Source organism: Jejudonia soesokkakensis, from assembly GCF_042664795.1.
Taxonomy (GTDB): domain Bacteria; phylum Bacteroidota; class Bacteroidia; order Flavobacteriales; family Flavobacteriaceae; genus Jejudonia; species Jejudonia soesokkakensis.
Genome location: NZ_JBHTBN010000001.1, coordinates 923,100 through 977,592 on the forward strand (window position 1 = coordinate 923,100; position 54,493 = coordinate 977,592).

45 protein-coding genes and 5 tRNA genes (1 of these 50 running past the window's edge) are annotated in these 54,493 nt (G+C 37.6%); 43 read left to right on the top strand and 7 right to left on the bottom strand.

The genetic code is table 11. From position 1 onward, the window contains the following. Nucleotides 1-82, bottom strand: the 5' end (the start) of a protein-coding gene (gene tatC, locus ACFQO1_RS04260) for a twin-arginine translocase subunit TatC (RefSeq protein WP_380216729.1). Its footprint begins 782 nt before the window's first position; the window shows 82 of its 864 coding nt (coding positions 1-82); its start codon is at nt 80-82; its stop codon lies off the left edge, out of view. 136 nt (nt 83-218) lie between these two features. Further along, nucleotides 219-1,184 carry a KpsF/GutQ family sugar-phosphate isomerase gene (locus ACFQO1_RS04265; protein ID WP_380216730.1) on the bottom strand — a complete coding sequence of 322 codons (966 nt, stop codon included), beginning with the start codon at nt 1,182-1,184 and terminating at the stop codon, nt 219-221. Between the two features lie 214 nt (nt 1,185-1,398). Here ACFQO1_RS04265 and recQ point away from each other — a divergent pair, with 214 nt between their 5' ends. Then, nucleotides 1,399-3,594, top strand: coding sequence for a DNA helicase RecQ (gene recQ, locus ACFQO1_RS04270; RefSeq protein ID WP_380216731.1), 2,196 nt, complete (start codon nt 1,399-1,401; stop codon nt 3,592-3,594). Here the strand turns inward: recQ and ACFQO1_RS04275 are convergent. Next, entirely contained in the window at nt 3,591-4,064 is a 474-nt protein-coding gene (locus ACFQO1_RS04275) for a hypothetical protein (protein WP_380216732.1), read from the bottom strand. The two genes, recQ and ACFQO1_RS04275, sit on opposite strands and share 4 nt — an antisense overlap. A gap of 77 nt (nt 4,065-4,141) precedes the next feature. Here ACFQO1_RS04275 and ACFQO1_RS04280 point away from each other — a divergent pair, with 77 nt between their 5' ends. From ACFQO1_RS04280 to ACFQO1_RS04330, 11 genes are all read left to right on the top strand, one after another. After that, the gene (locus ACFQO1_RS04280) at nt 4,142-5,074 is read left to right on the top strand and encodes a peptidylprolyl isomerase (RefSeq protein WP_380216733.1); all 933 of its coding nucleotides are present in this window, start codon (nt 4,142-4,144) and stop codon (nt 5,072-5,074) included. A 72-nt stretch (nt 5,075-5,146) separates the two neighbouring features. Continuing rightward, nucleotides 5,147-5,665: a YfiT family bacillithiol transferase gene (locus tag ACFQO1_RS04285; RefSeq protein ID WP_380216734.1), complete on the top strand. Its 519-nt coding sequence runs from the start codon at nt 5,147-5,149 to the stop codon at nt 5,663-5,665. A 41-nt stretch (nt 5,666-5,706) separates the two neighbouring features. Then, entirely contained in the window at nt 5,707-5,937 is a 231-nt protein-coding gene (locus ACFQO1_RS04290) for a PspC domain-containing protein (protein WP_380216735.1), read from the top strand. Then, nucleotides 5,934-6,944, top strand: coding sequence for a potassium channel family protein (locus ACFQO1_RS04295; RefSeq protein ID WP_380216736.1), 1,011 nt, complete (start codon nt 5,934-5,936; stop codon nt 6,942-6,944). Before ACFQO1_RS04290 ends, ACFQO1_RS04295 begins: the two co-directional genes overlap by 4 nt. Nucleotides 6,945-7,042: 98 nt before the next feature. Then, nucleotides 7,043-8,731 carry an alanine/glycine:cation symporter family protein gene (locus ACFQO1_RS04300; protein ID WP_380216737.1) on the top strand — a complete coding sequence of 563 codons (1,689 nt, stop codon included), beginning with the start codon at nt 7,043-7,045 and terminating at the stop codon, nt 8,729-8,731. 104 nt (nt 8,732-8,835) lie between these two features. Further along, a complete protein-coding gene (locus ACFQO1_RS04305) occupies nt 8,836-9,123 on the top strand; it encodes a type B 50S ribosomal protein L31 (RefSeq protein WP_380216738.1) in 288 nt (95 codons plus the stop codon). Between the two features lie 106 nt (nt 9,124-9,229). After that, nucleotides 9,230-10,405, top strand: coding sequence for a GlmU family protein (locus ACFQO1_RS04310; RefSeq protein ID WP_380216739.1), 1,176 nt, complete (start codon nt 9,230-9,232; stop codon nt 10,403-10,405). A gap of 208 nt (nt 10,406-10,613) precedes the next feature. Continuing rightward, the gene (locus ACFQO1_RS04315) at nt 10,614-12,443 is read left to right on the top strand and encodes a DEAD/DEAH box helicase (protein WP_380216740.1); all 1,830 of its coding nucleotides are present in this window, start codon (nt 10,614-10,616) and stop codon (nt 12,441-12,443) included. A 122-nt stretch (nt 12,444-12,565) separates the two neighbouring features. Next, on the top strand, nt 12,566-13,345 hold the full coding sequence (locus tag ACFQO1_RS04320; RefSeq protein WP_380216741.1) for a carboxypeptidase-like regulatory domain-containing protein: 780 nt from the start codon (nt 12,566-12,568) through the stop codon (nt 13,343-13,345). 74 nt (nt 13,346-13,419) lie between these two features. Continuing rightward, nucleotides 13,420-14,784, top strand: a complete 1,365-nt coding sequence (locus ACFQO1_RS04325) for an aldehyde dehydrogenase (RefSeq protein WP_380216742.1) — start codon at nt 13,420-13,422, stop codon at nt 14,782-14,784. Nucleotides 14,785-14,787: 3 nt separating this feature from the next. Then, nucleotides 14,788-15,093 (top strand): DUF6122 family protein, encoded by a 306-nt coding sequence (locus tag ACFQO1_RS04330; protein ID WP_380216743.1) that lies wholly within the window; start codon nt 14,788-14,790, stop codon nt 15,091-15,093. 21 nt (nt 15,094-15,114) lie between these two features. On the opposite strand, the gene rlmH is transcribed toward ACFQO1_RS04330, so the two are convergent. Beyond that, on the bottom strand, nt 15,115-15,588 hold the full coding sequence (rlmH, locus tag ACFQO1_RS04335; protein ID WP_380216744.1) for a 23S rRNA (pseudouridine(1915)-N(3))-methyltransferase RlmH: 474 nt from the start codon (nt 15,586-15,588) through the stop codon (nt 15,115-15,117). Nucleotides 15,589-15,711: 123 nt separating this feature from the next. Here rlmH and nadC point away from each other — a divergent pair, with 123 nt between their 5' ends. The 5 genes from nadC (at nt 15,712) to priA (ending at nt 21,289) form a co-directional block, all read left to right on the top strand. Next, nucleotides 15,712-16,569 (top strand): carboxylating nicotinate-nucleotide diphosphorylase, encoded by an 858-nt coding sequence (nadC, locus tag ACFQO1_RS04340; protein ID WP_380216745.1) that lies wholly within the window; start codon nt 15,712-15,714, stop codon nt 16,567-16,569. Next, entirely contained in the window at nt 16,569-17,525 is a 957-nt protein-coding gene (locus tag ACFQO1_RS04345; protein ID WP_380216746.1) for a YihY/virulence factor BrkB family protein, read from the top strand. The genes nadC and ACFQO1_RS04345 overlap by 1 nt, the downstream gene beginning before the upstream one ends. A gap of 40 nt (nt 17,526-17,565) precedes the next feature. Beyond that, on the top strand, nt 17,566-18,129 hold the full coding sequence (locus tag ACFQO1_RS04350; RefSeq protein WP_380216747.1) for a chalcone isomerase family protein: 564 nt from the start codon (nt 17,566-17,568) through the stop codon (nt 18,127-18,129). Nucleotide 18,130: 1 nt separating this feature from the next. Continuing rightward, nucleotides 18,131-18,556, top strand: a complete 426-nt coding sequence (locus ACFQO1_RS04355; RefSeq protein WP_380216748.1) for a DUF2147 domain-containing protein — start codon at nt 18,131-18,133, stop codon at nt 18,554-18,556. A gap of 303 nt (nt 18,557-18,859) precedes the next feature. Further along, complete coding sequence (priA, locus tag ACFQO1_RS04360; protein WP_380216749.1) at nt 18,860-21,289, top strand: replication restart helicase PriA; 2,430 nt, start codon at nt 18,860-18,862, stop codon at nt 21,287-21,289. Here priA and ACFQO1_RS04365 read toward each other — a convergent pair. After that, on the bottom strand, nt 21,286-21,999 hold the full coding sequence (locus tag ACFQO1_RS04365; RefSeq protein WP_380216750.1) for a LytR/AlgR family response regulator transcription factor: 714 nt from the start codon (nt 21,997-21,999) through the stop codon (nt 21,286-21,288). The genes priA and ACFQO1_RS04365 overlap by 4 nt on opposite strands. Before the next feature lie 230 nt (nt 22,000-22,229). Here ACFQO1_RS04365 and rpsF point away from each other — a divergent pair, with 230 nt between their 5' ends. The 4 genes from rpsF to ACFQO1_RS04385 all read left to right on the top strand — a co-directional run bounded on the left by rpsF (nt 22,230) and on the right by ACFQO1_RS04385 (nt 23,904). Beyond that, nucleotides 22,230-22,568, top strand: a complete 339-nt coding sequence (gene rpsF, locus ACFQO1_RS04370; protein ID WP_380216751.1) for a 30S ribosomal protein S6 — start codon at nt 22,230-22,232, stop codon at nt 22,566-22,568. A gap of 3 nt (nt 22,569-22,571) precedes the next feature. After that, entirely contained in the window at nt 22,572-22,868 is a 297-nt protein-coding gene (gene rpsR, locus ACFQO1_RS04375) for a 30S ribosomal protein S18 (protein ID WP_380216752.1), read from the top strand. A gap of 15 nt (nt 22,869-22,883) precedes the next feature. Next, nucleotides 22,884-23,339 carry a 50S ribosomal protein L9 gene (gene rplI / locus ACFQO1_RS04380; RefSeq protein WP_380216753.1) on the top strand — a complete coding sequence of 152 codons (456 nt, stop codon included), beginning with the start codon at nt 22,884-22,886 and terminating at the stop codon, nt 23,337-23,339. A 94-nt stretch (nt 23,340-23,433) separates the two neighbouring features. Continuing rightward, nucleotides 23,434-23,904 (top strand): DUF6495 family protein, encoded by a 471-nt coding sequence (locus ACFQO1_RS04385; protein ID WP_380216754.1) that lies wholly within the window; start codon nt 23,434-23,436, stop codon nt 23,902-23,904. A 70-nt stretch (nt 23,905-23,974) separates the two neighbouring features. Here ACFQO1_RS04385 and ACFQO1_RS04390 read toward each other — a convergent pair whose 3' ends face one another. After that, on the bottom strand, nt 23,975-25,216 hold the full coding sequence (locus ACFQO1_RS04390) for an ABC transporter permease (protein WP_380216755.1): 1,242 nt from the start codon (nt 25,214-25,216) through the stop codon (nt 23,975-23,977). 189 nt (nt 25,217-25,405) lie between these two features. On the opposite strand from ACFQO1_RS04390, the gene hisS reads away from it, so the two are divergent. The 21 genes from hisS to ACFQO1_RS04495 all read left to right on the top strand — a co-directional run bounded on the left by hisS (nt 25,406) and on the right by ACFQO1_RS04495 (nt 45,896). Next, nucleotides 25,406-26,776: a histidine--tRNA ligase gene (gene hisS, locus ACFQO1_RS04395; RefSeq protein ID WP_380216756.1), complete on the top strand. Its 1,371-nt coding sequence runs from the start codon at nt 25,406-25,408 to the stop codon at nt 26,774-26,776. 192 nt (nt 26,777-26,968) lie between these two features. Further along, complete coding sequence (locus ACFQO1_RS04400; RefSeq protein WP_380216757.1) at nt 26,969-27,853, top strand: ComEA family DNA-binding protein; 885 nt, start codon at nt 26,969-26,971, stop codon at nt 27,851-27,853. Nucleotides 27,854-27,883: 30 nt separating this feature from the next. Further along, the gene (locus ACFQO1_RS04405; RefSeq protein ID WP_380216758.1) at nt 27,884-29,041 is read left to right on the top strand and encodes an acyl-CoA dehydrogenase family protein; all 1,158 of its coding nucleotides are present in this window, start codon (nt 27,884-27,886) and stop codon (nt 29,039-29,041) included. Nucleotides 29,042-29,105: 64 nt separating this feature from the next. Then, nucleotides 29,106-30,527 (top strand): carboxypeptidase-like regulatory domain-containing protein, encoded by a 1,422-nt coding sequence (locus ACFQO1_RS04410; protein ID WP_380216759.1) that lies wholly within the window; start codon nt 29,106-29,108, stop codon nt 30,525-30,527. Nucleotides 30,528-30,623: 96 nt separating this feature from the next. Next, on the top strand, nt 30,624-30,818 hold the full coding sequence (gene rpsU / locus ACFQO1_RS04415; protein ID WP_380216760.1) for a 30S ribosomal protein S21: 195 nt from the start codon (nt 30,624-30,626) through the stop codon (nt 30,816-30,818). 109 nt (nt 30,819-30,927) lie between these two features. Next, on the top strand, nt 30,928-31,815 hold the full coding sequence (locus ACFQO1_RS04420) for a tyrosine-type recombinase/integrase (RefSeq protein WP_380216761.1): 888 nt from the start codon (nt 30,928-30,930) through the stop codon (nt 31,813-31,815). 149 nt (nt 31,816-31,964) lie between these two features. Next, nucleotides 31,965-32,038: transfer RNA gene (locus tag ACFQO1_RS04425), tRNA-Thr, on the top strand. Nucleotides 32,039-32,102: 64 nt separating this feature from the next. Further along, nucleotides 32,103-32,184, top strand: a tRNA-Tyr gene (locus ACFQO1_RS04430). Nucleotides 32,185-32,437: 253 nt separating this feature from the next. Continuing rightward, nucleotides 32,438-32,510, top strand: a tRNA-Gly gene (locus ACFQO1_RS04435). 119 nt (nt 32,511-32,629) lie between these two features. Beyond that, a tRNA-Thr gene (locus tag ACFQO1_RS04440) sits at nt 32,630-32,701 on the top strand. A gap of 56 nt (nt 32,702-32,757) precedes the next feature. Continuing rightward, nucleotides 32,758-33,945, top strand: a complete 1,188-nt coding sequence (gene tuf / locus ACFQO1_RS04445; protein ID WP_380216762.1) for an elongation factor Tu — start codon at nt 32,758-32,760, stop codon at nt 33,943-33,945. Nucleotides 33,946-34,045: 100 nt separating this feature from the next. After that, nucleotides 34,046-34,118, top strand: a tRNA-Trp gene (locus tag ACFQO1_RS04450). A gap of 5 nt (nt 34,119-34,123) precedes the next feature. Next, complete coding sequence (secE, locus tag ACFQO1_RS04455; RefSeq protein ID WP_380216763.1) at nt 34,124-34,354, top strand: preprotein translocase subunit SecE; 231 nt, start codon at nt 34,124-34,126, stop codon at nt 34,352-34,354. A 2-nt stretch (nt 34,355-34,356) separates the two neighbouring features. Then, entirely contained in the window at nt 34,357-34,911 is a 555-nt protein-coding gene (gene nusG / locus ACFQO1_RS04460) for a transcription termination/antitermination protein NusG (protein WP_380216764.1), read from the top strand. A gap of 71 nt (nt 34,912-34,982) precedes the next feature. Next, nucleotides 34,983-35,420 (top strand): 50S ribosomal protein L11, encoded by a 438-nt coding sequence (gene rplK, locus ACFQO1_RS04465; RefSeq protein WP_380216765.1) that lies wholly within the window; start codon nt 34,983-34,985, stop codon nt 35,418-35,420. Between the two features lie 21 nt (nt 35,421-35,441). Beyond that, entirely contained in the window at nt 35,442-36,137 is a 696-nt protein-coding gene (gene rplA, locus ACFQO1_RS04470) for a 50S ribosomal protein L1 (protein ID WP_380216766.1), read from the top strand. Nucleotides 36,138-36,149: 12 nt separating this feature from the next. Further along, nucleotides 36,150-36,671: a 50S ribosomal protein L10 gene (gene rplJ / locus ACFQO1_RS04475; RefSeq protein ID WP_380216767.1), complete on the top strand. Its 522-nt coding sequence runs from the start codon at nt 36,150-36,152 to the stop codon at nt 36,669-36,671. Nucleotides 36,672-36,756: 85 nt separating this feature from the next. Further along, a complete protein-coding gene (gene rplL, locus ACFQO1_RS04480; protein ID WP_380216768.1) occupies nt 36,757-37,131 on the top strand; it encodes a 50S ribosomal protein L7/L12 in 375 nt (124 codons plus the stop codon). Between the two features lie 135 nt (nt 37,132-37,266). Next, nucleotides 37,267-41,079 carry a DNA-directed RNA polymerase subunit beta gene (rpoB, locus tag ACFQO1_RS04485; RefSeq protein ID WP_380216769.1) on the top strand — a complete coding sequence of 1,271 codons (3,813 nt, stop codon included), beginning with the start codon at nt 37,267-37,269 and terminating at the stop codon, nt 41,077-41,079. An 82-nt stretch (nt 41,080-41,161) separates the two neighbouring features. After that, a complete protein-coding gene (gene rpoC / locus ACFQO1_RS04490) occupies nt 41,162-45,463 on the top strand; it encodes a DNA-directed RNA polymerase subunit beta' (protein WP_380216770.1) in 4,302 nt (1,433 codons plus the stop codon). A 118-nt stretch (nt 45,464-45,581) separates the two neighbouring features. Continuing rightward, nucleotides 45,582-45,896 carry a DUF3467 domain-containing protein gene (locus tag ACFQO1_RS04495; protein ID WP_380216771.1) on the top strand — a complete coding sequence of 105 codons (315 nt, stop codon included), beginning with the start codon at nt 45,582-45,584 and terminating at the stop codon, nt 45,894-45,896. A gap of 88 nt (nt 45,897-45,984) precedes the next feature. Here ACFQO1_RS04495 and ACFQO1_RS04500 read toward each other — a convergent pair whose 3' ends face one another. Then, on the bottom strand, nt 45,985-47,601 hold the full coding sequence (locus ACFQO1_RS04500; RefSeq protein WP_380216772.1) for a peptide chain release factor 3: 1,617 nt from the start codon (nt 47,599-47,601) through the stop codon (nt 45,985-45,987). 600 nt (nt 47,602-48,201) lie between these two features. On the opposite strand from ACFQO1_RS04500, the gene ACFQO1_RS04505 reads away from it, so the two are divergent. Next, on the top strand, nt 48,202-54,493 hold a 6,292-nt coding region (locus tag ACFQO1_RS04505; RefSeq protein WP_380216773.1), incomplete at its 3' end, for an Ig-like domain-containing protein.

Here is a 54,493-nt window from a genome sequence, read left to right on the forward strand (position 1 = left end):
TTAAATGCCAACGCAGTTCCTCAAGATGATCTAAAAAAGACATCTCTTTGGCAGCGTCCACTATTTTTTTTCGTCTAGACATTTTGTTGGTTATCGGTTATCGGTTATCGGTTATCGGTTGTGGGTTGTCGGTTATCGGTTGTGGGTTGTCGGTTATCGGTTATCGGTTGTGGGTTATCGGTTGTGGGTTGTCGGTTGTCGGTTGTTGTGTTCTTAGGTTAAATAATTCCTTCTTTGGTAAGGTTGTGGATATGTACTACGCCACAATACTTTCCGTTTTCTTCAGCAAGGATTTGAGTGATGCCGTTATCATCCATTAATTGCATGGCTTCGATGGCCATTGCATCATTATTAATTTTTTTAGGATTACTGCTCATAATGTCTTTTGCAGTTAATCCTTGAAAATTATCTTCTTTGGTAAGCATTCTACGCAAATCTCCGTCGGTAATGATCCCAACAATGCTGTCATTTTCAACTACGGCTGTCACGCCCAACATTTTTTCAGAAATTTCTACAATAACTTTTTTTACGTCGGTATCAGGATGTACACTTGGTTTTTCATTAAGCGCAGTAAGGTCGCTTACCCGTAGGTATAATTTTTTTCCAAGAGACCCTCCTGGATGAAACTTTGCGAAATCTTTACTTGAAAATCCGCGTAAATCCAACAAACACATTGCCAGTGCATCCCCAATCACTAATTGAGCCGTGGTACTGGTTGTAGGAGCAAGATTATTAGGGCAGGCTTCTTTTTCGGCATAGGCATGTAACACAAAATCGGCTCGCTGCCCAAGAAATGACTCTTTGTTGGAAGTTATTGCGATTAATTTATTTCCAATCGCTTTGATGAGTGGCACTAACACTTTAATTTCAGGGGTGTTTCCACTTTTTGAAATGCAAATTACACTATCATTTTTCTGAATCGTCCCTAGATCACCATGGATAGCATCTGCTGCATGCATAAAAATAGCAGGGGTACCGGTAGAATTAAGGGTAGCCACAATCTTAGTGGCGATATTGGCACTTTTGCCAATACCTGTTACGATGACCCGACCTTCAGAATTAAAAATATATTGTACTGCTTCTGAAAATTCTGCATCCACCAAGGTTGCCAAATTCGCAATAGCATTGCTTTCGGTTTCAATGGTTTTTCTGGCAACTGAAATGATTCTATCTTGATTGTTCAAAATTTATGGCTTTTGAAAGTTTGTGACTGTCTAATTAATTACTATATTTAGATAGCGAATACAAACCTTACTGTTAAAATCTGGCAACAATGAGCCAGATGTTCGTTTGATAGTTTGGTTGCAAAATTACAATTGTTCCCCTGCATACACAATTTTAATTTTATGTGTTCTTTAGAATAAAATTCTTTCATTATAATGCAGTAAAAAAATAAGGGTGACGCAGACAGATTTATACGCAGCACTTAAAAAATATTTTGGATTTAGTAAATTCAAAGGACTTCAGGAAGAAGTCATACAAAGCATTTTACAAGGGAATAACACCTTTGTTATTATGCCTACGGGGGGTGGTAAATCTCTATGTTATCAGCTTCCGGCACTTATAAAAGAAGGAACTGCCATTGTAGTATCTCCACTTATTGCTTTAATGAAAAATCAGGTAGATGCGTTGCGCGCTATTTCTTCAGATGATGGGATTGCCCATGTCCTTAACTCTTCCCTCAACAAAACTGAAGTCAAACAAGTAATGTCTGATATTACCAATGGTATTACCAAATTACTCTATGTCGCTCCAGAATCATTAACAAAAGACGCTTATGTAGAATTTCTTCAGCAACAAACCATTTCATTTGTAGCGATAGACGAAGCTCATTGCATTAGCGAATGGGGACATGATTTTAGACCCGAATACCGAAACTTAAAAAACATTATTCAGCGTATAGGCGATAATATTCCTATCATAGGACTTACTGCTACAGCGACTCCAAAAGTACAAGAGGATATTCTTAAAAATTTGTCGATGCAGGATGCCAATACCTTTAAGGCATCTTTTAATCGTCCTAATTTATACTACGAAATCCGTCCTAAAACCAAGAATGTCGATAGTGATATCACCCGTTTTGTAAAAAAGAATGAAGGGAAAAGTGGTATTATCTATTGTTTAAGCCGAAAGCGGGTGGAAGAATTAGCACAGATCTTACAGGTTAATGGTATTAAAGCGATTCCGTATCATGCCGGGCTAGACGCAAAAACACGGGTGAAACATCAGGATATGTTTTTAAAAGAAGATGCAGATGTCGTAGTTGCAACGATTGCTTTTGGGATGGGAATCGATAAGCCAGACGTACGATTTGTAATTCATAATGATATTCCTAAAAGTATTGAAAGTTATTATCAGGAAACGGGTCGCGCTGGACGCGATGGGGGCGAAGGACATTGCCTTGCCTTTTATGGGTATAAAGATATAGAGAAACTCGAAAAATTTATGAGCGGCAAACCTGTTGCCGAACAGGAAATTGGCTATGCACTTTTACAGGAAGTGGTCGCTTTTGCTGAAACTTCTATCTCCCGCCGAAAGTTCATCCTGCATTATTTTGGAGAAGAATTTGACAATGAGACTGGAGAAGGAGGCGATATGGATGATAATATGCGCAACCCAAAACAGAAGCATGAAGCCAAAGAGGATGTGGTAAAATTACTTTCAGTTCTACAAAAAACAAATGAACAGTACAAGTCAAAAGAAGTAGTAAACGTGTTAATAGGAAAGGTAAATGCAATGATTAAGTCGCATCGTACTGACACTCAGGATTTCTTCGGAATAGGTTCTGGAAATGACGATGCTTACTGGATGGCATTGTTACGTCAGTTGCTCGTAGCAGGATATGTTAAAAAAGACATTGAAAGTTATGGTGTGGTAAAGTTGACTAAGCGCGGACGAGAATTTCTGAAACAGCCCAGCTCTTTTATGATGACCGAAGATCATGTGTATAATACGACTACAGATGATACGATTGTTGTCGCTCAAAAAGGAGGAAATGCAACGGCAGACGAAAATCTGTTTCGATTATTAAAAGCAGAGCGTAAGAAAGTTGCAGACAAGCTTAATTTACCTCCTTTTGTAATTTTTCAGGATCCATCCTTGGAAGATATGGCGTTGAAGTATCCTATTACAATGGAAGAACTTTCTAACGTTCATGGGGTAGGAGAGGGAAAAGCAAAAAAATACGGAACATCCTTCTTAACACTAATCAATGACTATGTTGAAGAAAATGACATCATGCGCCCAGACGATTTTGTGGTCAAATCTACAGGTTCAAATAGTGCGATTAAATTGTATATCATTCAGAATGTAGATAGAAAATTACCTTTAGATACGATAGCCAATTCAAAAGGATTGGAGATTCCCGAATTAATTAAAGAGATGGAGGCTATTGTCTATAGCGGAACTAAACTCAATATCAATTATTGGATAGACGATTTGCTAGACGAAGACCAACAGGAAGAAATTCATGAGTATTTTCTGGAAGCCGAAAGTGATTCCATAGAACTGGCTATGGAAGAATTTGATGGGGATTACGATACCGAAGAACTGCGGCTCTACCGTATCAAGTTTATTAGTGAAGTAGGAAACTAAAACTGCGACATCGCCCGCTCCACTTTTTCCCACGTACTCCAGATGTCGGCAAGCAATTCTTTAAAACGTTCTCCGTTCTCTGTTTTCTCTAATTGGTCAAATAAGTCGTGCATTTCGCCGCGAAGCTGCGGGTACTTATCTGTAACTTCTTTTATAGCCGCCCAAGCTTCTTTATGATCTAAAAATGCTGCTTCAAAAGCGCCAGGACAATTTTTAAAGTCCATGGCCTCTATTCCAAAGATATAATTGTCAATAGCTTCTGAAAGTGAAAGTAATCTAGGAGCTTCATTGCGGATTTTACCAAGAGTTGCATCCGTATTGATAATCGTATTTATGCAGTTTTTTTCTGAAGCATCCGAAACCTCTTCAATCAATAGTTTGGTATTGTTTTTTTCAGCATTCTTACACCCCAATAACAGTAAAGGGATTGCTATCATACTGAAAATTCTACATGCTTTTTGTAGGGTCATAATTTCTAAATTTTATAGGTGCTTCATTGTGTAATGTCAAGGCATCTTGTACCTTTGCACCTTCAAAAAATAATATAATGGAAGACGGAATATACGCAAAAATCACGACAGAAAAAGGTGAAATTTTAGGAAAATTAACCTACAAAAGAACACCAGGTACGGTAGGTAACTTCGTAGCCTTAGCTGAAGGAAATCTTGAAAATGAAGCAAAACCACAAGGAACCCCTTACTACGACGGATTGAAATTTCATAGAGTCATACCAGACTTTATGGTACAGGGAGGTGATCCTGCTGGAACCGGAGCAGGAGGCCCAGGATATAAATTTGATGATGAATTTCATCCAGAATTAAAGCATGACAAGCCAGGAGTATTTTCTATGGCTAATGCAGGTCCTGGAACTAATGGAAGTCAGTTTTTTATCACTCATGTGCCTACAGATTGGTTAGATAATAAACACACTGTGTTTGGTCATGTGGTTGAAGGTCAGGATGTGGTGGACACCATTGCACAAGGAGACAGTATGAAGAAAGTTGAGATTGTTCGCGTAGGTGATGAAGCGAAACAATGGAATGCTGTTGAAAGTTTTCGTCAGTTTACGGGAGCTAAAAAAGAACGAGAAGCTGCAGCTAAGAAAGAGCAAGAAGCCGCTATGGCAGAGCTAACAGCTGGTTTTGAAAAAACTGCAAGTGGGTTACATTATCAGATCATTCAAAAAGGGGACGGAGTAAGTCCAGAGAAAGGCCAAACAGTTTCTGTACATTATAAAGGTATGTTTGCCGATGGAGGAGTATTTGACTCTTCTTACAAGCGAGGCAATCCAATTGATTTTCCTGTTGGGATGGGACATGTCATTGCGGGATGGGACGAAGGAATTTTATTGCTAAACGTTGGTGATAAAGCACGTTTTGTGATTCCTAGCGATTTGGCTTACGGTGCACAAGGAGCAGGAGGCGTTATCCCTCCAAATGCTACCCTTATTTTTGACGTAGAATTGGTAGGTGTGAAATAATCGTTCATAACCTGTTTATAGAAAAAGTTTAAAAACGCTGTCTCTTTGGATAGCGTTTTTTAGTTTCGTGCTATGAACATAGAACACTTACAATACCCAATAGGACCTTTTAAGGCTCCTCAACGATACAATCAAGCTGTTGTTGACGAAGCAATCTCCATTCTGAAACTGTTTCCGCAGCAATTAAGAGCGCTGGTTGCAAATTTGCCAAAAGAAACGTTAGATACCCCTTACCGACCAGGAGGTTGGACCATTCGTCAAGTGGTACATCATCTAGCCGATAGTCATCATCATAGTTATTCTCGATTTAAATGGGCATTGACTGAAGAGAACCCCACGATAAAAGCCTATCAGGAAAAAGATTGGGCTGAACTCGAGGATGCGAAAGTCACACCCATTGCATGGTCATTGACTCACATCGAGGTACTGCATCAAAAAATTGTGCAAATGCTTGAAGGCTTTGGAAAAGAAGAATGGAATAAAACTTTTATACACCCACAAACCAAGCATGTATTTACTTTAAAAGAACTTGCTTGTATGTATGCGTGGCATAGTATGCATCATTATATGCATATTAAAAATGCATTGTAGCATTTTAAAAAGGCTTACAAAAAAAGCTGTATTTTGCAGTAATGTTACAGTTTGTATATAAAATACGGCACTACTTTGAAAAGCGAGGCTTTTATGTAAGCTCTCGTTTGGCAGATCGTTTGGGAATGCGGGCAAAGAGTGTTCGGTTGTTTTTTATCTATGTGTCATTTGCAACATTAGGTGTTGGATTTGCAATCTATTTAACGTTAGCGTTCTGGCTTCGGTTAAAAGATCTGGTATATACAAAACGCACTTCGGTATTTGATCTATGAGACATTTTTTTCAGAAAAAAATATATCTAGCCCTTTCACTCCTTCTCTTTGTCGTGTTGGCAGGGGTCATGGGATTTCGATTTCTTTCCAATTATTCGTGGGTAGATGCTATTTATATGACGGTCATTACCATTACTACTGTTGGTTATGGAGAAGTACAGCCTTTGGATGCTGGCGATAAATTATTTACTTCAATTTTAATTGTGTCCAGTATTTTTATAGTTGGATATGCTATTAGTGTGGTTACTGAATATATTCTTCAGAAAAATAATATTGGAAATTTAAGAGAAAAGCGAGTTTATAAAAGAATAGCAAATATGAAGAATCATGTTATTGTATGTGGATACGGTCGCAATGGGAAGCAAGCCGTCGAAAAATTATTGGATTACAATGAGCCATTTGTCATTATTGAAAAAGATCACGAGGTCGTAGATCGGTTTATGAGTGAAGAAATGCTTTTTGTAGAAGGAAATGCGAGTGAAGATGATATTTTGAAAGAGGCAGGGGTTGAGCGAGCGAGTGCTTTGATTTGTGCCTTGCCAAGCGATGCTGACAATCTATTTATTGTCCTTTCTGCTCGTCAGATTAATTCAGAATTAAAAATCATAAGTCGTGCTACAGAAGAAACGAGCTATAAAAAATTAAAACTGGCAGGTGCGAATAATGTGATCATGCCAGACAAGATAGGTGGGGATCATATGGCGTCACTTGTAGTTGTTCCAGATCTGGTGGAGTTTCTTGATAACTTATCAGTTTCAGGAGAAAATGATAGTATCAACGTGGAACAAGTTCCTTTTGAGAAAATCTGTAAAAACGGACAAGAACAAGCTATTATGGATCTGGATGTGCGAAAAAATACTGGGTGTTCTATTATAGGGTATAAAAGGCCTAATGGAGAGTATATTGTAAACCCAGAACCTTCTTTGATCTTGAAAAAAGGTTCTAAGCTAATATTAATTGGGCGTTCAAATCAGATAGAAAAGCTGAAGGATTTTTATCAGGTTTAAGTAAACGTTAACAATTTAACGCCTAAAAATTTGAATTAGCACTTTTTTTTAGCATCTTGCTTCGCTGTAAAAAACAACGTTTCACTAATACCAAAATTATGAAGAAATTTCTTCTTTCTCTTTTTATCACATTAACTCCTTTACTAACATTTGCACAAGAAACTGAAGAAGTTGGTTTAGACCAAAAGATCGATCAGGCATTTGCGCCCATTTCAGATTTCTTTTCTAGTGTTATCTTTTTTGAAGTTGCAGAAGGATGGCCGTTCATTATCATATTATTAGTGGGAAGTGCATTATTTTTTACTATATATTTTGGATTTCCAAACATTCGTTTCTTCGGAAAGGCAATCAATACAGTTAGAGGAAAATATGAGGATATTGAAAAATTTGGTGCTAAAGAACTGTATGGAGAAGGAGGTATCGCACAAGGAGTTGATATCAATAAAGTAGACAGTATTGACAAACATCTTGAAACCGTAGATGAACTAGCAGTAGATGGAGACATTAGAGATACCATTAGGGATGAAAGTAGTGATGGAGAAGTAAGTCACTTCCAGGCATTGGCTACAGCTGTTTCGGGAACAGTTGGAAACGGAAATATTGCAGGGGTAGCCTTGGCGATTGCGTTAGGAGGTCCGGGAGCAACATTCTGGATGATCGTCTGTGGATTGCTTGGTATGTCTACAAAATTTGTAGAGTGTACATTAGGAGTTCAGTATAGAGATGTAGGAGAAGACGGGACGATTTATGGAGGTCCTATGTATTATTTAAGTAAAGGTCTTAAAGAAAGAGGGTTTAAATGGCTTGGAAAAATTGCAGCGGTCTTGTTTGCAATTTTCTGTATTGGAGGTTCTTTTGGAGGTGGAAACGCAGCTCAATCGAATCAGGCAACTATTGTCATTAAGGAAATGTTTAATTGGGAAAGTACGGCTGCAGGAGCTATTGTTGGAGTAGTATTGGCAATATTAGTAGGTATTATCATTATTGGTGGTATCAAGCGAATTGCTTCGGTAACAGAAAAAGTAGTACCCTTAATGGCGGTTTTATATATTGTATGTTGTTTATTCATCATCTTTAGCAACTTTAGTTTAATCGACGATGCCATAAGCCTTATCGTGACTGAAGCATTTAACCCAACTGCGATAGGGGTAGGAGGATTAATTGGCGTATTGTTGGTCGGATTTAAAAGAGCGGCATTCTCAAATGAAGCTGGAGCAGGATCTGCATCGATTGCACACTCTGCTGTAAAAACAAAATATTCTGCAAGTGAAGGATTGGTAGCATTGTTAGAGCCATTTATCGATACTGTAGTAATTTGTACCATGACAGCCTTGGTAATCATTATCTTTAATTTTGGAGGTTTCTTTGAATATGGTGGTGATGGAAGCGGAGCGGTATTTATCGATGGCGTTTCTTTTGAAGGGGCAGGAATTACTTCTGAAGCTTTTGCACAGTATATTCCGTATTCTGATGTCTTCTTAACAATAGCCGTTGTTCTATTCGCAGTATCTACAATGATCTCATGGTCGTATTACGGATTACAATCGTGGAAATTTCTCTTCGGAAGAGGGAGAATCGCAGATCTTACCTATAAGTTATTATTTTTAACATTTGTTGTTATTGGAGCAGCAGCGAGTATGAAGTCGATATGGGACTTCTCTGACGCTATGATCTTTGCGATGGTATTCCCTAATATGATAGGTCTATTCTTCTTATTCCCTGTGGTGAAGAAGCAATTAAAAAGATACCTAGATGCCATTAAACTGAAAAGAGAAGCGATAGAATAGCACAAATTTAAATTTAGAAAAAAATAATACGAATGTATTGTTGGTTTCGTATTAATTCTTAAATTTGCAAACTCAAAATTGAGAAGTTTTTTAAAAGAAAGAAGATGAAAAAAGATATCCATCCGGAAAATTACAGAATAGTTGCTTTTAAAGATATGTCAAACGAAGATGTGTTTTTAACTAAGTCAACAGCAAATACAAAGGAAACTATCGAAGTTGATGGTGTTGAATATCCTTTAGTGAAAATGGAAATTTCAAGAACTTCACATCCTTTTTATACTGGTAAGTCTAAGCTAATTGACACTGCTGGTCGTATTGATAAGTTCAAAAACAAGTACGCAAAATTTAAGAAGCCTGCAGCGGCAAAAGAAGAAGCAAAGGATAGCGAATAAGCATCCTCTATATAATAGTGTAAAAGCCTTTGAGAAATCAAAGGCTTTTTTATTTTTCAAGTTTCTTATCTTTACCTTTATAAATAGAAACTCATAACTCCAACGCATGAACTACATTCTCTTTGACGGCTCTGTTCGTAACCAATTACTACCTTTTACGTTTACAAGACCTGTTGCAGATATCCGTATAGGAATTATGACAATAAGAGAAAAATGGGAACATATACTCGGATTTACCACTACAACAGTGACCGAGGATTATTTAAGTGAAAAATGGCCCATGGTCGAATTAGACCAAAATATTTTGATCAATGCTTCTTTTTTGCCTTCAGAAAATTTAGCAAAAATTGTTAAGGGGCTGGAAGAAAATCAGGCAGTGTTTTATAATGAGGAACCAATTGCTTTTTTTACCTCTGAAGGGCAAGAAGTCGATTTTGATACCTATAATATCGTACAATATACCTATGATGATGTCCTCCGAATAGAACACACATGGGATATCTTCAGTAAGAACCACCAAGCTATTAAGCGGGATTTTGAAATGATTACTAAAGATCGGACTTCGCAGCCTATTCCAGAAATGGCCGTAGCTTTCAGTAAAGAAAACATTTTTATTGAAGAAGGTGCCAAACTTCCTTTGTGTAGTCTAAATGCGACCGAGGGACCAATTTATATTGGGAAAAATGCTGAAATTATGGAAGGCTCAATGATACGTGGTCCTTTTGCCTTGTGTGAAGGTGCTACAGTAAAGATGAATGCCAAGATCTATACGGGATGTACCATAGGACCGTATAGCAAAGTTGGCGGAGAACTCAATAATTCGGTTATTTTTGGATATTCAAATAAGGGGCATGATGGATTCCTTGGGAATGCGGTTTTGGGCGAATGGTGTAATCTGGGCGCAGATACGAATAACTCTAATCTTAAAAATAACTATACCGAAGTGCGCCTTTGGGATTATGAGACCGAAAAATTTGCAAAAACGGGCTTGACCTTTTGTGGTTTGATGATGGGCGATCACAGTAAGTGTGGGATTAATACCATGTTTAATACTGGGACAGTGGTAGGGGTGAGTGCTAATATCTTCGGAAGCGGATATCCACGAAATTTTATACCTAGTTTCAGTTGGGGGGGAGCGCAAGGAATGACGACTTATGCGACGAAGCGGGCTTTTGAAGTGGCAGAAATTGTCATGGCAAGGCGAAGTGTTGTATTTTCCGAAGAGGATAAAAAAATAATGCAGCATGTCTTTGAAGCAACCGCTCAATGGCGCCGTAATTAGAGACTATCTTCACAAAGTTTTCATAAAGCCATAAATAATACTTGTTTTGTAGTGTTTATACTACTAATTAGCAGTACTTTTGCACCTTGAAATTGGGAAATGAAAGTTTCCAGAATAAAAATCCTCAGGGTGAGGTAGTGCAAAGTGGAGTTCGTAGGTATATGTATTCGCTTCTCATAGCACACTAAACATATATTTATAAGATACAATGACCGCATTTAAAGCACTAGGTCTAGACGAGCAATTGCTCCAGGCCATTACAGACATGGGTTTTGAAACCCCAAGTGAAGTTCAAGAACAAGCCATTCCATTATTATTAGAAAAAGACCAAGATCTTGTTGCCTTAGCGCAAACAGGGACTGGGAAAACCGCCGCATTTGGTTTTCCAATGCTGCAAAAAATTGATATTGATAGCCGTACCACACAAGGGTTAATTCTATCTCCTACTCGTGAATTATGTATGCAGATCACAAATGAAATGCAGGCCTACGGAAAGTACAAGAAAGGATTAAACGTAGTTGCTATCTATGGAGGCGCGAGTATCACAGATCAAGCACGCCAGATTAAAAAAGGCGCGCAGGTTATTGTAGCGACACCAGGGCGGATGAAGGATATGATTAGCCGTCGTATGATCGACATTTCTAAAATTGAGTATTGTGTCCTAGATGAAGCAGACGAAATGCTAAATATGGGCTTTTATGAAGATATTACAGAAATTCTTTCTCATTCTCCAGAAGATAAAAGCACCTGGTTATTTAGTGCAACGATGCCAAAGGAAGTGTCTACGATCGCCAAAAAATTCATGCATAATCCGCTAGAAGTAACTGTAGGATCTAAGAATGTAGGGTCAGAAAATGTGGAGCATGAGTACTTTGTTGTTTCTGGTAGAGACCGCTATCCTGCTTTAAAACGTTTGGCAGATGCCAATCCAGAAATTTTTTCGGTTGTATTTTGCAGAACAAAACGCGACACACAGAAAGTTGCAGAAATGCTAATTGCAGACGGTTACAATGCAGGAGCCATTCACGGAGATTTGAGTCAGAATCAGCGTGACATCGTGATGAAGCAATTCAGAAATCGTCAAATTCAGATGCTTGTGGCTACCGATGTGGCTGCCCGTGGGATTGACGTTGATGATATTACACACGTGATCAATTATCAATTGCCAGACGAGATAGAGACCTATACACACCGAAGCGGACGAACAGGCCGGGCTGGTAAAAATGGAATCTCCATGGTGATTGTTACCAAGAGTGAAATAAGAAAAATAAAGAGTATTGAGAAAAAGATCCAAAAGTCTTTTGTGAAAAAAGAAGTTCCTTCAGGAATGGAGATTTGTGAAAAGCAGCTCATGCATCTTACAAATAATATTAAAGAGACTGAGATCAATCATGATATTGATGTCTATTTACCTAAAATCAACGAAGCGCTGGAAGGTTTTTCGAAAGAAGAACTGATCAAGAAATTTTTCTCTGTAGAATTTACACGGTTTTATAACTACTATAATAAGGCAAAAGATATTAATCAGGATGCCGGACCAGATCGTGATTATAGTGACGATACTGGAAGTACGCGATTTTTCCTAAATGTGGGGAATAAAGATGACTTTACGTGGATGAGCTTGAAGGATTTCTTGCGGGATCTTTTAAACCTTGGAAAAGATGAGGTGTATAAAGTAGATGTCAAGGATAGTTTTTCATTTTTTAATGTAGATGAAAAACACAAAGATTTAGTGCTGAATGCTTTTGCCGATTTTAAATTAGATGGTCGTAATGTAAATGCAGAGGTTTCTACCGATGGCGGCGGAAAAGGTCGTGGTCGCGACAAAGGTCGGGGTCGTGGAAGACGTAACGATGATAGCCGAGGCGGAAGACGCAGCGGAGGAAGAAATTCTGGTGGCGGAGATCGTGGAGGTAGCGGATTTAAAAAACGCAGTAAGTCTGGTAGTGATTCTGGAAGTGGACAATTTAAAGGTAAGAGCAGAAGACGCAGCGATAAACCTTCTAGCGGTACTGGTGGCAGACGCAGACGAAGCTAAATTTGTCAATCGGTACTAATTGATGGATGACAAGAAATGATTCAAGTATTTTAAATTTATTCCTGGAGGTTTGAAACTTTGGCACGAAATTCACGTCTATTCATAGTATATTTGTGATATAAATGAAAAAATTAGTTGTTTTCTTATTCTTTTTAGTGATGGCTTTCCAAGCTTTTGCACAGGAATCCATTGCGCAGCCTCCTTTTATTGAAGGAAAAGTTTTGAATGACGCTAATGACCTTCCGCTGGAGAATGTTAACATTGTAAACTTAAACAGTGTACAGGGAGCTTCAACCAATAAAGATGGTTCGTTTAAAATACGTGCTGCTGTAAATGATACCTTGTATTTTTCATACTTAGGATTTAAATCATTGCGAGTTCGTGTAAATAACGACTGGATTAAATATGGGGAAATCAAAATTAAGATGACGGAGTTGAGTATTGCACTTGAGGAGGTTGTGGTACGCCCCGTTCAGCTTACAGGCTATGTGGAGGTGGATGCAAAGATTATTCCCATATATGATAATTATCGATACCGAATTTCTGGACTGAGTTCTGGATACGAAGGTGGAAATCAGCAGCCAGGAGCCATCACCAAAGTGCTGGGAGCGATTTTTAATCCGGCCGATTTTCTATATAATGTCTTCGGAAAGCGACCCAAACAAATGCGGAAGCTTCGGAAGATGAAAGAAGATGATGCGATTCGAAACTTATTACAATCTAAGTTTGACAGGGAAACGTTGATGGCGGTGCTTCAGTTAGAGAAAGTTGATATTGATGAAATTTTAAATAAGTGTAGTTATTCCGAAGATTTTATACGCTCGGCCAATGATCTTCAGATATTAGATGCGATTAGTGAATGCTATGAAGAGTACAAAGTGCTCAACAGAAAGAAAGGCTAAAAGTACTTCTATAAATTTTCAGCAAGAAAATCCTTACAAAATAGTATCTTTAGTCTCTTTTCTTCAGCCCTACTATGAAAGCATTGATTACCCAACAACGTGATTATTTTAATTCGCACACAACTAAAGAGTTGCGATTTAGAATTGAGCAACTCAACAAACTTGAATTTCTTCTAAAAAGTAATGAAGACAAGTTAAATGAAGCTATTTATGCCGATTTTAAAAAATCTGCATTTGAAAATTATGTGACAGAATTGGCTTTGTTGTATCATGATATCAAGGATGCAAAGCGAAATTTGCATCTTTGGGCCCGCAAGAAAAAAGTCCCGACCAATCTACCTAATTTTCCCGCATCCAGTTACATACTCCCCGAACCATTAGGCGTGTGTCTTATTATTGGGGCATGGAACTATCCGTATCAACTTTCATTAGCTCCAGCTGTTGCAGCTATTGCGGCAGGGAATACCGTAGTGCTAAAACCTAGTGAACTGCCAAGCCGTACAGCTCAAGTCATGGCAGATATTATTAATGCTAATTTTTCGTCATCTTATTTTCATGTAGTTCAAGGAGGAGTGGAAGAAACGACTGAGTTACTTCGACAAAAATTTGATAAAATATTCTTTACTGGAAGTACCAAAGTAGGAAAAATTGTCTATAAAGCAGCTGCCGAAAATTTAACTCCTGTTACGTTAGAATTGGGCGGTAAGAGTCCTGCGTTTGTTACCAAAGATGCCAATTTGAAGATTACAGCAAAGCGTATGATTTGGGCAAAATTTTTAAATGCGGGTCAGACCTGCATTGCTCCCGATTATGTGATGATAGATAAGGCTGTTGAGCAAAAGTTTTTAGAATTGGCGAAACAGGAAATTCTCAATGCCAAATATGCGTTTGAGCATGATAACTACCTTCAAATCATTAATGACGATAATCTGGAACGGTTGGAAAAAATGCTGGTTAAAGAGAAAATTTATTTTGGTGGTGAGGTAGATAAAAAAACTAGGTACTTTCAGCCTACTTTAATGAAAGATGTAACTTTTAACGATGCTGTGATGCAGGAAGAAATCTTTGGGCCTATACTTCCTGTAATCTCCTATACTAATATAGATGCTGCGATTCATGAGGTTAATCAACTTTCTAAACCCTTGTCATGCTATGTATTTACAGGGGATAAAAACATAAAGAAAAAAATTTTAACTCAGATTTCTTTTGGTGGAGGGGCTATTAATGAAGCTGTGATGCATATAACCAATCCTAAATTGCCTTTTGGTGGTGTAGGAAAAAGCGGGATAGGAGCCTACCATGGAAAATCGGGCTTTGATTGTTTTACGCATTATAAAAGTATTTTGGATAAGCCTACCTGGCTGGAACTGCCAATTAAATATGCACCTTATTCTGAAAGTAAGTTGCAATGGATGAAACGATTTTTTAGACTTCAGTAAGCTGTGTGGCAAACCGTTATTCATTATGGATTACATCTTCTCCTTCCGTTGGGAGTAGCATTGTTATTTTACAAAACATACTGGAAAAAAGCCTTTTTGATCATGATCGCTATGATGGTGGTCGATGCAGACCACTTATTTGCAGATCCTGTATTTGACCCCAATAGATGTAGCGTTGGATTTCATCTATTCCATTCGTATGGGGCGATTGGATGCTATGTAGTATTACTTTTTTTTAAACCCTTTAGGTTAGTTGCCTTGGGTTTATTGCTTCACATGGTAGCAGATGGAGTCGACTGTCTTATGTAATTGTATTGACTTCGGAATGTTTTAGCGATGATGATACGGCTCGTTGCGTAAAATTGTAAAGGCGCGGTAGAGTTGTTCCACAAAAAATAAACGAACCATTTGATGCGAAAATGTCATGGCCGAAAGTGAAATTTTACCATGAGCACGTGCATAGATATCGTCACTAAATCCGTAAGGTCCGCCAATTACAAATACCAGATTTTTAAGTCCGCTATTCATTTTTTTCTGAAGAAAATCACTAAAACTAACAGAAGAGTGAGATTTTCCTTTTTCATCTAATAAAATAAGTTGATCACTTGGCTGAAGGTTTTTTAATATGGCTTCACCTTCGGCTATTTTTTGCTGTGCTTCGCTTAGATTCTTTACATTTTTTATATCAGGAATGATTTCAAAAGAAAAGGAGACATAATGCTGGAGACGTTTGATATACATTTCAGTTAAAGCCATCAGCTTTTTATCATCTGTTTTTCCTATGGCGATAAGTGTGATTTTCATATTTCAAATATAACAATAGTTGTCGCGGTATTTTCAGAAGTATAGATTTCAATGCTATAAAATACTCTGTGCTGCCGATGCATACTGCGGTACTTTTTATAACTTAGCTAAAAATTGTCAAGTATGATTTCAAAAAAACAATTTAACAGAGAGATAGACGGAATTATTGCGAATGCAATTCGTGAAGATGTAGGGGATGGAGACCACAGTTCATTAGCGTGTATTCCAGAAGATGCAAGAGGCACAGCAAAACTTCTGGTAAAAGATAAAGGAGTTATTGCTGGAATTGAATTTGCAAAGCGTGTGTTCGAATTTGTGGATCCAGGGCTTGAAGTTGATGTAAAAATAGAGGATGGGGCTACCGTTGCATACGGAGATATATGCTTTTATGTGTCAGGTTTGTCACAATCAATTTTAAAAAGTGAACGCCTTGTACTCAATGCTATGCAGCGTATGAGTGCGATTGCTACAAAGACAAATCAGTATGTAAAATTACTGGAAGGAACCAAAACACAAATTTTAGATACTCGAAAAACGACTCCTGGAATTCGTGCTTTAGAAAAATGGGCTGTAAAAATAGGAGGCGGAGAAAACCACCGTTTTGCGCTATATGACATGATCATGTTAAAAGATAATCATATTGATTTTTGTGGCGGAATTACCAAAGCAATTGCTCAAACGCAGCAATATTTAGATGAAAATTCACTTGGACTAAAAATAATTGTAGAAGCCAGAAATCTCGACGAAATTAAAGAGATACTTGAGAATGAAGGGGTGTACCGGATTTTGATAGATAATTTTAATTATGAAGATACCAAAAAAGCAGTAGCTCTTATTGGTGATACCTGTCTAACCGAATCGAGTGGCGGAATAACTTTAGAAACTGCCAGGCATTATGCAGAGTGTGGTGTGGATTTTATAAGTAGCGGAGCACTCACTCATTCGGTTTACAATATGGACTTAAGTTTAAAAGCTGTTTAATGCCAGAAGAGGAGCATAAAGAACACAAATATAAAGTTGTAAGAAAGTTTCTTGCTACCGTGGATCGTGTAGGAGAAAAGGCAGTCGCAATCAGTAAAAACATCATTATCCCTGGTACTTATGGTCTTTCCTTGTATCATTTAATGGATATTTATGGAACGGGACTTATAAAAGGGACTTTTTCTACCAGAGCCAGTTCTATTGCCTATAGCTTTTTTGTAGCGTTATTTCCTTTTTTGCTATTTATTCTGAATCTCATTCCATTAATTAAAGTAGATGGCTTTCAGACCCGCTTTTTGGTATTTATGGAAAATCTGTTACCCTCCCAAACTAGCGAACTATTTTATCCCATTATTGCAGATATTGCGGTAAACCCAAGAGGTGGTTTATTGTCCTTTGTTTTTTTCTTATCACTATTCCTTGCCGCCAACGGAGTAAATTCTATTTTTAGCTCGTTTGAATATTCGTTTCATGTGACTATGAATCGAAATTTTTTTAGGCAATATGCTATCGCGTTACTAGTGTCTATTGTTTTGGCACTGTTGTTGTTAATTACGGTTGGGGTTATCTTGTATGGTGAGTATTTAATAAGTGAATTAAAAGGAAGAAATTTTGTTTCTAATGATTTATTTTTGATATCCGCCTTGCAGATCACGGTCTTTGTCATCATGGTGTACATCATTATTGCAACGCTCTATTATTTTGGTACGAAGGAAAGTAAAAAATCACGTTTCTTCTCCATAGGAGCAGCAATTACAACATTTTTGTTTTTAGTTACTACCTATTTATTTGGTATATACATTGATAATTTTTCGAATTATAACGAGTTGTATGGGTCACTAGGAGCAATATTAATTATGATGTTATATATTTGGATAAATTCGAACTTATTGTTGTTGGGATTTGAACTTAATATTTCCATGCAACGATTAAGAGATAAAAATAAACCTGAGTAACAGGAAACACTAAATTAAATCAACACTTAAAATTAAAAAAATGAAAAAATTAGCAGTATTAATCATCGCTTTAGTTACCATGAATATGTCTTTTGCACAAACACAGGTAGGTGAAGTAACATTACCTAACACATTGAACTATGGCGGGCAGGACTTAGCTTTAAATGGAGCTGGTATTCGTAAAAAAGCCATGGTATTAAAACTATATTCTGGTGGATTATATCTAGCAACCAAGTCAAGCGATGCTAAAAGTATTATGAATTCAGATGAGAACATGGCCATTCGTCTCGTAATTACTTCCAGCTTCGTTTCAAGTGACGCAATGAGTGAAGCAGTAACCGAAGGTTTTGATGCTTCTACAGGTGGAAATACCTCTATGATCGCTTCCGAAATTAAGTCATTTATGGGATTGTTTAAAGATGAAATCGTTGAAGGCGATACCTTTGACATTACGCACCAAAAAGGGAAAGGAGTAGTATCTTACAAAAACGGTAAAGAATTAGGGACCATTAAAGGAATGGCTTTTAAAAAAGCATTATTTGGGATCTGGTTAGGAAACGATCCTGCAGACAGCAAGCTTAAAAAAGCAATGTTAGGTAAATAAGATGAAGTTTCTATTAACTTTTACATTCCTTATTAGTTTCCTTACTGTACAGTCACAAGATGTATTTGGTTCTTGGAAAACGGTAGATGATGTAACTGGCGAAGCCAAGTCGATTATTGAAATCTATGAAAAAGATGGAAAAGCCTACGGCAAAATTATCGAAATCCTTGATCCCGATGCTCCTAAAGATGCTAAATGTATCGCATGTACCGGAAAGGATAAAGATAAACCTATTGTAGGTCTTACTTTTTTACGCGGACTGGAAAAAGATGGAGACGAATACAATGGAGGAACCATTCTGGATCCTGAAAATGGGAAGGAGTATAAAAGTTACATACAATTGGCGTCCAAAGATAAACTGAAGGTGAGAGGCTATATAGGATTTTCACTGTTAGGAAGGACACAATATTGGTATCGAGTTAAATAGAAACCTGTTTATAAGTATATAACAAGGCTGCTCATTTATTGAGTGGCCTTTTTTATTTTTACTTTCATTAAGTGAGAAGTGAGAAGTGAGAAGTGAGAAGTGAGAAGTGAGAAGTGAGAAGTGAGAAGTGAGAAGTGAGAAGTGAGAAGTGAGAAGTGAGAAGTGAGAAGTGAGAAGTGAGAAGTGAGAAGTGAGAGAATATGTAATGGCCATATTCTAACATACTAACCATCTAACATACTAACATACTAGCCATCTAACCATCTAACATACCAAAATACTATCTATTTCATCGACGTCATATTGCCTATTCCTCTTAAGCAGACCTTTACCTATCAGGTAAATAAAGATGAAGCTGGTTTTTTACGACAGGGAATGCGGGTAGCCGTTCCTTTTGGAAAGTCAAAAATCTACACCGGTATTATCTACAGTATTTATAATAACAATCCGCCGGCATACGAAACCAAATCCATTGATCAAATCCTGGATGAAACACCTGTAATTACAGAAATTCAGATCAAGCATTGGGAATGGCTCGCAAATTATTATATGTGTACGCTTGGCGAAATTATACGAGCTGCTTTGCCCAGTGCATTTTTATTGGAAAGTGAAACCATTATTTCGCTTGCTTCGGAAAGTGAAGTGGACGAAACCAACTTTACAGATGAGGAATTTCTGGTCTTTGAAGCCTTGCAGCATCAATCCATGTTGCATATTAATGATATCCGAAACATCTTGGATCGCTCCAATGTGGTAAAAGTATTGGATGGGTTACTGAACAAGAAAGTGATTGCTGTTCATGAAGAGGTAAATGATCAATACAAACCCAAACTGAAACGCTACCTTAAGCTGAAGGCTCCCTATCACACAGAAGAAAACTTACGAACGTTATTGGATAGTCTATCCCGGGCACCCAAACAAAAAGAAGTGCTTATGACACTTTTTATGATGTCGGCTCAGGAGAAAAAAGGTGTGGAGTCGGTAAAGCTTCAGAAGCGAAGCGATACAACAGCTTCAGTAATTAAAGCATTGCTAGAGAAAGATATTCTGGAAGAGTACTATATTCAAAAAGACAGAGTGCAATATTCAGGTGATTCAGCTTCAGAAATAAAAACCTTAAATGAAGCACAGGAACACGCATTTTCAGAAATAAAAGAAAGCTTTGTAACGCACGATGTGACCTTGTTACATGGTGTTACATCTAGCGGGAAAACAGAAATCTATGTGCGTCTTATTTCCGAAGTGATAAAAACAGGAAAACAAGTATTGTACATGCTTCCTGAAATAGCATTGACTACACAACTTATTACTCGGCTTCAGTATTATTTTGCCGATAAAGTTTCGGTCTATCACTCCAAATATTCGGTCAATGAACGAGTAGAGGTCTGGAATAATGTGTTGGATAATAAATCCAAAGCTCAAGTGATTATCGGCGCACGTTCTTCTATGTTTTTGCCATTCAAGGACTTAGGGCTGATTATAATAGACGAAGAACATGAAGGTTCTTTTAAGCAGTATAATCCGGCGCCGCGCTACCATGCGAGGGATGCTGGAGTTGTACTGGCAAATTTTCACAAAGCAAAAACCTTGATGGGTTCGGCCACGCCTTCGCTGGAAAGTTATCACAACGCAAAGACAGCTAAGTTTGGTTGGGTCGAGTTAAAAAAACGTTTTGGCAATGTATTGATGCCAGCAATTGAATTGGTAGATATTAAGGAAGCGCATCGAAAAAAACGTATGAAGGGTCATTTTAGTGAGCGACTCCTGGAAGAAATAAATGAGACATTGGAAAATAAGGAACAAATTATTTTGTTTCAAAATCGGCGCGGTTTTTCTCCTATTGTAGAATGTACAACCTGCGGCGTAGCGCCTCAATGTCCTAATTGTGATGTTAGTTTAACGTATCATCAATATAAAAAAGAACTGCGTTGTCACTATTGTGGATATCATATGGCAATGTTGCAGGACTGTATGGCTTGCGGGAGTAACACTCTGGATACTAAAGGTTTTGGAACCGAACAGATTGAAACCGAATTGAAATCGTTATTTCCAAAGCATGCTATTGCCAGAATGGATCAGGATACTACCAAAGGAAAGCATGCGTATGCAAAATTAATTGAGAAGTTAGAAAATGAGGAGATTGATATTCTAGTAGGAACACAGATGTTGGCTAAGGGACTTGATTTTCGTAACATTAGCCTGGTGGGAGTAATGAATGCAGATAATTTATTAAACTTCCCCGATTTTAGGGCGCACGAGCGTAGCTTCCAGTTGTTGCAACAGGTTTCAGGAAGGGCGGGTAGGACAAAGAAAAGAGGTAAGGTGTTAATTCAGACGTTTAATCCGTATCATCAAATATTACAACAAGTAAGTACAAATAATTATGAAGAAATGTACGAGCAGCAAATGGAAGAGCGGTACCAATATAAATATCCGCCTTTTTACAGGACAATTAAGATAACGTTTAAAGACAGAGGTTTTGAAAAGATGCAGAAATCTTCACGTTGGTTCGCTCAGGCATTAGCATTAAAGCTTCATGAAAATGTATTGGGGCCAGAACAGCCTCCGGTGGGGAGAATTCGCAATCAATTTATTACCAATATTCTGGTGAAAATCCCCAAGAAGCAATCTATTTCGAAAACCAAAGAAATAATTACAAAAGTCCAAAGGAGCTTTGATGCAATTAAGGAATTTTCTAGCGTTCGGGTAGTGGTAGACGTAGATAATTACTAGCTACGCATGCTGGCAGCCAGTGCTTCAATAAGTTTTGCCTTCCGATTTCTACTCAACGGAAGCTCTTCATTTTCAAGTTCAATCACCTTACTGTTGTAGCGTTCAACTTTATCAAGATTAACAATGTAAGATTTATGAATGCGCATAAATCGTTCTTCTGGGAGAATAGTTTCGAATGCCTTCATGGTCGAAAGGACTACCAATGCGTCATGGTCTGTTACTAATTTAACATAGTCACCAAGCGCTTCAATATAGCGTAATTCGTTTAGGAAAACTTTTCGTTTTTTTAGATTACTTTTTACAAAGATGAAATCTTCATCATCAAAGCTATCTTCATTTTTAAGTTTGTGGATGGTAATGGCTTTATGAACTGCATTTAAGAAACGCTCTTTTGAGATAGGTTTACGTAAATAATCTACTGCATCATAATCAAATGCTTTAAAGGCATATTTGGTCTTACCAGTTACAAATATAATCTGTGGCTTGTTCACCAAATCGTCCAAAAGATCAAACCCAGAAAGTATGGGCATTTCAATATCGAGGAAAATTAAGTCAATTTCAGTATTGGCCAATCCCATCTTTGCTTCGATAGCATTATTATACTCAGACGAGAGCGAAAGAGAAGGATGGTTTTCAATAAGTTTTACGATCGAAAGTCTTTGTAGTGTTGAATCATCTACAATCGCACATTTTAATATAGATTTATCCACATCAATTAAATTTGGTTAGGACAAGTATAGTCAAATAATCGATGAACTGCAACTTTTTTTAACTTTTAGGGTAAAAAATGTGCATTTTATTAGTTTGTGTAGGAAAAATAGCAGATTTTAAAATATCAAATTCTATGAGATTTAGTGTTTGTTAATTAGAAATAATATAGTATTTTTGCACGCTCTTGGCACGAAGCCTAGAGTACTATTTAATAATTTAATCGATTTTTATGAATCATTACGAAACTGTTTTCATCTTAAATCCCGTTTTATCTGAAGATCAGATAAAGGAAACAGTAAAGAAATTTGAAGATATTCTTGTTTCTAAAGGTGCTAAGATGATATCCAAAGAAGATTGGGGGCTTAAAAAATTAGCCTATGCAATCCAAAACAAAAAAAGTGGTTTTTACCATTTGTTTGAGTACACTGTAGAAGGTGACGCTATTAATGAACTTGAAGTTGCGTTTAGACGTGAAGAAAGAGTAATGCGCTATTTAACAGTAGCCTTAGACAAGCATGCAATTGCTTGGGCAGAGAAGAGAAGAAACCGTAACAAAAAAACAGCATAATTCATGGCAACTTTACAACAACAAGCAAAAGGAAAAAAAGACGGAGAGATTAGATATCTTACTCCTCTTAATATTGAGACTTCCAAAGCAAAGAAATATTGCATGTTTAAGAAGTCTGGAATAAAATATGTAGACTATAAAGACGCTGATTTCTTAATGCGTTTTATCAATGAGCAAGGTAAAATTTTACCAAGAAGACTTACTGGAACTTCTTTAAAGTACCAACGTAAAGTCGCAGTTGCCGTAAAACGAGCGCGTCACTTGGCTTTAATGCCGTATGTGGCCGATTTATTAAAATAAAAAGCAGATAGGATTATGGAAGTTATATTAAAAAGAGACGTAGAACATTTAGGATTTGCAGACGATTTAGTGGCTGTAAAAAATGGATACGCAAGAAATTACTTGATCCCACAAGGGCACGCAGTATTAGCGACACCTTCTGCTAAAAAAGTATTGGCAGAAACGTTAAAGCAACGTGCGTTTAAAGACAAAAAGGTTATTGAAGATGCGCAAGCGCAAGCAGAGCAACTCAATGCAATTTTAGATCTTAAAATTACAGCTAAAACTGGAGAAGGAGATAAATTATTTGGTTCTGTAACCAATGCAGATCTTGCAGATGCTCTTGAGAAAGAAGGAGTGTCTATCGAGAAAAAATTCATTAGTATTGCAGGTGGAGCTATAAAGCGTACAGGACAATACGAAGCAACCATTCGTTTTCACAGAGATGTGATTTCAAATTTTACATTCGATGTAGTTGCTGAAGCAAAATAATTCTTTCTTTTAAGAATACAGACCCTCCATTGCAATTGCATCGGAGGGTTTTTTTATTCTGAAAAATTTTTACGCTAAAACTTATTTTTCGTTTATGAAATACACACGACTTACAAAAGAGCAATTTGAAGAACTTCACAAAGAGTTCATTACCTTTTTAGCCACACAATCTATCACAGCAGACGAGTGGGAAAAGATAAAAAAGGAACAACCAGAAGTTGCCGAACAAGAATTGGATATTTTTAGTGATCTGGTTTGGGAAGGAGTCCTTCAAAAAGCTACTTACCTTGAAAACCTGGCACCGCAGCAGCTATTCCTTTTTAAGATTGAAGAAACTTCGATGCAACTCATTCTTATCAAAGTGCTGGACGAATCAAAAGACATAACAACAGCAGAGGGCTACCAGTGGCTACAGCAAAATTACATGAATGATTCGGTTGAGTTTTTTGAGGCAACTAAAGAATTTTCAGCAGACAAAAACGCAGATATTTTTAGTTTGATTCAGCAAGGCGCTATCATTACCAAAGGAGAACTGTTTCAGTTTTTTGAGAAGCTTGTTGGGTAGTCACGATGTAAAATCAATTGAAATTTAAATCTGACAACAGACAACAGACAACCGTCAACAGACAACAGATTTACTCGTATCTCAAACTTTCAATAGGATCGAGCTTTGCTGCTTTGGTTGCCGGATAAGAACCTGCAATTACCGCGACAATAAAGGTTATAATGGTTGCCCAGATCATTGCCGACCACGGTAGTGAGAATTCAAAATCGAACAACTTTGCAAAAGCAAATCCTGTGAGTATTCCGAGGATAATTCCCAAGACACTTCCAAACTGACCAATAACTACAGTTTCTATAAAAAACTGGGTTGAAATGGTAGAGCGTTTCGCTCCCAATGCTTTTCGTACTCCAATTTCCCGAGTTCTTTCAGAAACAGACACCAACATAATATTCATCAATGCAATCGAAGATCCTAAAATTGTTATAATACTAATGATCCAAGCGGCCGCTTGTAGAAATCCGCTGATTTGGGCGATCTGATTGATCAAATCATCACTACGTACTATTCCGAAGTCATTTTCTTCCACAGGATTTAACCGTCTAATATTTCTGAAAGTGATAATCGCTTCATCTTGCGCAGCCTGCATTTGCTCTTTATCGTCAACTTTAACGCTTATGTTGTAGTTGATGTTAGGTTGGGTAAAAATACCTCGGGCCACTTGTATGGGTATTAACACCTTTAGATCCTGATTATTTCCAAAAGTGGAACCTTTTGACTCTAGCACTCCGATTACCTTAAATTTGGATCCTCGAATGCTAATCGTAGCGCCTATAGGATTGTCATTTTTAAACAAACTTTTTAGAAAGTCGGAGCCAATCAAGCACACTTTATTGTTATTTTCAATATCAAAGTAGGTAAAATTCCTTCCATCATCAACCTTGGTTCCGTTATTGTCCAGATAATGTTCGTTTACGCCGTACACTTGAACTTCAGGGTCTGTTTTTTCACTTTCAAACTTTACTTCGGCAGTGGTTGTTCCTGTAAATGAAATAGAAGTTTGTGTAAACGGAAACTCATACGTATCCTTAAACTCACGTATATTATCGTAGCTAATAATAGGATTGATCTTTTCCCGTTCTCCACGACCCCTTGATTGGGTATTAAACTCATAGCGTTGTAAACTAAACGTATTGGCACCCATTGAAGCAAAATTTCCGGCGATGTTGGTTTCCAAAGCCTTTACAGCACTTAAAATTCCAACCAGCGCCCAGATCCCAATACCGATGATGATTACGGTTAGGATGGTTCTAAGCAGCTGACTTTTAATCGAGTCTAAGGCAATACGTACGTTCTCACGGAAAAGTTTAAACATTTTTTGAGTGGTGTTTATCGTTAGACTATGCTTGGTTGGATATGTTACAAAATTATGAGTTTAATTATTTCTGAAAAAAACTTCCGTAAAGTCTATTCATGGGGCAGTCCCTTTCATACAAAATACAGATATTTGCATACCAATTGGAAATTTATAAAATTTAAGTAAGAAACCTAACGTCTATTTATTTTGTCAAAAAAACCTTCTATCCCAAAAGGAACTCGTGATTTTTCTCCTGCCGAAGTTGTAAAACGCAACTATATCATGGATACTATTCGTGAGAATTTTACATTGTACGGATTTCAGCCTATCGAAACTCCTTCTTTTGAGAATAGCGATACGCTCATGGGAAAATATGGAGAGGAAGGCGACCGTCTTATTTTTAAAATTTTAAATAGTGGAGATTTTCTTCGGAAAGTGGATGACGTTTTATACACAGAAAAGGACAGCGGAAAGATAACACCTAAGATTTCAGAGAAAGCACTTCGATACGACTTAACAGTTCCTTTTGCACGCTACGTAGTGCAACACCAAAATGAGATTGAGTTTCCGTTTAAACGCTATCAAATTCAGCCTGTGTGGAGAGCAGACAGGCCTCAAAAAGGGCGTTTTAGAGAGTTTTTCCAATGTGATGCCGATGTCGTAGGAAGTACGTCGCTTTGGCAGGAAGTGGAATTTGTGCAACTATACGATGCCGTGTTTACTGCCTTGAAGCTTGACGGAGTCACCATCAAGATCAACAACCGGAAAATTTTAAGTGGGATTGCCAAAACGATTGGTGCCGAAGACAAGCTTATAGATTTTACTGTGGCACTTGATAAACTTGACAAGATAGGAGAAGAGGGAGTTAAAACCGAAATGCTTTCAAAAGGTATTTCTGAAAGTGCTATCCAAAAATTACAGCCATTATTCTCCTTAAAAGGAACAGCCGAAGCGCAATTAGAAAGTCTAAAAAATCTTTTAGCAACTTCCGAAACTGGATTGCAAGGCGTGGAAGAACTTTCCTTTATTACAAACCATATCAAAACTCTAGGCTTACAAACAGCAAGCTTACAAATTGACGTGACTTTAGCACGCGGATTAAATTACTACACTGGTGCTATTTTTGAAGTTGCGGCTCCAGAAGGAGTTTCAATGGGAAGCATTGGCGGTGGCGGTCGTTATGATGATCTTACTGGAATCTTTGGACTTAAAAACATGAGCGGCGTGGGAATCTCTTTCGGATTGGATAGAATTTATTTGGTATTGGAAGAATTAGGGTTATTCCCTGAAACCGTTTCAGCAAAGACAAAGGTGCTTTTTATCAATTTTGGCGATACCGAATCCTTATACGCCATGCAAGCGATTAAAAAACTGCGTGCTCAACAAATTACAGCCGAATTATATCCTGACAATACCAAAATGGGAAAACAGATGGGACATGCAGATAAGCGTGACATTCCGTTTGTGATATTGGCAGGTGACAGTGAAATGACATCCCAAAAATTTACCCTTAAAAATATGAAAACCGGAGACCAGGAATCGCTTGGTTTTGAGGAGTTGGTTTCTAGACTTTCATAAACACTTTTGTCATTTCGACAGAGGGCAAAGCCCGACGAGAAATCACACATACAGGTATTTAAATTAAATTCTGAGATTTGACTACGCCGAACCTTACGGTTTCTCAATCAAAGCGTAGCTTTTCATTTAGAAATGACGTGAATCATTATTTTTTTTCTAAGTACTTAGCATTAAGTTTACTATCTTTATAGAATGAGTAAGCTGAAGTCTTTTTTTCAATTTAACAAACAGCAACGTACCGAGATTGTCTTGTGGATTGTACTATTAGCTGGAAGCCTTAGTGCGTATTATTTTGTTGACTTCGGAAAAAATGCAACACTCGATATTGCTTCAGTAGAAGTGGTGACCCTTCAGAAAGAAATAGACTCGTTAAAAAAGGTAGCGATAGAAGAACGGAAGCCGAAGCGCTTTCCGTTTAATCCAAATTTCATTACAGATCATAAAGCCTATACCCTGGGAATGACTCCTTCAGAATTTGATCGACTGAAAGCGTTTCGGGACAAAGACCAATGGATCAATTCGGTTGCCGATTTTCAGAAAGTCACAGGTGTTTCAGATTCGGTATTGGCGGTAATTAGTCCGCTATTTAAATTTCCAGATTGGGTGACGAATCCGAAACCCAAAACAAACTACATTAAGAATAGCTATACTGATTTTGACAAAGAGAAGTCCTTTTCAGAAAAAATAGATCTGAATATAGCTACAGAAGAAGAATTACAGCAAGTTAGTGGCATAGGAGAAGCGTTGAGTAAGCGTATTGTTTCCTATCGTGACAAACTCGGAGGTTTTAGTAATGATGTGCAATTGCAAAATGTGTATGGATTGCGACCCGATGTCATACAGCGAACGTTGAATTGGTTTACCGTCAAGACTCCAAAAAAGATCAATAAAATCAATATTAACACCGCTTCTGCTTCAGATATTGCAACGGTGCCAGGAATCTCATTTGAACTGGCAAAGGAAATCTGGGAATTCCGAAAGTTGCGGGAACGTATTCACGACTTTTCAGAATTAGAAAAAATAGAAGGGCTTACGGCTTCTAAATTAGAGGTAATTCAATTATATTTGTCACTTTGACAAACCATAATCCCAAGCACAGTTAAGCCTATGTATTTTACCGAAGAACACGATTTTTTTAGAAAGAGTTTTAGAGATTTTCTTGAAAAGGAAGTTGCTCCACACATTGAAAAATGGGAAGAGACAGGTCATATAGAACGGTTTATATGGGAGAAATTTGGGGAGATGGGATACTTTGGGATTAACTACCCTGAAGCCTATGGTGGGATGGATCTGGATCTTTTTTACACCGTGATCTTTTTGGAAGAATTACAACGTGTCAATTCTGGCGGATTTGCAGCCGCGATGTGGGCACATGCGTATTTGGCAATGACACACCTTAATAAGGAAGGGAACGATGCACAAAAGAAAAAATATCTGGCTCCGAGTATTACGGGAGAAATGATAGGCTGTCTTTGTGTTACAGAACCTTTTGGCGGAAGTGATGTAAGCGGAATGCGAACTACCGCTGTAAAAAAAGGCGATAGCTATATTATTAACGGTTCAAAAACGTTTATTACCAACGGTGTCTATAGCGACTATCTAATTGTGGCTGCAAAGACAGCTCCTGAGTTGGGGAATAAAGGAATTAGCATTTTTGTAATCGATAGAGACGCCAAAGGAGTGTCTGCAACCAAACTGGATAAGTTGGGCTGGAGGGCCAGTGATACTGGAGAAATAGCATTTGATGATGTTGAAATTCCTGCTGAAAATTTGATGGGAGAAGAAAATATGGGCTTTCCCTACATAATGCAGCATTTTGCTTTAGAACGTCTTATCATGGGTATTAATGCTCATGCCCGAAGTGAGTGGGCGCTCGAGTACACTATACAATATATGAAAGATCGGATTGCCTTTGGTAAATCGATTTCAAAATTTCAAGCTTTAAGACATAGAGTTGCACAATTAGCTTCAGAAATTGAGGTGTGTAAAACGTTTAACTATGTAACTACAAAACGCCTTAACGATGGAGAATATGTCGTAAAAGAAGCGACCATGTCAAAACTTATTTCTACGAAGGTAGCCGATGAGGTAGCCTATGAGTGTGTTCAGTTTTTAGGTGGTTACGGTTATATGGAAGAATATCCAATGGCACGAAACTTACGGGATAGTCGTTTAGGACCTATAGGCGGAGGAACCAGTGAGATATTAAGAGAAATTATCTCAAAGATGGTGATTGATGGTAAAAACTACAAGCCCGCGACGTAGGTTAGTATTCTGAAAATGTGGCATCTTATATGCTATCCATACGCGATACATTAAAATACATATTATGTCAAAATCGAGTGTTATAAAATTACTATTTGCATTTCTTATAAGTGTAGGTAGCTTAACGGCTGTTGCACAAACTGAAATAACAGGAAAAATTGTAGACTTTGCAACATTTGAACCAGTCGTTGGTGCTAATATCTACATTCAAAATTCTACGGTAGGTACGGTGAGTAATACCGACGGAAAGTACGCGCTTAAGATTCCGCAACGCTATGTAAATGATACATTAGTGATTTCATCTATTGGCTATAAAAGTTTTAAGACTGCAATTCAGGATTATGATTTTTCTCAGGACCTTTACTTGGAAGAAGATGTTGCTTCACTAGACGAAATATTAATCGTAGCAGATACGCGTCCTAAAACAGGAAATGATATTGTGCTACGAGCACTTGAAAGGTTGGAACGAAATGCTCCAGACAGCGCGTATATTCAGAAAGCATTTTTACGACACAAAGAAAAAAACAAGAATGAATACAAATGGCTTATTGAAAGTGCCATTACCTTATACGATTCTAGCTATGCCTACGGAAAGAGTAACGATGTAAAAATAAGCGTGGACGAAAACCGAAAGAGCTATGATTTACGTGATGTAGACAGTGTGTTTACCTATTATTCGTATTTAAAGAACAAACGAAATCTGGATTTAAAAAGCAGGCAACTTCGAAGAGATACGATTCAAAAAAGCTCTTTGGTGAAGGCAATTAAATGGAATGATGAACGTACCAACGGACTAGATAATTTATTTAACGGTAAATTAAATCTCGTCCGGAATTCAAACAGGACTTCGGCGCTCTTCGGAAAGAACATGCTGGAAAAACATCAGTTTTCGTTAGATACGATCTTAGTGGACAACGACCGTAAATTGTATAAAATAAAGATTTCAAAAAGTTCAGATTTTGTAGGGCTTAATACTCCTGGCATTTTTAATGAAGGTTTTGAAGCTCAAGGCTGGATCTATATTTACTGGGATAATTTTGCTATTAAAAAGTTAGAATATGAATTAGTGGCTGCTTCCGAAGCACAAAAAAGGCGTAGTAAAAGTTTGTTTGGAACACAGTTAAATCACAAGTTGATCATCACATACAAAGAATTTGAGGGCAAGATGTATCCAAGTTACATCTATTATGAAACGCCAAAGCTGGTAAATATTGGAGACCGTTCTTCAGACCGACCAAAAGACCAGACACAAGAAGAAAAAGACGAACAGTTTTATTTTACGATTCAGGAGATCGTATTTACAGAGATCATTCAGGATCCTGTTGTAATTTCCGCAGCGCTCAACAAAAACTGGAATGACAATATCTTTGAGCCGAGACCTTATAATAAAGAATTCTGGGAAAGCTATAATGTGTTGTTAGAGAGTGAAGAAGAAGAACAATTGATTCGTGATCTAAGTAAAAGAGCTTCGTTGTTTCAGCAATAAGTATTTTAAGTTTTTTCTAAAAAATTCACAACTAACCACAATTAACTGAAAACTATTTTTTATCTTTGCAGTCCAAAAGAGAGGAGGTTACGTACTATGTTAATTATACCAGTTAAAGACGGAGAAAATATCGATAGAGCGCTAAAGAGATTTAAGCGTAAATTTGATCGTACAGGAACAATGCGTCAGCTAAGAGCTAGACAGGCTTTCACTAAGCCATCTGTAGCACGCAGAGCGCAAATCCAAAAAGCACAATACATTCAAGGACTTAGAGACGCTGAAGAAATCTAGTATCCACGAAGGTGGATATCTCAGTCCTATTAATTTATACAAAACCGTTAGAGAAATCTAGCGGTTTTTTTTATAGATTATTATTGTATTTTTAGGCGTTACCATACCTATGTCATTAATCGCTTTTACAGACTACCTTAGCTTGGAGAAAAAATATTCTCCCCATACTATTGTGGCGTATAAAAGGGATTTAGAAAATTTTGCTGCTTTTGCCAAAGAGGATTATGACGTTTTGAATCTTACGGAAATTAATTATAGTATTATTCGCAGTTGGATTGTTTCGTTGGTCGATGAAGGTATTTCAAACCGAAGTGTTAACCGAAAAGTTTCTTCTTTAAAAACGTACTATAAATTCTTACTGAAAACGAAGCAAATTGAGGTCAATCCGTTGGCAAAACACAAATCTCTTAAGACGAGCAAAAAATTGCAGGTGCCTTTTTCAGAAAAAGAAATTGCACAAGTAATTGAGCTGTTACACGAAACTGAAGGTTTTGAAGCCATTCGGAATAAATTGATTGTAGAACTTTTTTATGCGACCGGTATGCGACGTGCAGAACTCGTTAACTTAAAACTGAGTGATATTGATCTTGCGCAGCAAACGGTAAAGGTGTTGGGTAAGCGAAACAAAGAGCGAATTATTCCGTTACTCAAACCTGTTCTAAAAACCTATCAAGAATATATAAATGAGCGCTCTGCTTTAAAAAAGATTGAGTCTCCAGAATATGTTTTATTGTCTTCAAAAGGAGTTAAAATATACGAGACGCTCGTGTATAGGGTAATCAATAGTTATTTTAGTATAGCTTCTGAAAAGATAAAAAGAAGTCCTCATATTTTAAGGCATTCTTTTGCAACCCACCTTTTAAATGAAGGTGCAGACATCAATGCGGTAAAAGAGTTGTTGGGGCATTCAAGTCTGGCTTCCACACAGGTATATACCCACAATAATATAGCAAAATTAAAAGAGGTCTACGGAAACACACACCCTAGAAATTTATAGCTCCTTTTGAAGCAGAAAAAAAAGTGAAATTTTATTGCATTTTTTTTTAAATTTGTTTTGTAGAAAATAAAAATTCTCTACATTTGCAGTCCGTTAGAAATAGCGGACTTTTTTATGCGGAAATTTTCAGTGTAAAAAGGGGTTGAAAAGCCGATGTAGCTCAGCTGGCTAGAGCAGCTGATTTGTAATCAGCAGGTCGTGGGTTCGAGTCCCTCCATCGGCTCTAAAAATCCTTGAAAAGTCAAGGTTCTCTGTAAAAAGAGGTATTGAAATTTTGAATTTCATTTGGGGAGATACTCAAGCGGCCAACGAGGGCAGACTGTAAATCTGCTGACTACGTCTTCGCAGGTTCGAATCCTGCTCTCCCCACAAACATTTTTTAAGTAAATATCAAAAGTTCGCTTTTGTAAAGACACGAGAAAATGTTTGTTCAGGGTCCTCTTGAAAAGGATACTGAATAATAAGATTGGGTCGCCAATCCAGGATCACCTGGTAAATGCGAAGTAATCTTTACAGTAAAGTATTGCTGTTTTAAATTTGATTTAAAGCTTTTAAATCAGTATCTTTGCACGCATTTTTAAGGGAACAACCCTTAAAATTTGAAATTTTGAAAGTAATATAAGCGGGAGTAGCTCAGTTGGTAGAGCGTCAGCCTTCCAAGCTGAATGTCGCCAGTTCGAACCTGGTCTCCCGCTCAATTTTATACCCGCGTAAACGGGTATCTCGTCAAAGTTATAGAAGTAGCTTGGGCGAAAACTCTGTTTGAGTTTAGTTTAATAGTAAAACCTTAAACTTGAAACCTGCATTTAAAATCGCCGGTGTAGCTCAGGGGTAGAGCGTTTCCTTGGTAAGGAAGAGGTCACGAGTTCAATTCTCGTCATTGGCTCAATAATAAAGATTACGATTAACACTATTATATAACTAAGATTAAATTAATACAAAATGGCAAAAGCAACATATGATCGTTCGAAACCACACTTAAATGTTGGTACTATTGGACACGTAGATCACGGTAAAACAACATTAACAGCAGCTATTACTAAATGTATGGCTGATGCTGGTTATTCAGAGGCTAGATCATTCGATCAAATCGATAACGCTCCTGAAGAAAAAGAAAGAGGTATTACAATTAACTCTTCACACGTAGAATACCAGACTGCAAATCGTCACTACGCACACGTTGACTGTCCAGGTCACGCAGATTACGTAAAGAACATGGTTACTGGTGCTGCGCAAATGGACGGTGCTATTCTTGTAGTTGCTGCTACAGATGGTCCTATGCCACAAACACGTGAGCACATCCTTCTTGGACGTCAGGTAGGAATTCCTCGTATTGTTGTATTCATGAATAAAGTGGATATGGTTGATGATGAAGAATTACTTGAATTAGTAGAGATGGAAATTAGAGATTTACTTTCTTTCTACGAGTATGATGGAGATAACGGACCTGTAATTGCTGGTTCTGCACTTGGAGCATTGAATGGTGAGCAAAAGTGGGTTGATACAGTTTTAGAATTGATGGAAGCTGTTGATAACTGGATCGAAGAGCCAACACGTGAAGTTGACAAGCCTTTCCTAATGCCAATCGAAGATGTATTCTCTATTACTGGACGTGGTACGGTTGCAACAGGTCGTATTGAGACTGGTATTGCAAACACTGGAGACCCAGTAGAAATTATTGGTATGGGAGCTCAGAAATTGACTTCTACAATTACTGGTATTGAAATGTTCCGTCAGATCCTTGATAGAGGTGAAGCTGGAGATAACGCTGGTATTCTTTTAAGAGGTATTGAGAAAACTCAAATCTCTAGAGGTATGGTAATCACTAAGCCTGGTTCTGTAACTCCTCACGCTAAATTTAAAGCTGAGGTGTACGTTCTTAAAAAAGAAGAAGGTGGACGTCACACTCCATTCCATAATAACTATCGTCCACAGTTTTACGTACGTACAACCGACGTAACTGGAAACATTAACTTGCCAGATGGTGTTGAAATGGTAATGCCTGGAGATAACTTAACAATTACTGTTGATCTTATCCAGCCAATCGCTATGAACATCGGGCTTCGTTTTGCAATCCGTGAAGGAGGTAGAACAGTTGGTGCAGGTCAGGTGACTGAAATTTTAGACTAATTAAGTTTATAGATATAAGGTTAAGGTGTTGCGCTATTTAGCGTAACGCCTTGACTTTTATTACGGGTGTAGCTCCATTGTGAGCAATTTATTCCCAATTACGGGTTTAGCTCAGTTGGTAGAGCACTGGTCTCCAAAACCAGGTGTCGGGAGTTCGAGTCTCTCAACCCGTGCAAGATTGAAGAAGTTTTCTTCAGAAAAAAATAAAACACCAGTACAAATGGTAAACTATATAAAAGAATCCTATAACGAATTAAAAAACCATGTTACATGGACTCCTTGGCCAGAAGCGCAAAGGTTAACTGTAATTGTGGCTGTGTTTTCTGTTCTTCTTGCATTAGCGGTTTGGGGAGTAGATACTGTTTTTAGTGGTATTATAGAGCAATATTTTAAATGGATTAAGTCGTAATCATGACTGAAACAAAAAGTACAAAAAAGTGGTATGTTGTCCGTTCAGTAAGTGGGCAGGAAAACAAGATTAAGGCGTATATCGAATCTGAGATCACGCGCTTAAATCTTGAGGATTATATTGAACAAATCCTGGTTCCTACTGAAAAGGTAATACAGATTCGCAACGGAAAGAAAGTGAACAAAGAGCGTGTTTTCTTTCCTGGATATATTATGATTCAAGCGAGTTTAGCTGGAGAAATACCACACATTATAAAATCTGTTAATGGAGTTATTGGTTTCCTTGGTGAAACCAAAGGAGGAGATCCTGTGCCACTAAGACAATCTGAAGTAAACAGAATGTTAGGTAAGGTAGATGAGCTTTCTGTAAAAGATGATAATATTAACATTCCTTATATCATAGGAGAAACTGTAAAAGTAATTGATGGTCCTTTTAATGGCTTCAATGGTACAGTAGAAAAGATTAACGAAGAAAAGCGTAAGCTGGAGGTAATGGTGAAAATTTTCGGAAGAAAAACCCCATTAGAACTAAGCTATATGCAAGTTGAAAAAGTATAATTGTTACACGCTATATAATAGGTTGTTTCTTAGGCTTCCACTCAAGAAAAAACCGCATTAAATTTTAGAAAATGGCAAAAGAAGTAGGTAAAGTAGTAAAGTTGCAAGTTCGTGGAGGAGCGGCTAACCCGTCTCCACCAGTTGGACCAGCTTTAGGTGCTGCCGGTGTAAACATCATGGAGTTTTGTAAGCAGTTTAATGCTAGAACTCAAGATAAGCAAGGAAAAGTATTACCAGTTCAGATTACGGTGTATAAAGACAAGTCTTTTGACTTTGTTATTAAAACACCTCCTGCTGCGGTACAAATTCTTGAGGCTGCAAAGACCAAAAAAGGGTCTGGAGAGCCGCACATCAAAAAGGTAGCAACTATCTCTTGGGATCAAGTACGAACAATTGCAGAAGACAAAATGCCCGATTTAAATGCGTTTACCGTAGAGTCTGCTATGAAAATGGTAGCTGGTACAGCAAGATCAATGGGTGTGAAAGTTAAAGGTGCTGCACCGTTTTAATCAAGAAAAAGAATCTATAAAATGGCAAGATTAACAAAAAAGCAAAAAGAAACTCGCGTAATGGTAGAGGATAGAACCTATACTGTTGCCGAAGCTTCTGCTTTAATAAAAGAAATCACCAAAGTAAACTTTGATGCCTCTGTTGACCTGGCGGTTCGTCTTAACGTGGATCCACGTAAAGCAAACCAAATGGTAAGAGGTGTTGTTACCTTACCTCACGGTACAGGTAAAGATGTAAAGGTATTAGCATTAGTTACTCCAGACAAGGAAGCTGAAGCTAAAGAAGCCGGAGCAGATTACGTTGGTTTAGATGAGTACCTCGATAAAATTAAAGGAGGTTGGACAGATGTTGACGTTATTGTAACCATGCCTAGCGTTATGGGTAAATTAGGACCATTAGGACGGGTTTTAGGACCTCGTGGATTAATGCCTAACCCAAAGACAGGTACGGTAACAATGGATGTTGCTAAAGCAGTTTCAGATGTGAAGGCCGGTAAAATCGACTTTAAAGTTGAAAAGAATGGTATCGTTCATGCAGCAGTTGGAAAAGCGTCTTTTGATGCTGAAAAGATTGCAGGAAACGCAAGAGAATTATTAACTACACTAGTAAAACTGAAGCCTCAAGCGGCTAAAGGTGTCTATATTAAAAGTATCTTCATGTCGAGCACGATGAGCCCTTCAGTAGAAATAGACACAAAAAGATTTACTGAGCAGTAAAAACAAGCACTTATGACTAGACAAGAAAAATCAGAAGTAATAGATAACTTAACTGCACAGTTAACAGAGAATGCTACTATTTATCTAGCAGACATCTCTGGGCTTGATGCAGGATCTACTTCAAACTTACGTCGTGCTTGTTTTAAAGCAGGAGTAAAGTTAAATGTAGTGAAGAACACATTGCTTTCAAAAGCAATGGAAAATTGTGATAAGGACTTTGGTGAATTAACTGAAGTTTTAAAAGGAAATACATCTTTGATGGTTTCTGAAACAAGTAATGCGCCAGCTAAAGTAATCAAAGAATTCAGAAAAAAATCTGAAAAGCCTTTGTTAAAAGGAGCATTCATTGAAGAAGCAATTTACGTAGGTGATAACCAGCTAGACATGCTTGTAGACATCAAGTCTAAAGAAGAACTTGTTGGAGATATCATCGGATTATTACAATCGCCTGCTAAGAATGTTATTTCTGCACTTAAGAGTGGAGGAAATACACTTTCAGGTTTAGTTAAAACCCTTTCAGAAAGAGAAGGATAGTCCTAGGTCTCCCATAAGGAGTTAGAAGGATTCAATATTAGCACTAATTAAATTATATAAATACAATTATTAAAAACGATAGAAAATGGCAGATTTAAAAGATTTCGCAGAACAATTAGTTAACTTAACCGTAAAAGAGGTTAATGAATTAGCTACTATATTAAAAGATGAGTACGGCATTGAGCCTGCTGCTGCAGCTGTAGCTGTTGCTGCTGGTGGTGCAGGTGGTGGTGAAGCCGCTGAAGAAAAGTCTGAATTTGATGTAATTCTTACTGCAGCAGGTGGTTCTAAATTAGCAGTTGTAAAACTGGTAAAAGAATTAACTGGAGCAGGTCTTAAAGACGCAAAAGAATTAGTTGATAATGCACCATCTCCAATTAAGGAAGGTGTAAGTAAAGACGAAGCTGAAGCTTTAAAAGCACAGTTAGAAGAAGCTGGAGCAGAGGTTGAGCTTAAGTAAGCTCACTTAACTTCAAACCTTAAGGTTTAGGTCTTTCTCATGCGAGAAAAGACCTAAACCATTTTGCGTATATAAAGGTTACCAATTTTGAGTATACGCGCACAACAATTATTTTAATTAAAATTCCGTCCATAGATGTCAGCAACGCAAACTGAAAGATTGAATTTTTCCTCTGTACAGAATAAGCCGGATTATCCGGACTTTTTGGACATCCAGATTAAATCCTTTCAGGATTTTTTCCAACTGGAAACCAAGTCAGACGAAAGAGGTCAAGAAGGGTTATATAAGACCTTCTTAGAGAATTTCCCTATTACCGATACACGCAACCAGTTCGTATTAGAATTTTTAGATTATTTTGTAGATCCACCAAGATATTCACTTTTAGAGTGTATCGAGCGTGGTCTTACGTACAGTGTGCCTTTAAAAGCACGTCTAAAATTATACTGTACAGACCCGGAACATGAAGATTTTGAAACCATCGTTCAGGATGTGTATTTAGGTACTATTCCGTACATGACACCTTCTGGTACTTTTTGTATCAATGGTGCAGAACGTGTTGTCGTATCACAGTTACACCGTTCGCCTGGTGTTTTCTTTGGACAATCATTCCATGCAAATGGAACGAAACTTTATTCAGCTCGTGTGATTCCTTTTAAAGGATCATGGATTGAATTTGCTACCGATATTAACAGCGTTATGTACGCTTATATCGATAGAAAGAAAAAATTACCTGTAACTACGCTTTTCCGTGCCATTGGTTTTGAAAGAGATAAGGATATCCTTGAGATCTTCGACCTTGCTGAAGAGGTAAAAGCTTCTAAAACAGGTTTAAAGAAATACCTTGGGCGTAAGTTGGCAGCACGTGTGCTAAAAACATGGCATGAGGACTTTGTGGATGAAGATACAGGAGAAGTTGTATCTATTGAACGTAACGAAATCGTTCTAGACCGTGATACAGTGCTTGAAAAAGAACACATTGAAGAAATCATGGATTCTGGAAGTAAGACGATTCTTCTTCATAAAGAAGATAATCACCTTGCAGATTATGCCATCATCCATAATACGTTACAGAAAGATCCTACCAACTCTGAAAAAGAAGCGGTAGAACATATCTACAGACAATTACGTAACGCTGAGCCGCCCGATGAGGAAACTGCTCGTGGAATCATCAATAAGTTGTTCTTCTCAGATCAGCGATACAACCTTGGTGAGGTTGGACGTTACCGAATGAATAAAAAACTTGGTCTTGATATCGCGATGGATAAGCAGGTGCTTACCAAAGAAGATATCATAACTATTGTAAAATACTTAATTGAGTTGATCAACTCTAAAGCAGAGATTGATGATATTGATCACTTATCAAATCGTCGTGTACGTACGGTAGGGGAGCAATTATCTTCTCAGTTTGGCGTTGGCCTTGCTCGTATGGCAAGAACGATTCGCGAGCGTATGAATGTTCGTGATAACGAAGTATTTACACCTATTGATTTGATTAACGCGAAGACCTTATCTTCTGTTATTAATTCTTTCTTCGGAACGAATCAGCTTTCACAGTTTATGGATCAGACCAATCCATTAGCCGAAATCACGCATAAGCGTCGTCTTTCAGCTTTAGGACCAGGTGGTTTATCACGTGAAAGAGCAGGATTTGAGGTGCGTGATGTTCATTATACGCACTACGGAAGGTTATGTCCTATTGAAACGCCTGAAGGACCAAACATTGGTTTGATTTCTTCCCTTTCAGTATATGCAAAAGTGAATAACCTTGGGTTTATTGAAACTCCGTACAGAAAGGTGACAGATGGTAAGATCGACTTTAAAAATGAAGCGACGTATCTTTCAGCTGAAGAAGAAGAAGGACAATTAATCGCACAGGCAAACATTCCGTTAGGTAAAGATGGAAAAATTGATACAGACCGTGTTATTGCACGTATGGAAGGTGACTTCCCTGTAGTGGATCCAACTACGGTTAATTATGCCGATGTTGCGCCTAACCAGATTTCGTCTATCTCGGCATCTTTAATTCCATTCTTGGAACATGATGACGCAAACCGTGCCTTGATGGGATCTAACATGATGCGTCAAGCGGTACCTTTATTAATCGCAGATTCTCCAATTGTAGGAACGGGTCTTGAAAGACAAGTTGCTAGCGACTCCAGAGTATTGATTAATGCCGAAGGAGACGGAGTAGTAGAATATGTAGATGCTAACGAAATTAGTATCAAATACGATCGTACAGACGAAGAGCGAATGGTAAGTTTTGACAGTGACTCTAAGGTATATAGCCTTGTAAAGTTCAGAAAAACAAACCAGGGAACTTCCATCAACTTAAAGCCAATCGTTCAGAAAGGTGACAGAGTAAGCAAAGGACAAGTACTTTGTCAAGGATACGCTACAGAAAAGGGTGAATTAGCCTTAGGTAGAAACATGAAGGTTGCCTTCATGCCTTGGAAAGGATACAACTTTGAGGATGCGATTGTAATTTCAGAAAAAGTGGTACGTGAAGATATCTTTACGTCTATACATATCGATGAGTATTCTCTTGAAGTAAGAGATACAAAGTTGGGTAACGAAGAATTGACAAACGATATTCCTAACGTTTCAGAAGAGGCTACAAAAGACCTTGATGAGCATGGGATGATTCGCGTTGGTGCAGAAGTAAAACCTGGTGATATATTAATAGGAAAGATTACCCCAAAAGGAGAAAGCGATCCTACACCAGAAGAGAAATTACTTCGCGCCATCTTTGGTGATAAAGCCGGTGATGTAAAAGATGCTTCTTTAAAAGCGTCTCCATCATTACGAGGTGTAGTAATCGATAAAAAGTTATTTGCCCGTGCGATTAAAGATAAGCGCAAGCGTGCAAAAGACAAAGAAGATATTGCAGAATTAGAAGTAAAGTATGATGCAAAGTTTGATGCATTAAAGGATGTACTAGTTGAAAAACTATTTGCTATTATTGGTGGTAAAACAGCTCAGGGCGTTATGAATGACCTTGGAGAAGTTGTTTTCCCTAAAGGTAAAAAGTACACGCTTAAAATGTTGAACGCTGTAGAAGACTATACACACTTAACAGGCGGAACTTGGGCAACAGATGATGAAACCAATGCGTTGGTAGCAGACCTAATGCACAACTACAAAATTAAGGAAAATGATCTGCAAGGAAATTTACGTCGTGAGAAATTTACTATCTCGGTAGGAGATGAGTTACCTTCAGGGATCTTAAAACTTGCTAAAGTATATATCGCTAAGAAACGTAAACTAAAAGTAGGGGATAAAATGGCGGGACGTCACGGTAACAAAGGTATTGTTGCTCGTATTGTTCGTGATGAAGATATGCCTTTCTTAGAAGACGGAACTCCTGTTGATATCGTGTTGAACCCGCTAGGGGTACCTTCACGTATGAACATTGGACAGATCTATGAAACGGTTCTTGGTTGGGCTGGACAAAAATTAGGACGCAAATATGCGACTCCAATTTTTGACGGTGCAACAATAGACCAGATCAATGAATTTACAGACGAAGCTGGAATTCCAAGATACGGACATACCTATTTATATGATGGAGGTACAGGTCAACGTTTTGATCAGCCTGCAACTGTAGGTGTGATTTATATGCTAAAACTTGGACACATGGTAGATGATAAAATGCACGCTCGTTCTATTGGTCCATACTCATTGATTACACAGCAACCATTAGGTGGTAAAGCACAGTTTGGTGGTCAGCGTTTTGGTGAGATGGAGGTTTGGGCTCTTGAAGCATACGGTGCTTCTAGTACCCTTAGAGAAATTTTGACAGTTAAATCTGATGATGTTATAGGTAGAGCCAAAACATACGAAAGTATTGTAAAAGGGGAAGCTATGCCAGAACCAGGATTACCAGAGTCGTTCAACGTATTGATGCACGAACTGAAGGGTCTTGGACTCGACATTAGATTAGAAGAATAAAATTTCAGTAATCAGTATTCAGTACGCAGTGAATGTGTACTGGCTACTGGCTACTATTTACTGAATACTGAAAAAAAGCATTATGGCAAGAAATAATAACGAACAACAACAGAAGAAATTTAATAAAATTTCGATAGGCTTAGCTTCTCCAGAATCAATTTTGGCAGAATCCAGAGGGGAAGTTTTAAAACCTGAAACAATAAACTACCGTACGCACAAACCAGAGCGTGATGGTCTATTCTGTGAGCGAATCTTTGGTCCGGTTAAGGATTATGAGTGTGCTTGTGGGAAATATAAAAGAATACGTTACAAAGGAATCGTTTGTGACCGATGTGGTGTAGAGGTGACAGAGAAAAAAGTACGTCGTGACCGTGTGGGACACATCAATCTTGTTGTTCCTGTAGCGCACATTTGGTACTTTAGAAGTTTACCAAACAAAATTGGATATCTATTAGGGCTTCCTTCAAAGAAGCTTGATATGATTATCTATTACGAAAGATACGTAGTGATCCAGCCAGGTATTGCAAAGAATGAAGAAGGAGAGCCTGTGCAAAAAATGGATTTCCTTACGGAAGAAGAATACTTAAATATTCTTGATAGTCTTCCGCAAGAAAATTTATACTTAGATGACGAAGATCCAAACAAATTCATCGCTAAGATGGGTGCCGAATGTTTGATCGAATTATTAAACCGTATCGACTTAAATGCATTATCATTTGAGTTACGTCACAAAGCAAATAACGAAACTTCGAAGCAACGTAAAACGGAAGCTTTAAAGAGACTTCAGGTTGTTGAAGCACTTCGTGATGCCAATAAGAATCGTGAAAACAGACCAGAATGGATGATCATGAAAGTAGTACCTGTAATTCCGCCGGAATTACGTCCATTGGTACCACTAGATGGAGGTCGTTTTGCAACCTCAGATTTAAATGATTTATACCGTCGTGTGATTATTAGAAACAATCGTTTAAAGCGATTGGTTGAAATTAAAGCACCCGAAGTAATTTTACGTAATGAAAAGCGTATGCTTCAGGAGTCGGTAGATTCATTATTTGATAATACGAGAAAATCTTCCGCAGTAAAAACGGATAGTAACAGACCATTAAAATCACTTTCAGACTCGCTAAAAGGTAAGCAGGGACGTTTCCGTCAAAACTTATTAGGTAAGCGTGTAGATTATAGTGCACGTTCGGTAATTGTTGTTGGACCAGAATTGAAGTTGTTCGAATGTGGTATCCCTAAGGATATGGCAGCAGAACTATACAAGCCCTTTGTAATCCGTAAGTTGATTGAAAGAGGAATCGTAAAAACGGTAAAATCTGCAAAGAAGATAATAGATAAAAAGGAACCTGTAGTTTGGGATATTTTGGAAAACGTTCTTAAAGGACATCCAGTATTACTAAACCGTGCCCCTACACTTCACCGTTTGGGTATTCAGGCATTCCAACCAAAATTAATTGAAGGAAAAGCAATTCAGTTACACCCATTAGTATGTACGGCATTTAACGCCGATTTTGATGGGGATCAAATGGCGGTACACCTTCCATTAGGGCCAGAAGCAATTCTGGAAGCTCAGTTATTAATGTTGGCTTCTCACAATATCCTAAACCCTGCAAATGGTTCGCCAGTGGCAGTACCATCTCAGGATATGGTATTGGGTCTGTATTATATGACCAAGCTTCGTAAGACTGATGATACCTATAAAGTAAAAGGAGAAGGATTAACATTCTACTCGGCCGAGGAAGCAGTAATTGCTTACAACGAGAAGAAAGTTGATTTGAATGCCGAAATAAAAATCCGTACGAAGGATTTTGATGAGAACGGAAACTTAAAAATGCAGATTATCACAACGACTCTGGGTAGAGTTTTGTTTAATCAGCATGTACCGGAAAAAGCAGGATATATCAATGAAGTATTGACTAAGAAATCGCTTAGAGATATTATTGGTGGTATTTTGGCGGTAACAAGTGTGCCTGAAACAGCCGAGTTCCTTGATGCGATCAAAACGTTAGGATATAAATTTGCATTCGAAGGTGGGTTGTCGTTCAGTTTAGGAGATATTATTATCCCTGCTGAAAAACAACAGATGATTGATGATGCGAACACACAAGTAGATGCTATTGTAGGAAACTATAATATGGGTCTTATTACAAACAACGAACGTTACAATCAGGTAATTGATATTTGGACGGCGACCAATGCTGAATTGACAGAGTTGTCTATGAAACGTATTCGTGAGGATCAACAAGGGTTTAACTCGGTGTATATGATGCTTGATTCTGGGGCTCGTGGATCTAAAGAACAGATTCGCCAGTTAACAGGAATGCGTGGTTTGATGGCTAAGCCTAAGAAGTCTAATAGTGGAGGAGGAGAAATTATTGAAAACCCAATTCTATCTAACTTTAAAGAAGGACTTTCCATTTTAGAATACTTTATCTCAACACACGGTGCACGTAAAGGACTTGCAGATACGGCTCTTAAAACAGCAGATGCAGGATACTTAACCCGTCGTTTGGTAGATGTTTCTCAAGATGTTATTGTAAATACTGAAGACTGCGGAACCTTACGAGGGATTGAAGTTTCAGCATTGAAGAAAAACGAAGAAATTGTTGAGACCTTAAAAGCGAGAATTGTAGGTAGAACATCATTGAACGATGTGATAGACCCTTTAACAAAAGATGTCTTAGCTGAAGCAGGAGATCATATTTCTGAAGCGGTTGCTGCAAAAATTGAAGCATCTCCTCTGGAAAGTATCGAAGTACGTTCGGCATTAACCTGTGAAGCTAAAAAAGGAATTTGTTCACAATGCTACGGAAGAAACCTTGCGACCAACAAAATGGTACAACGAGGAGAAGCTGTAGGTGTTGTTGCAGCTCAATCTATTGGGGAGCCAGGAACGCAGTTAACATTGCGTACCTTCCACGTGGGTGGTATTGCAGGGAACATTTCCGAAGAAAATAAATTAACAGTTAAGTTTAACGGAAGAGCAGAAATTGAAGATCTTAAAACCGTAAAAGGGGAAGATTCTGAAGGAAATAAAGTAGATATTGTTATTTCTCGTACGTCTGAATTAAAACTCGTTGACGAGAAAACCGGTATTAACTTAAGTACAAACGTGATACCTTACGGTTCGACGATCTATGTAAAAGATGGTGAGAAACTGAAAAAAGGAGATGTTGTTTGTCAGTGGGATCCATATAACGGTGTAATTATTTCTGAATTTGCTGGAAAAATTAAATATGAGAATATTGAACAGGGAGTTACCTATTCGGTAGAAATTGATGAACAAACCGGTTTCCAAGAAAAAGTAATTACCGAATCAAGAGATAAGAAGAAGATACCAACCCTTCAGATTTTAGGAAAGAAAGACGAAGTGATACGTTCGTACAATTTACCTGTAGGAGCACACTTAATGGTAGATGAAGGCGATAAGATTAAGATTGGTAAAGTGTTAGTAAAAATACCTCGTAAATCTGCTAAAGCAGGGGATATTACAGGAGGTCTTCCACGTGTAACAGAGCTATTTGAAGCGCGTAATCCATCTAATCCTGCAGTTGTTAGTGAGATTGATGGTGTTGTTTCCTTCGGAAAAATCAAGCGTGGTAACCGTGAGATTATTATCGAATCGAAACTGGGAGAAATCAAGAAGTATTTGGTAAAACTGAGTAATCAAATTCTGGTACAGGAGAATGATTATGTGCGGGCAGGAATGCCATTATCTGATGGTTCTATTACACCCGAAGATATTCTTCGAATCAAAGGGCCTTCTGCTGTACAACAGTACTTGGTAAATGAAGTTCAGGAAGTATATCGTTTACAAGGGGTAAAAATTAATGATAAGCACTTTGAGGTAGTGGTTCGCCAGATGATGCGTAAAGTACGTATTGTAGATAGTGGAGATACTACGTTCCTTGAGAATCAATTAGTACATAAAGCTGATTTTATTGAAGAAAACGATAAAATCTTCGGAATGAAGGTAGTTGATAATGCTGGAGATTCTGAAAATTTAAAAGAAGGACAGATTATTTCGTCTCGTGAGTTACGTGATGAGAATTCTATCTTGCGAAGAGCAGACAAGACATTGGTTGAAGCACGTGATGCTGTAAATGCAACAGCAACTCCTATTTTACAGGGGATTACGAGAGCTTCGTTACAAACAAAGTCATTTATCTCTGCTGCATCCTTCCAAGAGACTACTAAAGTATTAAATGAAGCTGCGGTAGCAGGTAAAGTGGATACATTAGAAGGCCTTAAGGAGAATGTAATTGTAGGTCACAAGATCCCAGCCGGTACAGGGATGAGAGCATATGATACTATTATTGTAGGTTCTAAAGAGGAATTTGAAAAAATGACTACGGAAACACAAGAAGTAAATTATAACTAAGTTGTACCACTTTTATAAATAGTAAAAATCCCGTGACATTTGTTATGGGATTTTTTTTAATCAATTGGACTAATAATTAATAGACTTCCACCTTTGTGGAAGATCAAATAAATTTGATATGGCAGAAGATAAAAAATCAAAACAAGGGCAAATAAATATAGAGCTTGATGAAGCTACTGCGCAAGGAATTTATAGCAATCTAGCTATTATAAATCATTCAAAATCTGAATTTATTGTAGATTTTGTTTCTATAATGCCTGGTGTTCCTAAAAGCAAAGTAAAATCAAGAATCATACTAACGCCACAACACGCAAAGCGTTTCTTAAATGCGTTAGGCGATAATGTACGTAGATTTGAAAAGGCACACGGAGAGATAAAGGATTATCAGCAACCTCCCATGCCCATTAATTTTGGACCTACAGGGGAGGCTTAATTCTGGTAAACTGAAAACGATATTTAGTGGATATAGAAAAGCCTTGAATTCAAGTTAATTAAAATCAAGGCATAATCATATTATTATTTTAAATTACTATTTTGGTTTTATCTGCTTTTTCAAACTCACTTACAAAGTGAAACTTAATGGAAGGGTATTTGCTTTGGGTCATTTGTAATGTAAAAGCAGAATCTGCAAAAAATACCAGTTGGCCACGTTTGTCTTTTGCTAAGAATTTTGATTTTGTCCTTTTAAAATCGGCAAATTCATCATTTTTAGGATCTAAAGCCTCTACCCAGCATGCTTTGTGTACGTTCAAGTTTTCGTAACGACAACTAGCTCCATATTCGTGCTCCAATCTGTATTGTATTACTTCAAACTGAAGCGCTCCTACGGTTCCAACTACTTTTCTTCCGTTGAGCACTAAGGTAAATAATTGAGCTACGCCTTCATCCATTAATTGATCAATTCCTTTTTCGAGCTGTTTGCTCTTCATTGGATCTGCATTGTTGATATACTTAAAAAATTCGGGAGAGAAGCTCGGAATCCCTTTGTATCGCATTTCTTCACCTTCAGTGAGGGTATCTCCAATTTTGAAATTTCCGGTATCGTGTAAGCCTACTATATCTCCAGGATATGAAATGTCTACAATTTGTTTCTTTTCAGCAAAAAATGCATTAGGACTGGAAAATTTCATCTTCTTTCCATTGCGAACATGCATATAATTAGTATTTCTTTCGAAGGTGCCAGATACAATTTTAACAAATGCTAGGCGGTCTCTGTGTTTGGGATCCATGTTAGCATGTATTTTAAATACAAAACCTGAAAATTCTTTTTCTTCAGGTTTTACAAGTCGTGTATCACTGTACTTAGGTTGTGGTTTTGGAGCAATCTCGATAAAACAATCTAACAGTTCTCTTACTCCAAAATTGTTGAGAGCAGAACCAAAGAATACAGGTTGTAATTCACTTTGTAAATATTCTTCTCTATTGAAATCTGGATAGACTTCATACACTAATTCTAATTCTTCCCGAAGTGTATCTGCTGCTTTTGAACCAACAAGTTCGTCTAGTTTTTCTGAACTAACATCTTCAATTTCAATTGTTTCTTCGATGTTTTTACGACTGTCTCCACTAAAGAGATTTACGTTTTTTTCCCAAATATTATAAATTCCTTTAAAGTCATAACCCATGCCAATAGGGAAGGAGAGTGGAGTCACCCGGAGTTGTAATTTTTGTTCAATCTCATCCAGTAATTCAAATGCATCTTTTCCCTCCCGATCTAATTTATTGATAAAAACAATCATCGGAATATTTCGCATTCGACATACTTCTACGAGTTTTTCAGTCTGTTCTTCAACACCTTTTGCAACGTCAATGACTACAATAACACTATCTACTGCTGTAAGCGTTCGAAAGGTATCCTCGGCAAAATCCTTGTGCCCAGGAGTGTCTAGAATGTTAATTTTAATACCTTCATATTCAAAGGCTAAGACAGAAGTGGCTACCGAAATCCCTCGCTGACGTTCTATTTCCATGAAGTCACTCGTCGCTCCTTTTTTAATTTTATTGCTTTTAACGGCTCCAGCTTCTTGAATCGCTCCGCCAAACAACAACAATTTTTCTGTTAATGTTGTTTTTCCTGCATCTGGATGAGATATAATTCCGAAGGTTTTGCGCCTGTTAATTTCTTTTTGTAGTGACATTAATTTTAAAATATAATTGGCAAATATACGGGATACAGAGCTTTTAATTTTAAAATTAAATAGTTTTGAATAAAAAAAATTTCCTACAAAATATAGTATAATAGTTATAGCTATATAAGAGAAAATAGAAAATATCCTATTTTGCTTCCTACAAATTTAGATTCACTTTATCGATGAAATTTGCGTTTAATCGATAATATTAAATATATTCGTTCTTTAATTATTCTTTAGATGAGTTAAAATATAGATGAAAAAAGCATGGATTTGTAGGAATAAATTAGCTATAATTTAGGTGAATTTTTTTGTAAAATAAAAGTTATATGGAATTTAATAGCATTCCCTTTACTAAACTTTGTTCCTACTTTTGTTTTGGTAAGAACATCAATAAAATAGGGCAATACGTACTAATACGTACGGTATATTCCTACAAAAATAATCGTTAAAATTCCCTTTTTTGCGTATTTCAACGATTATTTTACACCATTCAGCTAAAACACGTGTTTTTGTAAATCTTTAACTTTTATTCCTACGTATATTTGACTTGAATACAGGATAGCTATGTTAATTCCTGAAACACAATAACAATAAAAATTTAAACGCATGCAAACTTTTACATTCGTTACAAGAAATATTAAAAGCATCTATAGAGTAAGTCTAATTGCTTTAATCATTTTTACTGCTAATTTTACTGCACATGCACAAATAGGTACTCAGTCATCTTCTGTTCGGTCTGGTGTAACTTTTCAGTGGTCCAATTCGCAGACTATAAATGGGACTTTCAATAATGATAATCCAGCTACGATTAAATCTATTACTATAGGAGATATTGTATATGATCGTTTTGCAGTGCCTTCAAACTATCAACTAACAAGATTAGGTGTGGGAGAGAATGCGACTTCTTCAAATCCAAACGGAAATGCACATGAAGTTAATGGAGTTTTTGAAAACGGTAGTGAGGTTATAGGTACCAGTATTACTGCAACTTCAAATATTAATGATTCGACACCATGGGATAATGCAGCAAAATCTGCATTCATGGATAAAAACTTAAATCATTATTTTACTGCAAATCCAAATGGTGAAGCATTTTGTGGCACTTTTAATTCTTCATTAAGAAATAAAGCACAAAAACAAACAATCTATTATATGCCATCAATTCCATCTAACGAAGGTGGAATTTTGGCTGTTACAGAACGTGGGGGGAATAACTGCTATTTCGTAGAAGTCTATGGAATGCTAGCCGGAAGTTCAACAGAGACTAAAATTGGAGATACTTTTGTAAGAAACCGTTCTGGAGAAGATCTACGTGGTGGTGGTTTTTCGCAACCTTCTAACAGTTCAACAGATTATTGGGGTTCTGGACGTGAGCAAGATAATGGACAGACTATTGCAATTGCATTGTTTCAATTAAACAGTGTAGCTCCAGTAGGTTCAAGAATTACAAAAATAGAATTTACAGCCGCTACGAGAGATCACGGTGATGGTAAATTTTTTATTTTACAAGACTATGCTGTAAATCAGGAAAATGATGGGTGTGAAGGTGAGACCCAGCAAGGAAATTTGAATGATGTGAATAGTGTGCCTTCAGGTTCTACATACACACTTCAAGGACCAGCTCCTGCAGGTGCTGCTTCATTTACTTTAAACTCAAACGGTACGTATTCATATACTCCAAATCCTGGTTTTACTGGGTCGGCGAGTTTTAATTATAAAGTTACATTACCAGCTCCTAATCAAAATGTAAAGGATTCTGCTACGGTTACACTAACAGTAAATGCTATACCAGATGCTCCTGTTGTAGAGTTTATTTGTGGAAGTAATGCTAATAATGGGAAACTCAAGGTAAATTCTCCAACAGGCTCACAATTTGAATATAGCTTAAATAGTGGATCTTTTCAAAGTTCCAGAGAATTCAATAATGTTGGTGCTGGAACATATACCGTTAAAGTTAAAAATAAGCATACTGGTTGTATAGCTGAAACATCCATAACAGTTACAAATACTACTAATGATGCACCTGAAGCTTTTAATGATACTTTTTCTACAAATCCAGGAGTCCCTATCACATTTAATGTGTTGGCTGATAATGGTACAGGATTAGATTTTGATCCCAACGGAGATCCTTTTTCTGTAATTTCTAATACAAATCCTGGAAATGGAAGTTTGACAAGTAATGGTAATGGTAATTTTACATTTACGCCTTCTGCAGGTTTTGTAGGTACAACTTCTTTCTTTTATACAATTAAAGATCAGCCAACTTCATGTTCAAGTCAGGCTAAAACTGATAAAGCAGAGGTTATAATCAATGTCGTCAATAATCCTACTCCAAGAGGGTGTAATTGTACACCACTTTATAAAGAATCAAACTTTGTAAACCCTATAAAAATTGCCGGTAATAATTTAGAAGTAGGAGCTGTATATAGGTTTTCAAACGTTTTTCCTACAAATCCATACGGAACCACAATTGATGCATTGGTAAGAATTGAAGAATTTGCGGGTGGGGCATCCTTATTAAATATTGATGTAACTTCTTCTGGTCTTGCTGAAAACTTTCAACCAAGAATTAACAGTACGAATAATAATGATCAAAGTGTTTTATTTAATATCACATTTGTTGAAGGTGGAGGTAATTATGGCGATGAAGTAGAAATATCTTTTTATGGAACACCTTATGATATTGACGGTGATAGCCAAGATTCAAGAGAGTATGCTGAATTAAGTTTGCCAGACGCTTATTTTGTAAGTAACCAAACAGAACTTAATATTACTCAGACTGCAACGAAAATTCGAGGAGAAGCGATGACTTCCACTACTGCTCCGGGTGGTGATATATCATTGGATCCTAGATGGACCTACAGTAATTATTGGGAGACAAAATCTTCTTTGAATTATAGAATTGGTAAGTTAGATGGAAACAGTGATAGATATTATTCTTTTGGAGTTTCTTGTGCCGATTTTAATGATCCTAACTCAATATTTATTACCTACCCTACCATATGTGGTACAGTGACAGATGAAGAAGGAAATCCACTAGCAAATGTCAATATAGATATAACAGGCTCTGATGGAAGCTCTCAAACTGTTCAAACAAATGGTAATGGTGAATACCTTGCTACTGCAGCAGTTCCAGATGCATTGGTTGATGTTACTTATGAAATTAGAGAAAATGACCTTCCAGGTTATATTTCTGTTTCCGATGTAGATGGGGCAAATGATAACTTAATTACTAGAACTATTGCGCTTCAATCGTCTTGTGGTAACGATTTTGTAGATGGTTTCAATCTTGAGATTGAACTTGAAGAAAAAACAGATATATTATGTAATGGAGATGATACCGGAGCTATAACTGTTTCAGCTACTGGTGGAGTGCCTCCTTACGTGTATACGATTAATGGTGGAACACCTCAGTCCTCTCCAACTTTTGAAAATTTATCTGCTGGTATTTATGTGATCGAAGTAACCGATACATTTGATAATACAGATTCTCTTTCAGTTACATTAACAGAACCTGAACCTATCAGTATTCAAATTACAAAAGAGAATGCTTCTTTATTAGGGCTCTGTCAAAATGGGGAAGCTACAGCTACACCTTCTGGTGGAGTTGGTCCTTACACATTCCAATGGAGTGCAAGTGCAGGAAATCAGACAACACAAACTGCAACTAACTTGCCTGCAGGAAATCATACTGTTACAGTAACAGATGCGAACCTTTGTACTTTAACACAAGGAGTAGTAATTGATTGTATTAACGATTGTGATGCGGTAGTTGTAGTAGATAGTAAAACGAACGTATTATGTGCGGGAGAAAATACAGGAAGTGCAACTGTAAGTGCAAGCTCTGCTGCAAGTCCATCATCTACTTTTACATTCAGATGGAATACAACACCACCTCAAATTGATGCAGGAGTTACTTCAAGTACAATTAGCGACTTATCAGCTGGGGTATATACAGTGAGTGTAACTATTGATGGAACACTATGCTTACCTGTTGAACAAAGTGTCACAATTACAGAACCTTCAAGTCCGGTTTCAGTAACTACTACTGCTACAGACGAATCAGGTCCAACAACAGGTGATGGGACTGCTACTGCAAATCCATCGGGCGGAACACCTTTTAATCCTCCAGCGGCTCCTTACACATTCTCATGGAACACTACTCCAGTTCAAACAACACAGACTATTACAGGTCTTAGTGCCGGAGATTATACTGTAACTGTGACTGATGCAAATGGATGTACGGCTATGTCTACAGTAACAGTAAACCCTGGAACTTGTAGAAACCTAGCAGCAAATGCTACGCCAACTCCTGTATCTTGTAATGGTGGTAATGATGGTACTGCTTCAGTATCTGTAACGGGTGGAAGTGGTAACTTTACCTATTCATGGAATACGACACCAGTTCAAACAACGCAAACAATTATTGGACTTACGGCAGGAACCTATACAGTAACTGTAACAGATACAACTACACTTTGTACCACTACAGCATCTGCAACTGTAAACGAACCTTCAGTATTAAGTTCGGGTATTGCAGTTACGAATGTTGCTTGTTTTGGTGAAAATACGGGATCTTTAGATTTAACCGTTACTGGTGGAACGCCAGGAACTTCTGGATATACATTTTTATGGAGTCCTGGGGGAGAAACCACAGAAGATCTATTTAACCTAACAGCGGGAACCTATTCCGTATTAATTACAGATTCAAATGGTTGTGAAAGAACAGATAGCGCTACTGTATTGCAGCCTTCTGAAGCTCTAGATATTTCTATTTCGACTCAAACGGATATAGTTTGTAACGGTTTTGGTTCAGTTACGTTAGCAGCAACCGGAGGAACTTCACCTTATTCTTATAGCTTAGATGGAGGAGCTCCTCAGACCTCTGAAACTTTTAATGATTTAGCTGAAGGAACTTATACCGTAGTTGTAACCGATGCCAACGGTTGTACTGAAGATGTTTCAGTAACGATTTTAGAAAACTGTACAGATGCAGTAAATGATATTAATGACACTTTTGTAGATCTTCCAGTAAGTGGAAACGTTTTAACGAATGATGAAGATGCTGAAGGAGATACGCAAACAGTTACCACTACAGGAACTATTACGACTGCTCAGGGTGGAAGTGTAGTACTAAATGCAGATGGAAGCTATACCTATACTCCTCCAACTGGATATATAGGTGAAGATACTTTTGAATATTCAATTACAGACGACGGAAATCCAGTTGCGACAGATACAGCAATAGTAACCATTCAAATTTTACCAGTTGATACTTCAATTAATTCAACTACTGCTAACGATGATATTGCAGGAACTGAAGTCGATACTCCAGTATCTGGAAATGTATTGGTAAACGATATTGATATTCAGGGTGACGGACAAGTGGTTACCAATGTAGGTACATTCCCAACAACACAAGGGGGAAGTATTACAATTGCTGCCGACGGAAGTTTTACATATACTCCTGCATTAGGTTTTATAGGTGAAGATACTTTTGAGTACTTCATTATTGACGATAACTTAAATCCAGCAACAGATGCTGCTATGTTAACTATTACCGTGGATGAAGATCCAGATGGAGATATTAATCATACGTATGCTAATGATGATGCTTACATAGGAATACCTGGTGCAACCATCACTGGAAATGTTAGTGATAATGATAGCGATCCCGAAGGAGATGCTCAAACCGTTAACGTAACTCCAGTTCAAGGACCCGTAAACGGAAGTCTTATATTAAATAATGATGGAAGCTTTACATACGTACCAAACGATCCTGCATTTACAGGAACAGATCAATTCATTTACGAAACATGCGACGATGGAACTCCAGTGGCTTGCGACAGAGCAACAGTTTATATTACCATAGGAGGTGATCCAAACACTACAGATGCTATTGATGATATTAATGATACGTTAGTAAACACAGCTGTTAGTGGTAATGTGTTGACTAATGATGAAGACTTACAGGGAGATACCCAGACGGTAACTACGACAGGGACTATTACGACTGCTCAGGGTGGAAGTGTGGTACTAAATGCAGATGGAAGTTATACGTATACACCACCTACTGGCTTTACGGGGACAGACAGCTTCCAGTATAGCATTGTAGACAATGGAAATCCAGTTGCGACAGATACAGCAAATGTTGTGATTGAGGTTAGAGATGGAAATGGAGGAAACTCAACGATTGCCAATAATGATACAGCGACTACTACGGTAGATACTCCAGTATCTGGAAATGTATTGGTAAATGATATTGATTTAGAGGGCGATGATCAGGTAGTTACTACCGTAGGAACGTTCCCGACGACTCAGGGCGGAAGTATCGATATTGCTGCCGATGGTAGTTTTGTATACACACCACCAGCGGGTTATATAGGAGAGGATACCTTTACCTATAGTATCATAGATGACAATGCAACTCCTGCTACGGATGATGCTGTGTTAACTATTACGGTGAATCCAGGACAGGTAAATACAACCGATGCTAATGATGATGCGTATGCTGGAAATCAGGGAGCGACAATATCGGGTAATGTATTGGACAATGATAATGATCAGGAGGGAGATACTCAGACGGTTAATACGACGCCAGTATCGGGGCCACAGTTCGGAACCCTTACTCTTAATGCCGATGGCACCTTTACTTATACACCAAATGATCCAAACTTCAGCGGACCAGATAGTTTTATCTACAGTGTTTGTGATGATGGTACTCCACAGGCTTGTGATCAGGCTACGGTGAGTATTACGATCTTCGGAATAAACACTACAGATGCTATTGATGATATTAATGATACGTTAGTAAACACAGCTGTTAGTGGTAATGTGTTGACTAATGATGAAGACTTACAGGGAGATACCCAGACGGTAACTACGACAGGGACTATTA

Excerpts from the sequence above, each read along its gene's own strand:
- ACFQO1_RS04275 (WP_380216732.1), bottom strand. The coding sequence starts at position 4,064 with ATGACCCTACAAAAAGCATGTAGAATTTTCAGTATGATAGCAATCCCT.
- ACFQO1_RS04280 (WP_380216733.1), top strand. The coding sequence starts at position 4,142 with ATGGAAGACGGAATATACGCAAAAATCACGACAGAAAAAGGTGAAATT.
- ACFQO1_RS04285 (WP_380216734.1), top strand. The coding sequence starts at position 5,147 with ATGAACATAGAACACTTACAATACCCAATAGGACCTTTTAAGGCTCCT.
- ACFQO1_RS04290 (WP_380216735.1), top strand. The coding sequence starts at position 5,707 with ATGTTACAGTTTGTATATAAAATACGGCACTACTTTGAAAAGCGAGGC.
- ACFQO1_RS04295 (WP_380216736.1), top strand. The coding sequence starts at position 5,934 with ATGAGACATTTTTTTCAGAAAAAAATATATCTAGCCCTTTCACTCCTT.
- ACFQO1_RS04300 (WP_380216737.1), top strand. The coding sequence starts at position 7,043 with ATGAAGAAATTTCTTCTTTCTCTTTTTATCACATTAACTCCTTTACTA.
- ACFQO1_RS04305 (WP_380216738.1), top strand. The coding sequence starts at position 8,836 with ATGAAAAAAGATATCCATCCGGAAAATTACAGAATAGTTGCTTTTAAA.
- ACFQO1_RS04310 (WP_380216739.1), top strand. The coding sequence starts at position 9,230 with ATGAACTACATTCTCTTTGACGGCTCTGTTCGTAACCAATTACTACCT.
- ACFQO1_RS04315 (WP_380216740.1), top strand. The coding sequence starts at position 10,614 with ATGACCGCATTTAAAGCACTAGGTCTAGACGAGCAATTGCTCCAGGCC.
- ACFQO1_RS04320 (WP_380216741.1), top strand. The coding sequence starts at position 12,566 with ATGAAAAAATTAGTTGTTTTCTTATTCTTTTTAGTGATGGCTTTCCAA.
- ACFQO1_RS04325 (WP_380216742.1), top strand. The coding sequence starts at position 13,420 with ATGAAAGCATTGATTACCCAACAACGTGATTATTTTAATTCGCACACA.
- rlmH (WP_380216744.1), bottom strand. The coding sequence starts at position 15,588 with ATGAAAATCACACTTATCGCCATAGGAAAAACAGATGATAAAAAGCTG.
- nadC (WP_380216745.1), top strand. The coding sequence starts at position 15,712 with ATGATTTCAAAAAAACAATTTAACAGAGAGATAGACGGAATTATTGCG.
- ACFQO1_RS04345 (WP_380216746.1), top strand. The coding sequence starts at position 16,569 with ATGCCAGAAGAGGAGCATAAAGAACACAAATATAAAGTTGTAAGAAAG.
- ACFQO1_RS04350 (WP_380216747.1), top strand. The coding sequence starts at position 17,566 with ATGAAAAAATTAGCAGTATTAATCATCGCTTTAGTTACCATGAATATG.
- ACFQO1_RS04355 (WP_380216748.1), top strand. The coding sequence starts at position 18,131 with ATGAAGTTTCTATTAACTTTTACATTCCTTATTAGTTTCCTTACTGTA.
- rpsF (WP_380216751.1), top strand. The coding sequence starts at position 22,230 with ATGAATCATTACGAAACTGTTTTCATCTTAAATCCCGTTTTATCTGAA.
- rpsR (WP_380216752.1), top strand. The coding sequence starts at position 22,572 with ATGGCAACTTTACAACAACAAGCAAAAGGAAAAAAAGACGGAGAGATT.
- rplI (WP_380216753.1), top strand. The coding sequence starts at position 22,884 with ATGGAAGTTATATTAAAAAGAGACGTAGAACATTTAGGATTTGCAGAC.
- ACFQO1_RS04385 (WP_380216754.1), top strand. The coding sequence starts at position 23,434 with ATGAAATACACACGACTTACAAAAGAGCAATTTGAAGAACTTCACAAA.
- ACFQO1_RS04390 (WP_380216755.1), bottom strand. The coding sequence starts at position 25,216 with ATGTTTAAACTTTTCCGTGAGAACGTACGTATTGCCTTAGACTCGATT.
- ACFQO1_RS04400 (WP_380216757.1), top strand. The coding sequence starts at position 26,969 with ATGAGTAAGCTGAAGTCTTTTTTTCAATTTAACAAACAGCAACGTACC.
- ACFQO1_RS04405 (WP_380216758.1), top strand. The coding sequence starts at position 27,884 with ATGTATTTTACCGAAGAACACGATTTTTTTAGAAAGAGTTTTAGAGAT.
- ACFQO1_RS04410 (WP_380216759.1), top strand. The coding sequence starts at position 29,106 with ATGTCAAAATCGAGTGTTATAAAATTACTATTTGCATTTCTTATAAGT.
- rpsU (WP_380216760.1), top strand. The coding sequence starts at position 30,624 with ATGTTAATTATACCAGTTAAAGACGGAGAAAATATCGATAGAGCGCTA.
- ACFQO1_RS04420 (WP_380216761.1), top strand. The coding sequence starts at position 30,928 with ATGTCATTAATCGCTTTTACAGACTACCTTAGCTTGGAGAAAAAATAT.
- tuf (WP_380216762.1), top strand. The coding sequence starts at position 32,758 with ATGGCAAAAGCAACATATGATCGTTCGAAACCACACTTAAATGTTGGT.
- nusG (WP_380216764.1), top strand. The coding sequence starts at position 34,357 with ATGACTGAAACAAAAAGTACAAAAAAGTGGTATGTTGTCCGTTCAGTA.
- rplK (WP_380216765.1), top strand. The coding sequence starts at position 34,983 with ATGGCAAAAGAAGTAGGTAAAGTAGTAAAGTTGCAAGTTCGTGGAGGA.
- rplA (WP_380216766.1), top strand. The coding sequence starts at position 35,442 with ATGGCAAGATTAACAAAAAAGCAAAAAGAAACTCGCGTAATGGTAGAG.
- rplJ (WP_380216767.1), top strand. The coding sequence starts at position 36,150 with ATGACTAGACAAGAAAAATCAGAAGTAATAGATAACTTAACTGCACAG.
- rplL (WP_380216768.1), top strand. The coding sequence starts at position 36,757 with ATGGCAGATTTAAAAGATTTCGCAGAACAATTAGTTAACTTAACCGTA.
- rpoB (WP_380216769.1), top strand. The coding sequence starts at position 37,267 with ATGTCAGCAACGCAAACTGAAAGATTGAATTTTTCCTCTGTACAGAAT.
- rpoC (WP_380216770.1), top strand. The coding sequence starts at position 41,162 with ATGGCAAGAAATAATAACGAACAACAACAGAAGAAATTTAATAAAATT.
- ACFQO1_RS04495 (WP_380216771.1), top strand. The coding sequence starts at position 45,582 with ATGGCAGAAGATAAAAAATCAAAACAAGGGCAAATAAATATAGAGCTT.
- ACFQO1_RS04500 (WP_380216772.1), bottom strand. The coding sequence starts at position 47,601 with ATGTCACTACAAAAAGAAATTAACAGGCGCAAAACCTTCGGAATTATA.